The organism is Aquaspirillum soli (assembly GCF_054781915.1).
Genome location: NZ_BAAGTM010000001.1, coordinates 1 through 57,671, shown reverse-complemented (window position 1 = coordinate 57,671; position 57,671 = coordinate 1). Strand labels below are relative to the sequence as shown.

General features: G+C 50.3%; 54 protein-coding genes and 6 tRNA genes (1 of these 60 running past the window's edge). 27 read left to right on the top strand and 33 right to left on the bottom strand.

The window, feature by feature from the left end; translation table 11 throughout:
- The 17 genes from rpoC to ACYVJG_RS00220 all read right to left on the bottom strand — a co-directional run.
- Positions 1-2,577: the 5' portion of a DNA-directed RNA polymerase subunit beta' gene (rpoC, locus tag ACYVJG_RS00300; RefSeq protein WP_460429281.1), read on the bottom strand. The gene continues 1,614 nt to the left of window position 1, outside the view; only the first 2,577 of its 4,191 coding nucleotides appear in the window; its start codon is at positions 2,575-2,577; its stop codon lies off the left edge, out of view.
- Between the two features lie 71 nt (positions 2,578-2,648).
- Positions 2,649-6,758 (bottom strand): DNA-directed RNA polymerase subunit beta, encoded by a 4,110-nt coding sequence (gene rpoB, locus ACYVJG_RS00295; RefSeq protein WP_460429280.1) that lies wholly within the window; start codon positions 6,756-6,758, stop codon positions 2,649-2,651.
- A gap of 179 nt (positions 6,759-6,937) precedes the next feature.
- Entirely contained in the window at positions 6,938-7,306 is a 369-nt protein-coding gene (gene rplL / locus ACYVJG_RS00290; protein WP_460429279.1) for a 50S ribosomal protein L7/L12, read from the bottom strand.
- Between the two features lie 58 nt (positions 7,307-7,364).
- Positions 7,365-7,868 (bottom strand): 50S ribosomal protein L10, encoded by a 504-nt coding sequence (gene rplJ / locus ACYVJG_RS00285; RefSeq protein ID WP_022654467.1) that lies wholly within the window; start codon positions 7,866-7,868, stop codon positions 7,365-7,367.
- 264 nt (positions 7,869-8,132) lie between these two features.
- The gene (gene rplA, locus ACYVJG_RS00280; protein WP_022654468.1) at positions 8,133-8,831 is read right to left on the bottom strand and encodes a 50S ribosomal protein L1; all 699 of its coding nucleotides are present in this window, start codon (positions 8,829-8,831) and stop codon (positions 8,133-8,135) included.
- Positions 8,831-9,262 carry a 50S ribosomal protein L11 gene (rplK, locus tag ACYVJG_RS00275; protein WP_022654469.1) on the bottom strand — a complete coding sequence of 144 codons (432 nt, stop codon included), beginning with the start codon at positions 9,260-9,262 and terminating at the stop codon, positions 8,831-8,833. Before rplK ends, rplA begins: the two co-directional genes overlap by 1 nt.
- A gap of 138 nt (positions 9,263-9,400) precedes the next feature.
- Positions 9,401-9,934, bottom strand: coding sequence for a transcription termination/antitermination protein NusG (gene nusG, locus ACYVJG_RS00270; RefSeq protein ID WP_022654470.1), 534 nt, complete (start codon positions 9,932-9,934; stop codon positions 9,401-9,403).
- Positions 9,935-9,937: 3 nt separating this feature from the next.
- Positions 9,938-10,291 (bottom strand): preprotein translocase subunit SecE, encoded by a 354-nt coding sequence (secE, locus tag ACYVJG_RS00265; RefSeq protein WP_460429278.1) that lies wholly within the window; start codon positions 10,289-10,291, stop codon positions 9,938-9,940.
- 82 nt (positions 10,292-10,373) lie between these two features.
- Positions 10,374-10,449, bottom strand: a tRNA-Trp gene (locus ACYVJG_RS00260).
- A gap of 12 nt (positions 10,450-10,461) precedes the next feature.
- On the bottom strand, positions 10,462-11,652 hold the full coding sequence (gene tuf / locus ACYVJG_RS00255; protein ID WP_460429277.1) for an elongation factor Tu: 1,191 nt from the start codon (positions 11,650-11,652) through the stop codon (positions 10,462-10,464).
- Positions 11,653-11,695: 43 nt separating this feature from the next.
- Positions 11,696-11,770, bottom strand: a tRNA-Thr gene (locus ACYVJG_RS00250).
- Between the two features lie 17 nt (positions 11,771-11,787).
- Positions 11,788-11,861 (bottom strand) — tRNA-Gly (locus ACYVJG_RS00245).
- Positions 11,862-11,901: 40 nt separating this feature from the next.
- Positions 11,902-11,986 (bottom strand) — tRNA-Tyr (locus ACYVJG_RS00240).
- Positions 11,987-12,126: 140 nt separating this feature from the next.
- Positions 12,127-12,381, bottom strand: a complete 255-nt coding sequence (locus tag ACYVJG_RS00235) for a YfhL family 4Fe-4S dicluster ferredoxin (protein ID WP_022654604.1) — start codon at positions 12,379-12,381, stop codon at positions 12,127-12,129.
- 68 nt (positions 12,382-12,449) lie between these two features.
- Entirely contained in the window at positions 12,450-13,040 is a 591-nt protein-coding gene (gene rsmD, locus ACYVJG_RS00230) for a 16S rRNA (guanine(966)-N(2))-methyltransferase RsmD (RefSeq protein WP_460429276.1), read from the bottom strand.
- A 58-nt stretch (positions 13,041-13,098) separates the two neighbouring features.
- The gene (locus ACYVJG_RS00225) at positions 13,099-14,433 is read right to left on the bottom strand and encodes a M16 family metallopeptidase (RefSeq protein ID WP_460429275.1); all 1,335 of its coding nucleotides are present in this window, start codon (positions 14,431-14,433) and stop codon (positions 13,099-13,101) included.
- Positions 14,423-15,790 (bottom strand): M16 family metallopeptidase, encoded by a 1,368-nt coding sequence (locus ACYVJG_RS00220; RefSeq protein WP_460429274.1) that lies wholly within the window; start codon positions 15,788-15,790, stop codon positions 14,423-14,425. Before ACYVJG_RS00220 ends, ACYVJG_RS00225 begins: the two co-directional genes overlap by 11 nt.
- Positions 15,791-15,968: 178 nt before the next feature.
- Here ACYVJG_RS00220 and ftsY point away from each other — a divergent pair, with 178 nt between their 5' ends.
- The 5 genes from ftsY to bioA all read left to right on the top strand — a co-directional run bounded on the left by ftsY (position 15,969) and on the right by bioA (position 21,173).
- Entirely contained in the window at positions 15,969-17,072 is a 1,104-nt protein-coding gene (gene ftsY, locus ACYVJG_RS00215) for a signal recognition particle-docking protein FtsY (RefSeq protein ID WP_460429273.1), read from the top strand.
- Between the two features lie 39 nt (positions 17,073-17,111).
- Positions 17,112-17,762 (top strand): cell division ATP-binding protein FtsE, encoded by a 651-nt coding sequence (gene ftsE, locus ACYVJG_RS00210; protein WP_027405420.1) that lies wholly within the window; start codon positions 17,112-17,114, stop codon positions 17,760-17,762.
- A 7-nt stretch (positions 17,763-17,769) separates the two neighbouring features.
- Positions 17,770-18,678, top strand: coding sequence for a cell division protein FtsX (locus ACYVJG_RS00205; protein ID WP_022654598.1), 909 nt, complete (start codon positions 17,770-17,772; stop codon positions 18,676-18,678).
- A gap of 204 nt (positions 18,679-18,882) precedes the next feature.
- Positions 18,883-19,752, top strand: a complete 870-nt coding sequence (gene rpoH, locus ACYVJG_RS00200) for an RNA polymerase sigma factor RpoH (RefSeq protein ID WP_460429272.1) — start codon at positions 18,883-18,885, stop codon at positions 19,750-19,752.
- A 62-nt stretch (positions 19,753-19,814) separates the two neighbouring features.
- Positions 19,815-21,173: an adenosylmethionine--8-amino-7-oxononanoate transaminase gene (bioA, locus tag ACYVJG_RS00195; RefSeq protein ID WP_460429271.1), complete on the top strand. Its 1,359-nt coding sequence runs from the start codon at positions 19,815-19,817 to the stop codon at positions 21,171-21,173.
- A gap of 5 nt (positions 21,174-21,178) precedes the next feature.
- Here the strand turns inward: bioA and ACYVJG_RS00190 are convergent, their stop codons facing one another.
- Entirely contained in the window at positions 21,179-21,670 is a 492-nt protein-coding gene (locus ACYVJG_RS00190) for a TlpA family protein disulfide reductase (protein ID WP_460429270.1), read from the bottom strand.
- Positions 21,671-21,759: 89 nt separating this feature from the next.
- Here ACYVJG_RS00190 and ACYVJG_RS00185 point away from each other — a divergent pair, with 89 nt between their 5' ends.
- From ACYVJG_RS00185 to ACYVJG_RS00170, 4 genes are all read left to right on the top strand, one after another.
- Positions 21,760-22,737 (top strand): carbohydrate kinase family protein, encoded by a 978-nt coding sequence (locus tag ACYVJG_RS00185; RefSeq protein WP_460429269.1) that lies wholly within the window; start codon positions 21,760-21,762, stop codon positions 22,735-22,737.
- 90 nt (positions 22,738-22,827) lie between these two features.
- Positions 22,828-24,114 (top strand): glutamate--cysteine ligase, encoded by a 1,287-nt coding sequence (gene gshA / locus ACYVJG_RS00180; RefSeq protein ID WP_460429268.1) that lies wholly within the window; start codon positions 22,828-22,830, stop codon positions 24,112-24,114.
- Positions 24,115-24,123: 9 nt separating this feature from the next.
- A complete protein-coding gene (gshB, locus tag ACYVJG_RS00175; protein ID WP_460429535.1) occupies positions 24,124-25,086 on the top strand; it encodes a glutathione synthase in 963 nt (320 codons plus the stop codon).
- On the top strand, positions 25,083-25,472 hold the full coding sequence (locus ACYVJG_RS00170) for a diacylglycerol kinase (RefSeq protein ID WP_022653834.1): 390 nt from the start codon (positions 25,083-25,085) through the stop codon (positions 25,470-25,472). Before gshB ends, ACYVJG_RS00170 begins: the two co-directional genes overlap by 4 nt.
- Positions 25,473-25,560: 88 nt before the next feature.
- On the opposite strand, the gene topA is transcribed toward ACYVJG_RS00170, so the two are convergent.
- From topA to dprA, 3 genes are all read right to left on the bottom strand, one after another.
- The gene (gene topA, locus ACYVJG_RS00165) at positions 25,561-27,879 is read right to left on the bottom strand and encodes a type I DNA topoisomerase (RefSeq protein WP_460429267.1); all 2,319 of its coding nucleotides are present in this window, start codon (positions 27,877-27,879) and stop codon (positions 25,561-25,563) included.
- Positions 27,880-28,002: 123 nt separating this feature from the next.
- A complete protein-coding gene (locus tag ACYVJG_RS00160) occupies positions 28,003-28,473 on the bottom strand; it encodes a Smg family protein (protein WP_022653838.1) in 471 nt (156 codons plus the stop codon).
- 51 nt (positions 28,474-28,524) lie between these two features.
- Entirely contained in the window at positions 28,525-29,634 is a 1,110-nt protein-coding gene (dprA, locus tag ACYVJG_RS00155; RefSeq protein ID WP_460429266.1) for a DNA-processing protein DprA, read from the bottom strand.
- Between the two features lie 169 nt (positions 29,635-29,803).
- On the opposite strand from dprA, the gene def reads away from it, so the two are divergent.
- Positions 29,804-30,310 carry a peptide deformylase gene (gene def, locus ACYVJG_RS00150; protein ID WP_460429265.1) on the top strand — a complete coding sequence of 169 codons (507 nt, stop codon included), beginning with the start codon at positions 29,804-29,806 and terminating at the stop codon, positions 30,308-30,310.
- Entirely contained in the window at positions 30,310-31,257 is a 948-nt protein-coding gene (gene fmt, locus ACYVJG_RS00145) for a methionyl-tRNA formyltransferase (RefSeq protein ID WP_460429264.1), read from the top strand. Before def ends, fmt begins: the two co-directional genes overlap by 1 nt.
- Here fmt and wbaP read toward each other — a convergent pair.
- Positions 31,254-32,729, bottom strand: coding sequence for an undecaprenyl-phosphate galactose phosphotransferase WbaP (wbaP, locus tag ACYVJG_RS00140; RefSeq protein ID WP_460429263.1), 1,476 nt, complete (start codon positions 32,727-32,729; stop codon positions 31,254-31,256). The genes fmt and wbaP overlap by 4 nt on opposite strands.
- 100 nt (positions 32,730-32,829) lie before the next feature.
- Here wbaP and ACYVJG_RS00135 point away from each other — a divergent pair, with 100 nt between their 5' ends.
- The 9 genes from ACYVJG_RS00135 (at position 32,830) to ACYVJG_RS00095 (ending at position 44,889) form a co-directional block, all read left to right on the top strand.
- A complete protein-coding gene (locus tag ACYVJG_RS00135) occupies positions 32,830-33,801 on the top strand; it encodes an ABC transporter substrate-binding protein (RefSeq protein ID WP_460429262.1) in 972 nt (323 codons plus the stop codon).
- 2 nt (positions 33,802-33,803) lie between these two features.
- On the top strand, positions 33,804-36,305 hold the full coding sequence (locus ACYVJG_RS00130; protein ID WP_460429261.1) for an EAL domain-containing protein: 2,502 nt from the start codon (positions 33,804-33,806) through the stop codon (positions 36,303-36,305).
- A 241-nt stretch (positions 36,306-36,546) separates the two neighbouring features.
- Positions 36,547-37,932 (top strand): argininosuccinate lyase, encoded by a 1,386-nt coding sequence (gene argH, locus ACYVJG_RS00125; protein ID WP_460429260.1) that lies wholly within the window; start codon positions 36,547-36,549, stop codon positions 37,930-37,932.
- Positions 37,932-38,714 (top strand): serine O-acetyltransferase, encoded by a 783-nt coding sequence (gene cysE, locus ACYVJG_RS00120; RefSeq protein WP_460429259.1) that lies wholly within the window; start codon positions 37,932-37,934, stop codon positions 38,712-38,714. The genes argH and cysE overlap by 1 nt, the downstream gene beginning before the upstream one ends.
- A gap of 111 nt (positions 38,715-38,825) precedes the next feature.
- Entirely contained in the window at positions 38,826-40,103 is a 1,278-nt protein-coding gene (gene rsmB, locus ACYVJG_RS00115; RefSeq protein WP_460429258.1) for a 16S rRNA (cytosine(967)-C(5))-methyltransferase RsmB, read from the top strand.
- A gap of 12 nt (positions 40,104-40,115) precedes the next feature.
- A complete protein-coding gene (locus ACYVJG_RS00110; RefSeq protein ID WP_460429257.1) occupies positions 40,116-40,721 on the top strand; it encodes a DUF4390 domain-containing protein in 606 nt (201 codons plus the stop codon).
- Complete coding sequence (locus tag ACYVJG_RS00105) at positions 40,721-42,871, top strand: sensor histidine kinase (RefSeq protein WP_460429256.1); 2,151 nt, start codon at positions 40,721-40,723, stop codon at positions 42,869-42,871. The genes ACYVJG_RS00110 and ACYVJG_RS00105 overlap by 1 nt, the downstream gene beginning before the upstream one ends.
- Positions 42,850-44,121: a sigma-54-dependent transcriptional regulator gene (locus tag ACYVJG_RS00100; protein WP_460429255.1), complete on the top strand. Its 1,272-nt coding sequence runs from the start codon at positions 42,850-42,852 to the stop codon at positions 44,119-44,121. The genes ACYVJG_RS00105 and ACYVJG_RS00100 overlap by 22 nt, the downstream gene beginning before the upstream one ends.
- Before the next feature lie 3 nt (positions 44,122-44,124).
- Positions 44,125-44,889 (top strand): HesA/MoeB/ThiF family protein, encoded by a 765-nt coding sequence (locus ACYVJG_RS00095; protein ID WP_460429254.1) that lies wholly within the window; start codon positions 44,125-44,127, stop codon positions 44,887-44,889.
- Here ACYVJG_RS00095 and ACYVJG_RS00090 read toward each other — a convergent pair.
- The 5 genes from ACYVJG_RS00090 to ACYVJG_RS00070 form a co-directional block, all read right to left on the bottom strand.
- Positions 44,879-45,367: a TlpA disulfide reductase family protein gene (locus tag ACYVJG_RS00090; RefSeq protein WP_460429253.1), complete on the bottom strand. Its 489-nt coding sequence runs from the start codon at positions 45,365-45,367 to the stop codon at positions 44,879-44,881. The two genes, ACYVJG_RS00095 and ACYVJG_RS00090, sit on opposite strands and share 11 nt — an antisense overlap.
- A complete protein-coding gene (locus tag ACYVJG_RS00085) occupies positions 45,364-45,798 on the bottom strand; it encodes an acyl-CoA thioesterase (protein WP_460429252.1) in 435 nt (144 codons plus the stop codon). The genes ACYVJG_RS00090 and ACYVJG_RS00085 overlap by 4 nt, the downstream gene beginning before the upstream one ends.
- A gap of 34 nt (positions 45,799-45,832) precedes the next feature.
- Complete coding sequence (locus tag ACYVJG_RS00080) at positions 45,833-46,222, bottom strand: VacJ (RefSeq protein ID WP_460429251.1); 390 nt, start codon at positions 46,220-46,222, stop codon at positions 45,833-45,835.
- Between the two features lie 17 nt (positions 46,223-46,239).
- Positions 46,240-47,124 carry an energy transducer TonB gene (locus ACYVJG_RS00075; protein ID WP_022653854.1) on the bottom strand — a complete coding sequence of 295 codons (885 nt, stop codon included), beginning with the start codon at positions 47,122-47,124 and terminating at the stop codon, positions 46,240-46,242.
- Positions 47,125-47,235: 111 nt separating this feature from the next.
- Complete coding sequence (locus ACYVJG_RS00070; RefSeq protein WP_022653855.1) at positions 47,236-47,700, bottom strand: Dps family protein; 465 nt, start codon at positions 47,698-47,700, stop codon at positions 47,236-47,238.
- Between the two features lie 70 nt (positions 47,701-47,770).
- Between ACYVJG_RS00070 and ACYVJG_RS00065 the strand changes: the two genes are divergently transcribed.
- Positions 47,771-48,070 carry a DUF167 domain-containing protein gene (locus ACYVJG_RS00065; RefSeq protein ID WP_460429250.1) on the top strand — a complete coding sequence of 100 codons (300 nt, stop codon included), beginning with the start codon at positions 47,771-47,773 and terminating at the stop codon, positions 48,068-48,070.
- On the opposite strand, the gene ACYVJG_RS00060 is transcribed toward ACYVJG_RS00065, so the two are convergent.
- Positions 48,067-48,525 carry an FxsA family protein gene (locus tag ACYVJG_RS00060; protein WP_460429249.1) on the bottom strand — a complete coding sequence of 153 codons (459 nt, stop codon included), beginning with the start codon at positions 48,523-48,525 and terminating at the stop codon, positions 48,067-48,069. The genes ACYVJG_RS00065 and ACYVJG_RS00060 overlap by 4 nt on opposite strands.
- On the opposite strand from ACYVJG_RS00060, the gene cutA reads away from it, so the two are divergent.
- The 5 genes from cutA (at position 48,524) to ACYVJG_RS00035 (ending at position 52,085) form a co-directional block, all read left to right on the top strand.
- Positions 48,524-48,883, top strand: coding sequence for a divalent-cation tolerance protein CutA (gene cutA / locus ACYVJG_RS00055; protein WP_460429248.1), 360 nt, complete (start codon positions 48,524-48,526; stop codon positions 48,881-48,883). The two genes, ACYVJG_RS00060 and cutA, sit on opposite strands and share 2 nt — an antisense overlap.
- Complete coding sequence (gene dsbD, locus ACYVJG_RS00050) at positions 48,877-50,622, top strand: protein-disulfide reductase DsbD (protein ID WP_460429247.1); 1,746 nt, start codon at positions 48,877-48,879, stop codon at positions 50,620-50,622. Before cutA ends, dsbD begins: the two co-directional genes overlap by 7 nt.
- Positions 50,623-50,683: 61 nt before the next feature.
- Positions 50,684-50,759, top strand: a tRNA-Lys gene (locus ACYVJG_RS00045).
- 45 nt (positions 50,760-50,804) lie between these two features.
- Positions 50,805-50,880 (top strand) — tRNA-Lys (locus ACYVJG_RS00040).
- Positions 50,881-51,260: 380 nt separating this feature from the next.
- Positions 51,261-52,085, top strand: a complete 825-nt coding sequence (locus ACYVJG_RS00035; protein ID WP_460429246.1) for an HTH domain-containing protein — start codon at positions 51,261-51,263, stop codon at positions 52,083-52,085.
- Positions 52,086-52,332: 247 nt separating this feature from the next.
- Here ACYVJG_RS00035 and ACYVJG_RS00030 read toward each other — a convergent pair whose 3' ends face one another.
- From ACYVJG_RS00030 to ACYVJG_RS00015, 4 genes are all read right to left on the bottom strand, one after another.
- Positions 52,333-53,463: a DUF1513 domain-containing protein gene (locus ACYVJG_RS00030; protein ID WP_460429245.1), complete on the bottom strand. Its 1,131-nt coding sequence runs from the start codon at positions 53,461-53,463 to the stop codon at positions 52,333-52,335.
- Positions 53,444-54,424: an imelysin family protein gene (locus tag ACYVJG_RS00025; protein ID WP_460429244.1), complete on the bottom strand. Its 981-nt coding sequence runs from the start codon at positions 54,422-54,424 to the stop codon at positions 53,444-53,446. Before ACYVJG_RS00025 ends, ACYVJG_RS00030 begins: the two co-directional genes overlap by 20 nt.
- 32 nt (positions 54,425-54,456) lie before the next feature.
- Positions 54,457-55,851 (bottom strand): di-heme oxidoreductase family protein, encoded by a 1,395-nt coding sequence (locus tag ACYVJG_RS00020; RefSeq protein WP_460429243.1) that lies wholly within the window; start codon positions 55,849-55,851, stop codon positions 54,457-54,459.
- Between the two features lie 74 nt (positions 55,852-55,925).
- Complete coding sequence (locus ACYVJG_RS00015; protein WP_460429242.1) at positions 55,926-57,062, bottom strand: imelysin family protein; 1,137 nt, start codon at positions 57,060-57,062, stop codon at positions 55,926-55,928.
- A 194-nt stretch (positions 57,063-57,256) separates the two neighbouring features.
- Here ACYVJG_RS00015 and ACYVJG_RS00010 point away from each other — a divergent pair, with 194 nt between their 5' ends.
- Positions 57,257-57,421, top strand: a complete 165-nt coding sequence (locus ACYVJG_RS00010; protein WP_460429241.1) for a hypothetical protein — start codon at positions 57,257-57,259, stop codon at positions 57,419-57,421.
- 26 nt (positions 57,422-57,447) lie between these two features.
- On the opposite strand, the gene ACYVJG_RS00005 is transcribed toward ACYVJG_RS00010, so the two are convergent.
- Positions 57,448-57,671: zinc ribbon domain-containing protein (locus ACYVJG_RS00005; RefSeq protein WP_460429240.1), on the bottom strand; the 224-nt coding region annotated here is incomplete at its 5' end.

Genomic DNA, 57,671 nt, shown 5'->3' with positions numbered 1-57,671 from the left:
TTCGAAGACGGTTTCACCGGTAGCAGGATCGATCACTTCAGTCGCAGTCACACGGCCTAAGATACGATCACGCAAGGCTTCGATCACATCACCACCTTGCAACACCGCCTTCATGACAAAGCCGTTGTTGGTACCGCAGTTTTCTTCAATCACCACCAGATCTTGTGTCACATCCACCAAACGACGGGTCAGATAACCCGAGTTTGCTGTTTTCAACGCAGTATCAGCCAGACCCTTACGCGCACCGTGAGTGGAGATAAAGTATTGGAGAACGGTCAAACCTTCGCGGAAGTTAGACGTAATTGGCGTTTCGATAATTGAGCCATCTGGCTTCGCCATCAGGCCCCGCATACCCGCCAACTGACGAATCTGCGCCACCGAACCCCGCGCCCCCGAGTCGGCCATCATATAAATCGAGTTAAACGATTCTTGATCGACTTCTTGGCCTTGGCGGTCGATGGTTTTCTGTTTCGACAGCTCTTCCATCATCGCTTTGGCAACTTGGTCACCACAACGACCCCAAATATCCACCACTTTGTTATAGCGTTCGCCTTGCGTCACCAAACCTTGGCGATATTGCTCTTCAATTTCTTTCACTTCCATTTGTGCAGAATGCAGCAAGGTTTGTTTCTTGCTTGGCACCAACATATCATCCACACAAATCGACAAACCACCACGAGTCGAATAAGCAAAACCGGTGTACATCAGCTGATCGGCAAAAATCACCGTATCGCGCAAACCGCAACGGCGGAACGAAGCGTTGATGAGTTTAGAAATTTCTTTCTTTTTCAACGCCTTATTGATGTATTCGAAGCCCAAGCCCTTTGGCAGAATATCCGACAGCAAAGCACGACCAACGGTGGTTTCATGACGCTTCATCACCGGTTGGAAGTCACCATGCTCATCTTTTTCCCATTCACGCAAACGAACGGTGATACGGGTACCGAGTTCGACTTGACGGGTTTCGTAGGCACGATGCACCTCGGCCACATCAGAGAACAACATGCCTTCGCCGTTACCATTGATTTTGTCACGGGTCAGATAGTACAGACCCAACACAATATCCTGCGACGGTACAATGATTGGTTCGCCGTTAGCTGGCGACAATACGTTGTTCGACGACAGCATCAGGGTGCGGGCTTCCATTTGTGCCTCTAACGAGAGCGGCACGTGGACAGCCATTTGGTCACCGTCAAAGTCGGCGTTAAAGGCAGTACACACCAATGGATGCAACTGAATCGCCTTACCTTCAATCAGGGTCGGTTCAAAAGCTTGAATACCCAAGCGGTGCAAGGTTGGTGCACGGTTCAGCAACACCGGATGCTCACGAATGACTTCCTCGAGAATATCCCAAACCTCTGGCACTTCCTGTTCAACCAGTTTCTTGGCCGCTTTGATGGTAGAAGCCATTCCCAATACTTCCAACTTGTGGAAGATAAAGGGCTTGAACAGTTCCAAGGCCATTTTCTTCGGCAAACCGCACTGATGCAGACGCAGGGTTGGGCCAACGGTAATCACGGAACGACCGGAGTAGTCAACGCGTTTACCCAACAGGTTTTGACGGAAACGACCGCCTTTACCTTTAATCATGTCTGCCAACGACTTCAGCGGACGCTTGTTAGCACCAGTCATCGCTTTACCGCGACGGCCGTTATCGAGCAACGAATCCACCGATTCTTGCAACATGCGTTTTTCGTTACGCACGATGATTTCTGGCGCTTTCAGCTCCAGCAAACGCTTCAGACGGTTGTTACGGTTGATAACGCGGCGATACAAGTCGTTCAAATCGGAAGTTGCAAAGCGGCCACCATCCAACGGCACCAATGGGCGCAGTTCGGGTGGTAGGACTGGCAAGACTTCCATCACCATCCATTCTGGTTTGATGCCAGAACGTTGGAAGGCCTCGAGCACTTTTAAGCGCTTGGCGATTTTCTTGATTTTGGTCTCAGAACCGGTGGCTTGCAATTCTGCGCGCAGGGTTTCGATTTCGCTGGCTAAATCCATATTGCGCAGCAATTCGCGAATCCCTTCGGCGCCCATCAGAGCCACGAATTCATCACCGTGTTCTTCGTACTTGTCGAAGTAATCTTCTTCAGACAACAGTTGTTTGCGGCTCAAAGAAGTTAAGCCGGGTTCAACCACGACATAACCTTCGAAGTACAACACCCGTTCAATGTCGCGCAAAGTCATATCCAGCACCATGCCTAAGCGAGAAGGCAAGGATTTTAAGAACCAGATATGTGCAACAGGAGAAGCCAGTTCAATGTGCCCCATGCGCTCGCGGCGCACTTTAGACAAGGTGACTTCAACACCACATTTTTCACAAATCACACCACGGTGTTTCAGGCGTTTGTATTTACCGCATAAACATTCGTAGTCTTTTGTTGGACCAAAAATACGTGCGCAAAACAAGCCATCGCGTTCGGGCTTGAATGTACGGTAGTTGATGGTCTCTGGCTTTTTAACTTCACCATAAGACCAAGAACGAATTTTCTCGGGCGAGGCAACGCCGATTTTAATGGCGTCGAATTCCTCTTCTTGAGACACCTGCTTGAATAGATCGAGCAAAGCTTTCATGTCATCTCCGGTGAGGAGCGAGGCGTGAGGCGCGGGGTGGAAACCACCCCTCCCCTCACTGCTCACGGGGTTTAATAGTGATCGAGGTCGATATCGAGGCCAAGCGAGCGGATTTCTTTCACCAGCACGTTAAACGACTCTGGCATGCCCGCTTCGATCTTATGCTCGCCCTTGACGATGTTTTCATACATCTTGGTACGGCCAGTCACATCATCCGACTTCACAGTCAACATTTCTTGCAAGGTATAGGCCGCGCCATACGCTTCCAGCGCCCACACTTCCATCTCACCGAAACGCTGACCACCGAACTGTGCCTTACCACCCAATGGCTGTTGCGTCACCAAAGAGTACGGACCGGTTGAACGGGCGTGCATCTTGTCGTCCACCAAATGGTGCAGTTTCAAGAAGTGCATCACACCAACGGTCACTTTACGATCAAAAGCCTCGCCAGAACGACCATCAAATAAGGTCATCTGTGTTTTAGAACCGTTGAAGCCTAAACGAGCGGTTAGCGGATCATCACTTGGATAAGCCAGATCTAACATGCGACGAATTTCTTCTTCTTTTGCACCGTCAAACACGGGGGTAGCAAACGGAACGCCGCCGGTTAAATGGCGTGCCAATTCAATCACTTCGTCATCAGTCAGGCTAGCAATCTCTTCCGATTTACCGGTAGAGTTGTAGACCTTATCTAAATACTCACGCACTTCCGATACGTTGCGTTGTTCACGCAACAGGCGATCGAACTGTTTGCCTAAACCTTTTGCGGCCCAGCCAAGGTGAACTTCTAAGATCTGACCCACGTTCATCCGTGAAGGCACACCCAACGGGTTGAGCACGATATCCACAGGGGTACCGTCTGCCATATAAGGCATATCTTCAATTGGCAGAATTTTGGATACCACACCCTTGTTACCGTGACGACCGGCCATCTTGTCACCAGGTTGCAAGCGACGCTTCACTGCCAGATAGACTTTGACCATCTTGATCACGCCTGGTGGTAATTCATCACCTTGCGTCAGCTTACGGCGTTTGTCTTCGAATTTGAGGTCAAATTCTTCACGCTTCTGAATCAGTGACTCTTTCATCAGCTCAAGCTGCTTCGCCACTTCTTCATCGGCCATACGAATCTCAAACCACTCGTGGCGAGAAGGTAAACCTTCCAGATACTCTTTCGAGATTTCTGCACCTTTGGCCAAACGCTTAGGACCACCATTCGCGGGTTTACCCACGATTAGACGCTCGATCCGAGCAAACGCATCGGCTTCAAAAATACGAATCTGATCGTTCAAATCTTGACGATAGCGTTTCAGTTCTTCGTCAATGATCGATTGTGCACGTTTGTCACGTTCAACGCCTTCACGGGTAAAGACTTGAACATCAATCACGGTACCCGTCATACCAGTTGGCACACGCAACGAAGTGTCTTTTACATCAGACGCTTTTTCGCCAAAAATTGCACGCAGCAGTTTTTCTTCCGGTGTGAGTTGGGTTTCACCTTTTGGTGTCACTTTACCCACCAGCACGTCACCAGCCGTTACTTCAGCACCGATATAGACGATACCTGCCTCATCCAAACGACCTTGCATCCGTTCAGATAAGTTTGGAATGTCACGGGTGATTTCTTCTGGCCCCAGCTTGGTATCACGCGCAACCACGTTCAGTTCTTCAATATGAATCGAGGTATAGCGGTCTTCTGCCACCACACGCTCAGAAATCAGAATCGAGTCTTCGTAGTTGTAGCCATTCCAAGGCATAAAGGCGATGGTCATGTTCTGACCCAGCGCCAATTCGCCCAAGTCAGTGGAAGCGCCATCCGCAATCACATCACCCGCTTCAACCACATCACCCACTTTAACGATTGGGCGTTGGTTGATGTTGGTGTTTTGGTTAGAACGGGTGTACTTGGTGAGGTTGTAGATATCAACACCCACTTCACCGGCCTGTGCTTCATCATCATTGACACGGATCACCACACGGCTGGCATCCACATAATCAATGCGACCACCACGACGCGCGGTCACGGTTGTGCCCGAGTCAATTGCCACCGAACGTTCGATACCAGTACCAACAAAAGGTTTTTCTGCACGCAAGCAAGGCACAGCTTGACGTTGCATGTTCGAACCCATCAAGGCGCGGTTAGCATCATCGTGTTCCAAGAATGGAATCAGCGAAGCAGCCACCGACACAATCTGGCTCGGTGCCACATCCATGTATTGCACACGATCTGGCGTGGCAAGGATGGTTTCACCTTTTTCACGACACGTGACCAGCTCATCCACCAAACGACCTTCATCATCTAATTCAGCGTTGGCCTGTGCAATCACATAGCGGCCTTCTTCAATCGCTGACAGATATTCGATGTCATTGGTGACTTTGCCATCAATCACTTTACGATATGGGGTTTCTAAGAAACCATATTCGTTAGTGCGCGCATAGCAAGATAGCGAGTTAATCAGACCAATGTTTGGACCTTCAGGCGTTTCAATCGGACAAACACGGCCATAGTGAGTCGGGTGCACGTCACGCACTTCAAAACCAGCACGCTCACGAGTCAAACCACCTGGGCCCAAGGCTGAAACACGACGTTTGTGCGTGACTTCAGACAGCGGGTTGGTTTGGTCCATAAACTGCGACAGTTGGCTAGAACCAAAGAATTCTTTGATAGCAGCACTGACTGGTTTTGCATTGATCAAGTCGTGAGGCATCAAGTTTTCAGACTCAGCTTGATTCAAGCGCTCTTTTACCGCACGCTCAACACGCACCAAACCAGCACGGAATTGGTTTTCAGCCAATTCGCCAACCGAACGCACACGACGGTTACCCAAGTGGTCAATATCATCGACTTCACCGCGACCATTACGCAGTTCAACCAAAATCTTGATCACCGAAGTAATGTCTTCACGCGATAAAGTCGGTTCGCCTTCGATCTCATCACGACCAATACGGCGGTTGAACTTCATCCGACCAACACGAGATAAATCGTAGGTTTCTGCATTGAAGAACAGGCGTTGGAACAACGCTTCTACCGCTTCTTCTGTAGGCGGTTCGCCAGGACGCATCATGCGATAAATCGCAACTTTCGCTTGCTCTTGCGTTTGGACGTCATCCGTACGCAAGGTTTGCGAGATAAAGGCACCTTGATCGAGCTCGTTGGTGTACAACACGTCCAGCTCGGTCACCGAACCCAAAGCCAACTTAGCAATCGTTTCTTCGGTGATTTCATCATTGGCACGCAAGATAATTTCGCCAGTGGTACGGTCTACCACATCCGAAGCCACGACTTTACCGAACAGCACATCGTGCGGCACTTCTAAACGTGTGATACCCGCGTTTTGAATGTCGCGAATCGATTTAGCAGTAATACGCTTATCTTTTTGTACCAACACACGACCATCAGCGGCAACGATATCCGCTTTCGCAATTTCGCCCTTCAGACGCTCAGCAACCAGCTCCATATAGATGCCATCAGAGGTCAAATAGAAGCGGTCGAAGCTGAAAAATTCACCCAGGATTTCTTCATTGGAGAAGCCCAACGACTTCAGCAATGTGGTGACAGGCATCTTACGACGACGGTCGATACGGAAATAGAGCAGATCTTTGGCGTCGAATTCAAAATCTAACCAAGAACCACGATAAGGAATAATCCGAGCGGAGAACAGCAGTTTGCCAGAACTATGAGTTTTACCACGGTCGTGTTCAAAGAACACACCAGGCGAACGATGCAGCTGAGAAACGATAACCCGTTCAGTGCCATTGATAATAAAAGAACCATTGTTGGTCATGAGTGGAATTTCACCCATGTACACATCTTTTGGCCCTTCTTTAGCATACCATTGGCCGCTTTCGCGATCACGTAATGCTAATTTAATCCGTGCACGCAGGGGCGCTGCATACGTGATGCCACGCAATTGACATTCCTGAACATCAAAGGGGGGATCGCCCAAGATATAGCCATCGTAGAGCAAACGTGCGCTGCCGTTGTGACTCTCGATTGGGAAAATGGAGCGGAAAGCCGCTTCCAGACCCACGTTTTGCCGCGTTTCCTGCGGCACGCCAAGTTGCAGAAACTCGGCATAGGAGTTGATCTGGGTAGCTAACAGGAAAGGCACATCGAGAACGTTCGCACGCTTGGCAAAGCTCTTACGAATACGCTTTTTCTCAGTGAACGAATAACTCATAGAGTCTCCATCGAGGTGGGGCGCAAGACACCAAAAGTCGGCAATCGGCCCAAAAAACGAATATCGACTTTTACTGTCTCGGATAGGGCTCTGTATTTTGACAGACCGCGGCTTGACTATAAGCGCAACAAGGCTGGCAGATTTCTCTACCAGCCTTAAAAAATGAATCAGCTAAAAGCTTACTTCATTTCTGCTTTCGCGCCGGCTTCTTCCAACTGTTTCACGATGGCTTCAGCTTCAGCTTTAGCAATGCCTTCTTTAACAGCTTTAGGTGCGCCGTCAACCAAGTCTTTGGCTTCTTTCAGGCCCAAACCGGTGATTGCACGAACCACTTTAATGACGTTCACTTTTTGATCGCCAGCGGATTGCAGGATCACGTCGAATTCGGTTTTTTCTTCAACAGCAGCAGCAGCGGCAGGACCAGCAGCAACAGCAACAGCAGCAGCGGACACGCCGAATTTCTCTTCGAATGCCTTCACCAGGTCATTCAATTCCATAACGGTCATACCACTAACGGCGTCGAGGATGTCTTCTTTAGAAATAGCCATGTAAAAATCTCCTGGATTTTAGAACTATTAGCACATTGCCAATAGCGAAATATCAATGTTAAGCAGCGGCTTCTTCGCCCTGCTTTTTCTCGGCCAAAGCAGCCAAAGCGCGCGCAAAGCCAGCCACTGGAGCTTGCATAACGAACAGCAATTTGGACAGCAATTCTTCGCGGCTTGGGATAGAAGCCAACTGGGCAACGCCAGCAGCATCCAACACTTTGCCGTCATAAGAGCCGGCTTTCACCACGATTTTTTGATCCACTTTTGCAAAGTCACTGATGACTTTAGCAGCAGCGACTGGATCAGCAGAAATGCCATACACCAGTGGGCCGACCATTTGCTCAGCCAGACCCTCGAACGGGGTACCAGCCACTGCACGACGTGCCAGGGTGTTTTTCAACACACGCAGGTACACGCCTTGCTCACGTGCTTTTGCACGCAGCTGGGTCATGCTGGCCACGCCAATGCCGCGATATTCGGCGACTACGATAGTTTGGGCTTCAGCAACTTGTGCTGCAACCTCAGCTACCACCGCCTTTTTATCTTCAAGATTGAGACTCAAGGTCTACCTCCTAAGATGATGGAACGGGTAACAGATGCTACCCACCTCTCTTGGCGACCTTCTTCAGGAGACATCACAGATATTAGCCCTTGCGGGATAATCATAGAGCCTGCTTTCGGGTACACCATCTGCGCAGGGAACCGGTGTTGCCGGTAATTAAGTTTCCCCCTACGGTCTTGGACAATCTGATGCTGTCTGTGACGACAGCACCAGCCCAAAGCCATTGACCGATGAAAACAAGTTTCATCGGCCCATTAAGCATTCTTACTGAGCAACAACAGTGGCAGTGTCAACACGAACACCCACACCCATCGTGCTGGAAACCGCTACTTTTTTCAGGTATTGACCTTTAGAGCTAGCTGGTTTTGCTTTTAACAAAGCTTCGATCAATGCAGTCAAGTTTTCACGCAGGGCTTCTGCTTCGAAAGAAGCACGGCCAATCGTGGCGTGAATGATACCGGACTTGTCAGTACGATATTGCACTTGACCTGCTTTGGCATTTTTCACTGCCTCAGCAACGTTTGGAGTCACAGTACCAACTTTAGGGTTAGGCATCAGACCACGTGGGCCCAAGATTTGACCCAACTGACCCACGATACGCATTGCATCAGGCGAAGCGATCACGACGTCGAAATCCATCATGCCGCCTTTGATTTGCTCGGCCAGGTCTTCGAAACCAACGATCTCAGCACCAGCAGCTTTAGCTGCTTCGGCATTCGCACCTTGGGTGAACACGGCAACACGCACGCTCTTACCAGTGCCACGTGGCAACACCACAGAACCACGAACGACTTGGTCAGATTTACGTGGGTCAACACCCAAGTTCACTGCAACGTCGATGGATTCGTCGAATTTAGCTGTTGCTGCGCCTTTGACCAAAGCCAAAGCTTCGTCAGCGGAGTACAGTTTGTTGCGGTCAACACTGGCTTTCAGTGCTGCTAAACGCTTAGAAACCTTAGCCATTATACGCCCTCCACTTCGATACCCATGCTGCGAGCAGAACCAGCGATTGTACGCACAGCAGCGTCCATATCAGCAGCAGTCAGGTCGGGCTGTTTGGTTTTTGCGATTTCTTCAAGTTGTGCACGATTTAACTTGCCAACTTTGTCCAAATGAGGCTTTGGACTGCCTTTTTGCACACCAGCGGCTTTTTTGATCAAAACAGTCGCAGGTGGTGTTTTCATGATAAAGGTGAACGACTTATCAGCATAAGCCGTGATCACCACAGGAATTGGCAGGCCTGGCTCTAAACCTTGGGTTTGAGCGTTAAAAGCCTTACAAAATTCCATAATATTCAGACCACGCTGACCCAGAGCTGGGCCAATGGGTGGCGATGGATTTGCTTTACCAGCGGGCACTTGCAGCTTGACATAGCCGACAATTTTCTTTGCCACGTTATCACTCCTAATACGGGTATTAACGCAGGTAAAAACCTGCTTCCCTTTTATCACTGCCTGTTAATATGTTAATACAACAGGCGACTCAAAATTGGCACAGCATGGTTGCACAGAGGACAACCCACTTTGGCCAAATCAAATTTTTTCGACTTGACCGAACTCTAATTCGACAGGGGTATCGCGGCCGAAAATTTGCACTGATACACGCAAGCGATTACGTTCATAATTCACTTCATCAACCGAGCCATTAAAGTCGGAGAAAGGCCCATCAATAACGCGGACTTTCTCGCCCACTTCAAACAGCACTTTAGGCCGTGGTTTTTCCACACCTTCTTGAATTTGCTGCAAAATGGCTTCGACTTCTTTAGGCGAAATCGGTGCTGGGCGATTAGGTGTGCCACCGACAAAACCAGTCACTTTTGGTGTACTTTTCACCAAGTGCCAAGTTTCATCGCTCATTTCCATTTGAACCAGCACATAGCCAGGGAAGAACTTGCGCTCTGTTAAAGAACGCTTGCCGTTTTTAATATCCACGACCTCTTCGACCGGCACTAAAATCTGGCCAAAGCGATCTTGCATACTTTCGCGTTCAATGCGCTCTCGCAACGCTTTTTGCACGCTTTTCTCAAAGCCTGAATAGGCATGAACCACATACCAACGCATTGCCATGCATTAACCTCGCTGGAGAATCACATCATAAAACAGCCAAGATAGGCCGCTATCTACCAGCCACATGAATGCAGCAAGTACGACCACAAAGAGAAAAACTAATCCGGTGAGCTGCGACGCTTCTTTGCGAGTCGGCCAGACAACCTTCTTTGCTTCTACCAAGGATTCTTGGCCATAGATAACAAAGTTTTTTCCAGGCTGAGAGGTCAACAACAAACCAGCGGCCAATACCACGCCAAGAATCACGCTCAAGACGCGCAACACACCCTGCGTTTCGGGGAGAAAATAAAACACAGAGATGCCAGCAACGACTAAAGCCGCTGCTGCAAAAAACTTGAGCTTATCTTGCAGTTCCATTGCTAGCCTTTGGCTTGCCTATTAACAAGGTGAATTCTGATACAGAAAAGACTAACCGGTGACGAGCACCGGTTAGTCTAATTGGCAGGCCAGGAGGGTCTCGAACCCCCAACCCTCGGTTTTGGAGACCGATACTCTACCAATTGAGCTACTGGCCTAAAAACCTTTTATTACTGAATGATCTTGGCAACGACACCGGCGCCGACGGTACGACCGCCTTCACGGATAGCGAAACGCAGACCCTCTTCCATAGCAATAGGGGCGATCAATTCAACAGTGATAGACACGTTATCACCAGGCATCACCATTTCCACGCCTTCGGACAAGCTAACAGCGCCAGTCACGTCGGTGGTACGGAAATAGAACTGTGGACGGTAGTTAGCAAAGAATGGGGTGTGACGACCACCTTCTTCTTTGGACAACACGTACACTTCAGCAGTGAACTTGGTGTGTGGGGTGATAGAACCTGGCTTAGCCAACACTTGGCCACGCTCAACGTCTTCACGCTTGGTACCACGCAACAGCACGCCCACGTTGTCACCCGCTTGACCTTGATCCAGCAATTTGCGGAACATTTCCACGCCGGTACAAGTGGTTTTGGTGGTGGCTTTCAGACCCACGATTTCGATTTCTTCGCCGACTTTCACCACGCCACGCTCAACACGGCCAGTCACCACGGTACCACGACCGGAGATGGAGAACACGTCTTCGATTGGCAACAAGAATGGCTTGTCGATTGCGCGCTCTGGTGTTGGGATGTAGCTGTCTAATGCGTCAGCCAGACGGAAAATAGCAGGTTCGCCGATGTCGGACTGGTCGCCTTCGAGGGCTTTCAGTGCCGAACCTTTCACGATTGGAGTGTCATCACCTGGGAAATCGTAGGAAGACAGCAGATCGCGCACTTCCATTTCCACCAGTTCCAACAGCTCTTCATCGTCAACCATGTCACACTTGTTCAGGAACACGATCACGTAAGGCACGCCCACTTGGCGAGCTAACAGGATGTGTTCGCGAGTTTGTGGCATAGGACCGTCAGCAGCGGAACACACCAAGATCGCGCCGTCCATCTGCGCTGCACCGGTAATCATATTCTTCACATAGTCAGCGTGACCTGGGCAGTCAACGTGAGCGTAGTGACGGGTCTCGGTTTCGTATTCGACGTGAGCGGTGTTGATGGTAATGCCGCGTGCTTTTTCTTCGGGAGCGCTGTCGATCTGGTCGTAGCCTTTGGCTTCACCGCCGAATTTTTTCGACAAGATAGTGGTGATTGCAGCGGTCAGCGTGGTTTTACCGTGGTCAACGTGGCCAATGGTACCTACGTTAACGTGGGGCTTGGTACGCTCGAACTTCTCTTTTGCCATGATCGGACATTTCCTTTGACTTTTAAGCCAAACAAAAAGAAGATGGTGCCCATGGGCGGAATTGAACCGCCGACCTCTCCCTTACCAAGGGAGTGCTCTACCCCTGAGCTACATGGGCCTTTTGACTTATTGCACTGGAGCGGGTGAAGGGAATCGAACCCTCGTCGTAAGCTTGGAAGGCTTCTGCTCTACCATTGAGCTACACCCGCCTGCTTAACACCGCCAATTTAAAACTATTACAACAAATTCTGGTGGAGGGAGAAGGATTCGAACCTTCGAAGGCAGAGCCGTCAGATTTACAGTCTGATCCCTTTGACCGCTCGGGAATCCCTCCTGAAAGAGACCCGAACTATAAAGACATCTCGTAGACCAGTCAAGCGCTTTTTGCAAAAAATTTTTGCGGAAAAAGTAAAAAAGCCCGCATAAACGGGCTTTTTTATTTCAATTCATCAGGTTAGCGGACTGCATTCAGTCTTACGCCGATTTACCCGTGATGATCAAATATTTCTGATACAGCTCATCATGGGTTTCTTGGTGCGCAGGATCCAAAGGAATACAGTCCACAGGACAGACTTGTTGACACTGTGGCTCGTCATAGTGACCCACACATTGCGTACAGAGATTGGGATCAATCACATAAATCTCTTCACCCTGCGAGATCGCATTGTTGGGACATTCCGGTTCACAGACATCACAGTTGATGCATTCGTCGGTGATGATTAAAGCCATACTATTTTCCTCAAGTATTTACTTCGTGGTGGATTGTGGCATTGCTACCGCTTCACTGCAAGACAGCACTAAGGCGCTGCCGCAGCTAATCGCAACAGACCGTAATGCACATGACCCGCTTTTGCTTGTTTCACCACATCCCAACCAGACAGTTGCTCAGGCTCTGGCCACAATCCAGTTTCAATATAGACACAACCGGTAGCCGTCAGTAATCCTTGCTGTTGGATCAACGTTAATGCTTTAGGTAATAAATCGGAAGCAAAAGGCGGATCAAGAAAGATCGTATCAAATGGCACTTTCGCTTGTCGCATCCACGCGAGTGCATCCGTTTGCACCACTTGTACGGTATGCGCAGTCAGTTGTTTTTGATTGTCCTTTAATGCCGCCACAGCGATACGTGAGGCCTCTAACATAAATACCGCTTTTGCCCCACGAGAGGCAGCTTCAAACCCAAGAGCACCGCTGCCTGCAAAAGCATCTAAACACAACTGGCCAGTCATTTCTTGTCCCAACCAGTTAAATAAGGTTTCACGAACTCGGTCTGGAGAAGGGCGTAAGCCTTCACTATCGGGAAAAGTAATCAAGCGGCGGCGTAAACTGCCGCCGATAATCCGCACTTTGTGGCTGCCTTTATTCTGACTACGTGCTGAATGTGACATCAATCATCCAATATAAAATCGCTTAAGTTGCATTTTAGCATTGGCGTTGCTCTGGCGATTAAGGCTCAACACCCACCATCACCCGTTGCCATTGTTGGGAAGCCACACGGCGCGCAAAAGCTTGTTGAATTTGCTCACGGCTGACAGCGGCAATACGTTGGGTGTAAGCAGAGAGAAAATCATCGGGCAAACCATAGAAACCTATTACCGCCGCATAGTCGAGCAATTTACGGTTGTTATCTAGGCGCAACGGGAAACCCCCAATGAGATGATTTTTTGCCTGATTCAACTCCTCAGCCGTTGGCCCCTGCGTAATAAATTGTTGAACCACCGAATCGATTAGGTTCGCCGCTTTATCCGCATTCTTTTTTTCTGTGGCCAACTGAATCACGAAGGGGCCAGCTTCACGCAATGGACTCATATAACTGCTCACACCATATGTCAGCCCATGCTGATCGCGCAGCACTTTCATCAAACGCGAGTCAAATCCCCCGCCGCCCAAAATATAGTTGCCGACCAAAAGCGGATAGTAGTCAGGGTCATGCCGTTGCAGCAGCGGCATTCCCAACATGATATGCACCTGAGAGGACGAATGAGGCCGTTTAATCAACGATTGAGAAGCAACCGCAGGCACTTTGTTTAATGTGGCCTGTGGCGAACTGGGGCGTGGCAGCTTTTGGGTAAGCGATTGAGCAATATCTCGAGCATCCTGTTGGCTAATATCACCGACGAGCGTGACTGTAGCGGAAGCGGCCTGATAGTGTTGTTGCCAGAAGGCTAAAATGTCGGCGCGTTGAATACGAGAAACCGTTGCAATCGAAGTCAGCGCCTCATATCCATAAGGATGGTTTGGGTAGATGGCAGAGGTCAATAAACGATCTGCCACACTTGCCGCATCCGTTTCCGCCTGTTTTAAGCCCTCGATGGTGCGTTTTTTTTCACGCTCAACCGCTGCCACAGGAAAACTGGGATTGGCTAATAAATCTGTTAATAACGCTAAAGCAGCCGTACGCTGTGGCTCACTGCTTAAGGTTCGCAGTTGTAAGCCAGCGCGCTCCGTTTCAATGGAACTACTGAGGCGCGCTCCTTGATCGGCCAGTTTTTCTGCTAAGGCTTGTTCAGAATATTGTGTCGTTCCGGCTTGCAATAACGATAGTGTCAGGGCAGATAACCCAGCTTTTTGTGGTGAGTCGCGCCAAGAACCCGCATTAAAATCAACCCGCACATCTAATATCGGTTGATTACGGCTCTCGATAAACACCACTTTCGCACCCTGTTCGGTTTGCCAGCGCAGCAACTGTTGGGCCTGAACCCAACTGGTACTCAACGCCATCCCCAAAGCCAAAGCAGCCACTTGCACCTGTCGCCACGGTTTCATCACCTTAGTTAGCATGTTTTGCCCCTTTTGCGATTGCAACAGTTGTCGTTTTTTCTGGTAATAACACACCGACAGTTAAACGCTGATCGACTAGATAACGCTGAGCCACGCGTTGAATATCGGCAGTGGTCACTGCAAGCAACTGTTCTAACAAAGTGTCTTCCTGACGCCAATCGAACCCTAATGATGCCAACCGCCCCAAATTCATGGCCTGACCAAATAAAGAATCTTTTTCATAGACCCGTGAAGCGCGCATTTGGGTACGCAGACGTTGTAACTCGCTGTCACTCACCCCGTGTTTCACCAATTGCGCCAGCTGTTTACGAATGGCCATTTCCATATCCGTCACAGCCACCCCTGCCGCCGGCACTGCGGTAATGGTAAATAGCGCAGCACCCCGTCCCAGCATGTCGTAATCCACATTCACTGAACTGGCGGATTTCTGTTCTCTGACCAGTGTTTTCGGCAATCGTGATGACTCTAGCCCATCCAACACCGCCGCCAGCATCGCCAACGCAGGGGCATCTGTTTGCGCTTGATTGGGCGATAGACGAGGGACTTGCCATGCCATAGCAAGATAGCTCAGCTCGGAAGGACGACGGACCGTAAAACGTTTGAGACCTAACGGTTCCGGTTCTTGTCGTGGCACGATGTTCGGAATGGGACGTTTTGGTAAAACACCAAAGTGTTTTTCAGCCATGCGGAACACGTGCTCTGGTTTAACCGCGCCAACAATCACCAATGTGGCGTTGTTTGGTGCATACCACATTTGATACCACCGCCGTAAATCACTGGCCTGCATGGTGTGTAGATCATCGGCCCAACCAATAATCGGATGACGCGCTGGGTTGGCGACTAATGCTTGGGCAGACAATTGTTCAAATAACACGCCTGTCGGCTGATCATCAGTCCGCAAGCGGCGTTCTTCGCGAATCACTTGAATTTCTTTAGCGAATAAATCATCAGCAATCCGCAAATTCCCCATCCGATCGGCTTCTAGCCGAATGGCCTCTTCTACGCGATCTGCCGCTAATTGTTCAAAGTAAACCGTATAATCACGGCTGGTAAAGGCGTTGTGTTTTCCACCTAAAGCAGCAATGCGTCGCGAAAATTCACCGTCACCAACCTGTTGTGTGCCACGGAACATCATGTGTTCTAATGCGTGGGAAACACCGGTTAACCCTTGGCTTTCATCGACCGAACCGACGCGATACCACAGTTGTGACACCACAACTGGGGCCCGTTCATCGGTACGGACAATCAGCTTTAAGCCGTTATCAAGAGTTTTTTCTACCGTTTCTGCCTGTGCTGTGATCGAGACACCAAGCAGCAGACCACACAACACCGAACGCAGAGAAAAAAGCTTTGCCATGATGGTTCATGTCCTAAGCAGAAGAAAAACCGAATACAATTCCGATTTTGACCGGCTTGCCACTGTCAACCAGTTGGCTTGCCACCACGATGACAGTCAACACCCTTGTGCCAATTGCGCTGACTGACTGTTGTAATGTCACCTGTTTTTATTTCGCAGATGGTTTATCAATTCTCTCATGTTTAGTTTCTTCAAAAAGAAAAAACCGCCAGTTGTTGAGCCCGTTGTTAGCACCGAGCCCACCACACCAACAGCCCCCCCTGCCGAATCAATCGAACCTGTGGTGGTATCCGAGCCTGTTATCGAGACAAAGGTTCCCGTCACCGTCACCCCACCACCACCGCCTGTAGCAGCAGAGGCGCCAGCTTCTCGTAAATTGTCATGGACAGAGCGGCTGAAAAGTGGCCTTGCCAAGACACGCGATAAGCTAGGTAAATCGCTGGCGGGGTTGTTCGGTGGGGGCAAAATCGACGAAGACTTGTACGAAGAACTCGAAACAGTCTTATTAACCGCTGATATGGGCGTCCCTGCTACCACACACTTATTAAAAGAAGTGCGTGAGCGTGTTTCCTTAAAAGGCCTCAAAGACGCCAGTGAATTAAAAGGTGCGCTGAAAGATGCCCTACATGAACTGATTTTGCCGTTGGAAAAACCGTTACAAACCGATCAACATCGTCCTTTTATTATCCTGATGGCGGGGGTAAACGGTGCAGGTAAAACCACCTCGATTGGTAAATTGGCCAAATATTTCCAAGGTCAGGGTTTATCTGTCTTGCTCGCCGCAGGGGATACTTTCCGCGCAGCAGCACGCGAGCAACTGGCTGAATGGGGTGCACGTAATAATGTGACCGTGATTTCTCAGGAAAAAGGGGATGCCGCTGCCGTCTGTTTTGATGCCATTCAATCTGCCATTGCCCGCAAAATCGATATTGTCTTGGTGGATACAGCAGGACGGTTGCCCACCCAGTTACATTTGATGGAAGAAATCAAAAAGGTCAAACGTGTCATTGACAAAGCACTCCCCGGTGCACCACATGAAGCCTTATTGGTATTAGATGCCAATACCGGACAGAATGCCCTCACACAAGTGAAAGCCTTCGATGATGCCTTGGGCTTAACCGGTCTAATTTTGACTAAATTGGACGGTACAGCAAAAGGGGGCGTGATTGCGGCCATTGCTCGCGAACGCCCCGTGCCACTGCGCTTTATTGGTGTTGGTGAGACCTTAGACGATTTACGTCCTTTCCATGCCCGTGACTATATCGATGCGTTATTCGATTAAGCAAAGCTAACCATGACCAGCGCCCCCTCACCCAACCCGATGATTCAATTTTCTGAAGTCAGCAAAGTGTATCCTGGCGGGATTGAAGCTCTTAACCAATTGACCTTTCAAATCGACAAGGGTGAGATGGTGTTTCTTGCCGGCCATTCAGGGGCCGGCAAATCCACCTTGTTGAAATTGATTGCTGGCATTGAACGTGCCAACCGTGGGACAGTGACAGTGAATGGGCAAAATCTTTCTAAGATGCACCCCACCGAACTGGCCTATCTACGGCAACACATTGGTTTGATTTTTCAAGATCATAAAATTCTGTTCGACCGCACTGTGCATGAAAATGTGCTGTTGCCATTAGAAATTATTGGTTTTGATCGCCGAGAAGCCGCCAAGCGTGTTCGTGCCGCGCTAGACAAGGTGGGCTTGCTTAATAAAGAGAAAATGAATCCGGTGCGCTTATCCGGTGGTGAACAACAGCGCCTTTGTATTGCCCGCGCCGTCGTCCATCGACCCGCCATTTTGTTAGCCGACGAACCCACCGGCAATCTCGACCGCGCTTATGCACAGGATATTATGGAGTTGTTTAAATCCTTCCATCAGGTTGGCGTCACGATTGTGATCTCAGCCCACGATGAAATATTGATGCGCGAATATGGCCAACGCACTATTCGGCTTTCTCAAGGCAAACTAGGCTAGGGTGTGTATGCAACGCTTTTTTTATTTACACCTGCGGGCAGCAAGCCAAGCACTCCGCACACTACTCCAGCAACCCTTAAGCAGTTTATTAGGACTGGCGATGTTGGGATTGGCCGTGGCACTGCCGGTTTGTCTGTATCTCTTGGTCAGCAGCGCCCAACAATGGAGCCAAGGGTTGACCGTTAAGCCCGAAATTACCGTCTTTATGGAGCTGAATGCCGAACGGACTGATGTTGTCGTGGTGGATGAACATTTGCGCCAGCATAAGTTAATCGCCGACTATGAATTTATCAGCCGTGAACAGGCGCTGAAAGTCTTACTAGAAAAACAAAATCTACAAGACATCGGCCAAGCCCTCGGCGGTAATCCCCTACCAGATGCTTTTATCATCCGCCCAAAAGAACTGACGCCAGAACAGATGGAACAGTTGGCGGTGGAACTCAGTCACTTACCGCTGGTCGAAAATACCCAATTTGATGCCGGTTGGGCGCGCAAATTGGCACAAATTTTGGCTGTGCTACAACATTTCACCTTGGTGTTAGGTGCAAGCTTGGCAGTGACCTTACTGTTGGTCACCCATAATATGATTCGTATGCAGATCTTGGCACACCGTGATGCGATTGAAGTATCAAAATTGATCGGTGCTCCCAATCCCTTTATCCGGCGGCCTTTTCTCTATTTGGCAGTGTGGCAAGGGGGGATTGCTGCGGCATTAGGATGGGGATTGGCTCAAGCCTTTATCGCGACACTCAATCCTTTGATTGCTGATTTTGCCGCGCTCTATCATAGCCAAGCGGAACTACACAGCCTAAATTTGGAAGAAAGCGCCTTGTTGGTTGTCAGTATCATTGGCCTCTCTTGTTTAACTGCAGCATGGACATGCACGCGCTTATTGCGCAAACTGGAACCACGCTGATGCCAACCGTATTTAAGACAAGGTTAATATAGTGGTTAAACAATGGTCACATTCGATCGCTGCTTTAAGTCAGTTTTGATAGAGAAACACTATAGTTGCGATAAAAAAATACTTGACTAAAAAACTAGTCTATTTCTAGCACTCTCCATAGACGAGTGCTAGAATAAAAACAAAGAAGACATCTTCCGGAAAGGAAAGCGAAAGATGAGCAAAGCATTCGCATTACCAATTCCATCCAGCAACGGCAGTCTGGAGAGCTATATCGCAGCGGTGAACAGCATCCCGATGCTGACCCCAGAACGTGAACTTGAATTGGCAACCCGTCATCAAGAACATCAGGACATTGACGCTGCCCGCGAACTGGTGATGTCACACCTGCGAGTCGTGGTGTCGATTGCACGCGGCTATTCTGGTTATGGCTTACAACAGGCAGACTTGATTCAAGAAGGCAACATTGGCTTGATGAAGGCGGTCAAACGCTTTGAACCCACCCGTGGTGTGCGGCTATTTTCTTTTGCAGTGCACTGGATTAAAGCGGAAATTCACGAATTTATCTTGCGTAACTGGCGCTTAGTGCGTATCGCCACCACCAAACCACAGCGTAAGTTGTTTTTTAACCTGCGCTCGATGAAACGTGGCTTTAGCGCACTCAGCGATAGCGAAGCACAAGATATTGCTTTGGCTTTAGGCGTGAAACCCGAAGAAGTACGCGAGATGGAAACCCGCATGAGCGGGCAAGACATCGGTTTGGTCGCAGACAACGACGATGATGATGCGTTTTCGCCTATCGATTGGCTTGCCGACCACGACAACGAACCCACCCATCAAATTGAACGCAAAGCCTTCGACCGCTTACAAAAAGAAGGGATTCACGAAGCGTTAGAAAGCCTCGACGCACGGAGTCGCCGCATTATTGAAGCACGTTGGTTAGCTGACGATGGTGGCTTAACCCTGCATGATTTGGCTGCTGAGTTCAATGTGTCGGCAGAACGTATCCGTCAAATTGAAGCGAAAGCCCTACAAAAAATGCGTAGCGCGATGCTACAAAATCACAACGAAATCGTCATCGCTTAATACTTGTTTTCGCACACTGACAACAGGCCCCTCGTGGGCCTGTTTTTTATGGAAGTCGCCCGATGTCGCCCTCTCAGGATTTATTAGCACGCAGCCGCGCAGCAGTTTGGCACCCTTGCACCCAAATGCAACGTCACGAAACCCTACCGATTGTCCCTATTATTCGTGGGGAAGGCAGTTGGTTATATGGTGAACAAGGCGCTCGTTATTTAGACGCCGTCAGTTCATGGTGGGTTAATTTATTTGGTCATAATGAGCCACGCATCAAAGCCGCCATCAGCCGCCAGATGGATCAACTGGAACATGTGATGCTGGCAGGGTTTACCCATCGGCCGGTGGTTGAACTGTCAGAACGTCTTGGTGCGTTATCTGGGCTGGGCCATGCTTTTTATGGATCGGATGGCGCTTCGGCAACAGAAATTGCCTTGAAAATGAGCTTTCATTATTGGCGCAATCAAGGACAACCAGAGAAAACGCGTTTTGTGCATCTCGAAAACAGCTATCACGGTGAAACCGTTGGTGCACTGGCAGTGACGGATATTCCCTTATTTCGTCAAACCTACGCCCCGCTGTTACTTGAAGGTCTATCGGTACCGTGTCCGGATAACCGACACGCCAGCACAGACATCAATGCAGAGCAACTCGCCGAACACGCCGCACAGGCAGTAGAGCAGTGCTTCGCCACACAACATCAACAGATTGCCGCCATGATCGTCGAGCCCTTAGTCCAAGGGGCGGCCGGCATGGCAATGTATCACCCACATTATTTACGGCGTATCCGCGAGCTGTGCGATCGTTACGACGTGTTATTGATTGCAGATGAAATCGCCGTTGGCTTTGGCCGTACCGGTCGCTTCTTTGCCCACCAACACGCCGAGATCACACCTGATTTTCTATGTTTATCAAAAGGGATTACCGGCGGCTATTTGCCGTTATCTGTCGTGCTCACCACCGATGCGGTCTATCACGCTTTTTATGATCCAGATGTCACACGCGGCTTTTTACATTCACACAGCTACACGGGGAATCCTTTGGCTTGTGCGGCGGCGCTGGCGGTGCTCGATATTTTTGAACAAGATCAAGTATTGCAGTGCAATAAGCAGAAAGCCGAGGCTTTCACCCAGCAATTACAAGGCTTGTGTGATTTACCGTGGGTCACACATTTCCGCCACTGTGGGATGATTTGGGCGTTTGATGTGGTCTGCGAACGCAATGATTTTGCCCTCGCTTTTTTCCGTGAGATGTTAAAACACGAATGTTTGGTGCGACCCATTGGGAAAACGGTGTACTTTATGCCGCCTTATTGCACCACTGAGGCAGACATCACTCATCTTTATCATGCCACTCGTGCCAGTTTGGCCGCCGTCTGTGGCAACCAAACGACCCCTACGCATACCACCGTAGAACCTAAAATGGCCTAAACCGTTTAGAGACGCGGTTTAACGGCATCTAGTAGGTTTTGTTCGGTGATTTTACCGGTCAGACGGGCCGTGATATTGCCATCACGGTCTAGCACCACGGTAAAAGGCAAAGCGCCGATTTTATTGCCAATCGTCCGCATCAACTCCAAAGCACTGTTATCCGCCACCAACAGTGGATAGGTAATAGAAAATTGTTGGGCGAAATTTTTAACGGGGATTTTCTGATCCAGAGCAATCCCCACTACCGCGACACCATGTGGGCCAAACCGTTGTGAAAAGGTGTTTAACATCGGCATTTCTTCGCGGCAAGGGGCACACCATGTCGCCCAAAAATTGACCACCACCACTTTCCCACGCCAATTTTCAACCGACTGTAGTTTGCCATTCACATCAGGAAAACGCGCCTGATCGAGTGCTGAACCTGCCCACGCAGAGAGGGGACTGCAAGCAGCAATCAATGCGGCCATCATCAAATGGCGGCGGCTAAACAATGCCATATTTTCATCCTTTTTGTGCTTGTTGCATGGTGATCGCCGACTGATGCGCTTAGAATGTTTGCTCTTTTTCTGATGTAAAGGCAACAGCAATGTCGATCTTGGTCTGTGGCTCGGTGGCTTACGATACCCTACTGCATTATCCCGGTCATTTTCACCAACATCTCTTAAGCGACCATTTGCACCGACTTTCGGTGTGCTTTGTGACACCAGAATTGCGGCGAGAGTTCGGCGGCTGTGGTGGCAATATTGCCTATACCTTACACCAACTAGGAGCCCAGCCTTTATTGATGGCGACAGTCGGTAAAGATTTTGCCAGCTATCACGACTATCTGAACCAACAAGGGATACGGACCGATTATATCCGTGTCTTGCCAGCGCACTACACTGCACAATGTTTTATCAATAGCGATCAAGACGGTAACCAAATCACTGCTTTTCATCCCGGTGCAATGAACTTTGCCGATCAAAATCAGATTAGTGAAGTACGCGAGGCGGTGAAATGGGCGATTGTTGCCCCGACGGGACGAGCAGGGGATATTGCCTTTCCGCCTCAACTCGCTGCGGCACAGATTCCTTTTATTTTCGACCCCGGCCAAGAGTTACCATTATTGAGTGGGGAAGAGCTTTTACACTGTGCCAAACTGGCTCATGTGCTGACCTTAAATCAATATGAAGCCGAGCTATTTACTGAACGCACCGGACACGCTGCCCATACCCTAGCAGGGCAAGGCCAACTGCAAGCGGTAGTGATTACACAAGGGGCTGGCGGCAGTGACGTCTATCTTGCCGATCACACCACCCTGCATGTCGCCGCCGCCCCCATCAGCCAAGCGATTGACCCCACTGGTTGTGGAGATGCTTTCCGCGCAGGCGTGTTGTATGGTTTACACCAAGGGTGGTCATGGTTGAGTATTTTGCAATTTGCCAGCGTACTCGGCGCCATCAAGATTGAACACCAAGGGGGACAAAATCATCGTTGTCACTTACCAGAGGTGTTACAACGTTGGCAGAGCGCGTATGCTGAACCGGCCTTGCCACCGGCCCATCAGACGGTATGCCCTACCTAAATTCCGGATGAAATCGTCGTGTTTCGATTGAAAATGCGGCGAGGCACCGCCATAGATGAGCCTTTGAATCCCAAACAATAGGGAAAGAGTATGCCCGTACCTTCGCTAGCAACCCACTTGACCGGCCCGTTATTGGAACTAGAGCGGCGTTTTCTTGCTGCCCAACCACAAATTGAACACTGGTTCCGTAATCAATGGAGCAACCATCAAGCCCCGTTCTATGGTTCAGTTGATCTACGCAATAGTGGGTTCAAACTGGCACCGGTGGATATGAATTTATTCCCCGGTGGTTTTAATAACCTCAATCCCGATGCGTTGCCGTTGGCGGTACAAGCCGTTGCCAGCGCCGTTGAACACGCCTGCCCCCGTGCCAAAAGTATATTGCTGATTCCAGAAAACCATACCCGCAACACTTTCTACCTGAAAAATATCGCCGCCTTACGGCATATTCTAGAAACGGCTGGGTTACAGGTGCGTTTAGGTAGTTTGTCGCCAGATATCAATGAGATCACCCAACTGGATGCGGGCGATGGCGTACAACTGACCCTCGAACCGCTACGCCGCGAGGGAGATCGGGTTACCGTCGGTGATGATGGCTTTGATCCATGTATTGTTTTACTGAATAACGACTTATCCGCCGGCATCCCTGATCTGTTACAAGGCATTAAACAAACTCTCTTACCACCGCTTCACGGTGGTTGGGCCGTGCGCCGTAAAACGCAGCATTTCAGTGCTTTCGACCAAGTGGCTACCGAGTTTGCCAACTTACTCGATCTCGATCCGTGGTTAATCAATCCTTATTTTGCCGGTTGTCGTGCGCTCGATTTTCACGAGCGACAAGGCGAAGATGAATTAGCCGATACTGTCTCCGACATTCTGCAGCGGATTGGCAGCAAATACCGTGAATATGAAATTGATGTGGCACCGTTTGTGATTGTGAAAGCCGATGCAGGGACGTATGGCATGGGTGTGATGACTGCCAAAAGTCCTGATGATGTGCGCGGCCTCAACCGCAAGCAACGCAATAAAATGTCGGTGATTAAAGAAGGGCAACAAGTCAGCGAAGTGATTGTGCAAGAAGGGGTGTATACCTTTGAAACCGTGGGTGAAGCCGTTGCCGAACCAGTGATTTATATGATGGATCGCCATGTGGTCGGTGGGTTCTATCGTGTACATACGGGACGTGGCCGCGATGAGAACCTGAATGCCCCCGGTATGCACTTCTCGCCGATGAGTTTCGATGGCGCATGTTTGCCCGACCGGACTTGTGGCCCAGAAGACTCAACAAACCGTTTATATGCCTATGGTGTTGTGGCACGTCTTGCCCTGTTAGCTGGGGCACTCGAACTTGAACGCACCGCACCGACTGCCGCCTAAGGAATCATGATGCACTTTGCTTTTATTGCCGATCCACTCGATCATTTGAAAATCTACAAAGACAGCACCTTTGCCATGATCGAAGAGGCTGCCCAACGCCGCCATCAAATTTCTTACCTCACCGCTGCTGATTTAACGGTGGAAGATGGCAAGGTGTATGCAACCGCAGGTCAGTTGTTTCTGACGGGGGATCCTCATGCGTGGTTTCAACAAGGCGAGCCAGAGACAACCGCTTTAACGGCATTTGACGCAGTGATTATGCGTAAAGATCCGCCGTTTGATAGCGAATATTTGTACGCTACGCATTTGATGACATTGGCAGAAAAGCAAGGGGCATTGTGTATCAACAGCGGCCAAGCCTTGCGCGATCACAATGAAAAACTGGCAATTTTAGAATTTCCAGAATGGATTTCACCGACCACCATTAGCTCACAATATCAGGTGTTACGCGATTTTATCTTGACGCATCAAGATGTGATTTTGAAGCCATTAGATAGCATGGGCGGCGATAGTATTTTCCGTGTTACCGACCACGACCCTAATTTATCGGTGATTTTAGAGCTGATGACACGCCAACAAACCCGCACCATCATGGCACAACGCTATATCCCTGCTATCACTGAGGGGGATAAGCGGGTGTTGTTAATTGATGGGGTGCCGGTGGATTATTGTTTGGCGCGGATTCCGAAAGAGGGGGAAACGCGCGGTAATTTAGCCGCAGGCGGCCGAGGGGAAGCACGGCCATTGTCTGATGCCGACCGCGCCATTGCCAAGGCATTAGGGCCGGTGTTGCGTGAGCGTGGTTTGTTATTGGTGGGGTTGGATATCATTGGTGATCGTTTGACGGAAATTAACGTGACCAGTCCAACGTGTTTCCGCGAGATCATGCAGCAAACTGGTTGTCCGGTCGCCAGTTTGTTTATTGATGCGGTGGAACGGGCTGTGCAGCAACATCAGCAGGCCGCAGCGTGAGCACACCAGCGCCGGAGGAAAGCCCATTCAAGGGCAAGTCTGGTATCAAACGGGTTTGGCATGCTTTGGGCTATTCGATTGAAGGGCTGGCAGCGGCATGGCGGCATGAAGATGCTTTTCGGCAACTGACTTTGCTGGCCTTGCTGTTGATTCCATTGGCGTTGTGGTGGCCGGATATCACGAGGGTAAGTCGGGCGATTTTGGTGGCCAGTTCTTTGGCAACATTAGTGATTGAGTTGTTTAATTCAGCGATTGAAGCCGCCGTCGATCACACATCCCTCGCTCGTCATCCTCTCGCTAAACGTGCGAAAGACCTCGGCAGCGCAGCGCAGTTGTTGGGGTTGGTGAATTTGGCGGCAATGTGGGGTTTGTTGGTGATTTTCTAGCCACATCTCAGCAGCAAGACAAGCATATCCAAAAAAACGGCCCCTCATCAGAGGAGCCGTTTTCTAATTTTTTAAGTCAATTTCCCACTTAACTATCTGTCTCAGCCTCTGGCACCGCTGGCGGTGCGAGTTCGGGGGCGGGGATGCTATAACCACATTCCTTCTGCGGACACACCTTTTCCGTACCACGCCGCTTCGTCGTTTTCACCGTCAACACCGGCCATTGACACTGCGGACACGTTTCAGCAATCGGCGGGTTCCACGTTGCGTAATTACACTTCGGATAGGTATTACACGAATAGAACAACTTACCATAACGGCTCTTCCGCTCGATCAAATGCCCCTCTTTACAGACCGGACACACCACCCCCGTATCACGCGGCTTTTCCAACGGCTCGATATGCTTACACTTCGGATAATTGGCACAGCCAATAAACTTCCCATACCGCCCCGTTTTCACCACCAACTGCCCACCACACGCCGGACAATCACGCCCCTCAATCACCTGTGGCGTCTCTGGCACAGCGGCAGCGGCCTCTTCAGCGGTTTCACCTAAATTGCGGGTGTAGTCACATTCAGGATAGCCCGTACAACCAATAAAACGACCACGCTTACCAAAACGGATATTCAACGGTTTGCTACATTTTGGACATGCCTCGTCCAACAATTCCGTTGTCACCTCAGCGCGTGAAAGCCCTTCTTTTTCTTGCAACTGCTTATGAAAACCTTTCCAGAACCCCTCCAACACCGGCACCCACTGCCGTTTACCAGTGGAAACATCGTCTAGTTGGTTTTCTAACTTCGCCGTGAAGTCATAATCAACATATTGCTGAAAATGCTCAGTCAAAAATTTATTGACCACCTCGCCAGTATCAGTCGGGACAAAACGCTTTTTATCGAGCGTGACATACTCACGATCTTTTAACGTCTTGATAATAGAGGCATAAGTTGAAGGACGGCCAATACCAAATTCTTCCAACGCCTTCACCAAACTCGCTTCGGAAAAACGCGGCGGGGGTTGAGTAAAGTGTTGCTCACCTTCGATTTTATCGACAGGCAGCGCATCACCGACTTCCAACACCGGCAATTTCGCTTCGCCGTCATCGTCAGCATCATCAAGACCTTCTTGATACACCGCGATAAACCCCGGGAAAACCAACACTTGCCCATTAGCGCGGAATACCCCTTCACCAACGGCAATATCCACCGCCGTGGTGTCATACTTCGCTGGGGCCATCTGACAGGCTACCGTCCGTTTCCATACCATTTCATACAGTTTGAATTGATCGGCAGTTAAAAATGGTTTGACCTGTTCAGGCGTACGGAAGATCGACGTCGGGCGGATGGCTTCATGGGCTTCTTGTGCGTTCTTCGCCTTATTTGTAAAAGTCACCGCCGCTTTGGGTAAATAATCTGCTGCGAAATGTTCACCGATATAGTGACGAATCTCCGCCACAGCCTCGTTAGCCAACGCCACCGAGTCAGTCCGCATATAGGTAATTAAACCCACCGTGCCTTGCCCAACATCCACCCCTTCATACAGCTGTTGTGCTGTCCGCATGGTGCGGTCGGTGGTCATCGATAACTTACGCACCGCCTCTTGTTGCAAAGTTGACGTGGTAAAAGGCGGCGCGGCCTTGCGCGTTTTCTTTTTCTTCTCAACAGCAATCACCTGAGCCGCAGTATGCTGCGCCAACGCCGAAACAATTGCCTGTTGTTGATCTTCGTTGGTGATAGAGAACTGTTCGAGTTTTGCGCCTTGGAACTGTGTCAAACGGGCACAGAATTTACTGCGGCCTTTGTGGCTATCAAGGTGGATTGACCAATATTCTTGTGTCACAAAGCTGCGGATTTCCGTTTCGCGTTCACAAATCAGCCGCAAAGCAGGGCTTTGTACCCGACCGGCGGACAAACCACGGCGAATTTTTTTCCACAGCAAGGGCGATAAATTGAAACCCACTAAATAATCTAGGGCACGGCGCGCTTGTTGTGCGTTGACCAAATCGAGCGAAATCTGTCGCGGATTGGCTACGGCATCGAGCACCGCATTTTTTGTAATCTCGTGGAACACCACACGCTGCGCGGTTTTATCTTTTAAAAGCTTTTTATTCTTGAGAATTTCTAGCAAATGCCAAGAAATCGCCTCCCCCTCGCGGTCGGGGTCAGTCGCAAGATAAATATGCTGTGCCTCACACACAGCAGCAGCAATCGCGTCAACGTGTTTACTGTTTTTAGCGATGATCTGGTACTTCATGGCGAAATCTTTATCCGGATCTACTGCGCCATTTTTTGGCACTAAATCACGGATATGGCCATAAGAAGCCAGAATCTCGAAGTCTGGCCCCAGATATTTTTTCAGGGTCTTCGCTTTAGAGGGCGATTCGACAATGAGCAGATTGGCAGGCATGGCGATTGGGTCACATCCTAATGGGGAATAAAGCTGCAAGGGGCAAAAAGACGCCCCCACAGTGAGGGGGCGTCAGCACACCAAACAAGTCGAAAAGCCCGCGATGTTATGCGCTTGTGTGGGCTACTGCAATGCCAGCAATGCACTGTCAGCATCGGTTAGGACATCGGCAATCAGTATATCGAGCTCAGTGGCCAAGCTCCAAAGTACCGTCACCACCGTTAATTTCAAGACTTGTAGATCAATTGCACCAGCAGGTAAGGCCATCAAACGATCTAACACCAACTCACGGACCGATCCAGTGCAAACACCCTGTTGTTGTAGAAATAAAAGAAAGCCTTGGCAATCTAAAGGTAAATGTTCGGCTTCTTGTGGGCTAAGACAACGGAAGCTACCCGCGCTTTCGTGCCATGTGTCTTCAGCAAGCACATGGGCGGCACGTGCGGTTTCGAGACCCTGCAACCAAAGCAAGGCATCACTGACTTCATCATCATCAAACCCCGCCGCCATTAAGCGTCTGCTCAAAGCAGCCGGCTGCGGGCAAGCATCAAGATCACGATAAGAATCAACAAGATAAGCAAGAACTTCATACATAATAGCGGTCTCCACCTTTATGATTGATACAATTAACATCCGGTTGCAACGCTAACATTCGCTTAAGCGTTGATAACGGCCTCCCGGTAAAGTGGCAACACGGCCTTCTAGTTCAAGCGATAACAGCGTGGCGCAGACCTCATCGGGTGTCAAGCCAGACAATTCAATCAACTGATCCAAGTCCATTGGCCCCGCCACCAACAAATCTAACAGCGGATGACTGGCACCAGCATGCTCACCTTGTGTTGCATCCGCATGTCTTGGCAAAACAACCGAGGGCCGCGCCCAGCCGAGGGTGGTTAAGATATCCTCTACCGACTCCACCAACGCCGCCCCTTCACGCAATAATTGATGACAACCTTTGGCCTGTGGATTATGAATTGACCCCGGCACGGCCATCACTTCACGACCATATTCCGCTGCCAAACGTGCAGTGATTAAAGAGCCACTTTCAACATTGGCTTCCACCACCATACAACCATGGCACAAACCGGCAATAATGCGATTCCGACGTGGAAAATGGGCCGGTAACGGTGGCGTGCCGAGGGGAAATTCACTGAGTAACAACCCCTGCTCTGCAATTTGATGTGCTAAAGCACGGTGTTGAGCGGGATAGACGCGATCAATGCCGGTGCCAATCACAGCAATGGTACTGCCCTTACTACGCAGTGCACCACGATGGGCACTGGCATCGACCCCTGCCGCTAAACCACTGATGATGGTAAACCCCGCTTGACCCAGCTCATACGCCAATTGTTCCGCATCACGCCGCCCCTGACTGGTGGCTTGGCGACTACCCACCACCGCACATAAGGGACGCTGTAGCAGCTCTAGCCGCCCTTGGGCATACAATAACAGCGGCGGCGAAGGTATCTCATGCAATAAGGCGGGATAGTTTTCCTCATCACAACACAACAACTGCCGCCCTTGGCCTTGTTGCAACCACGCGGCAGAGCGTTGTCGTAAATCGCTGCTATCGGTTTCGGTGATAGCCTGTGCCAATTTCGCCCCTAAACACGCACTCACACGGGCCGACTCAGCCTGATACAACGCCACAACATCAGAAAAAGCGGTACAGGCTTTACTCCATGCGCCATACCCAAAGTTGGGGACTTGTATGAGATGCAACCAAGCATGATGTTGAAGGCTCAGTTCCGACATAGAGGCTCCTAAAAACGATAGCAGAATTGGGCTTGCCACTTGAGGCTAGAGCTATAATGCACGCCAATAGACGATGGCTCACATCACGCATCATGCCAAATAGAAATTATGCGCAAGCCAGCCAACCATGTCAAAAACATAAAGACCGTTTTACAGAAAGTGAATAACCATGGCTTTACTTCCGATTTTGCACTACCCCGATCCACGCCTACACACCGTCGCAGCACCGGTCAAAGAAGTCACCGATGAGATTCGCCGTTTACTCGACGATATGCTGGAAACCATGTACGAAGCGCAGGGTATCGGCCTCGCAGCAACACAGGTCAATGTGCATCAACGTATCGTGGTGATTGATGTGTCAGAAAAACACGATGCCCCTTTAGTGCTGATCAATCCAGAAATCGTTGCCAGCAATGGTGAGCCAGTGGTGGGCGAGGAAGGGTGTTTGTCGGTGCCGGGTATTTTTGACAAAGTCGAACGAGCACCGAAAGTCACCGTACAAGCCTTGGGCCGTGATGGGCAGTCCTATCAACTCGACGCAGACGGCTTGCTGGCCGTGTGTATCCAACATGAAATTGACCATTTAAATGGCAAAGTATTTGTGGAACATCTATCGAGCCTGAAGCAAAACCGCATCAAAAATAAACTGAAAAAACGTGAACGGCAGAATATGTGATGAGACTGATTTTTGCAGGAACCCCAGAATTTGCCGCGCAAGCCCTCGCAGCCCTGATTCAGGCTGGGCATGATATTGCGTTGGTACTCACCCAACCCGACCGTCCAGCTGGACGGGGGATGAAACTCAAGCCGAGCCCAGTCAAAGTGTTAGCACTGGAACATGGGCTACGGGTGGAGCAACCACTCAGTTTAAAACACGCCGACGCACAAGCCATGCTGCAACAGGTGGATGCAGAGTTGATGGTCGTTGCGGCCTATGGTTTGTTATTACCGCAGGCAGTATTGGACATTCCAGCACGAGGTTGTCTCAATATCCATGCCTCTTTGCTACCACGCTGGCGCGGTGCCGCACCTATTCAACGTGCGCTGTTGGCTGGCGATGCCGAAACGGGTATCACCATTATGCAAATGGATGCTGGATTAGACACCGGCGCGATCCGTTCTTTACATCGCTTGCCGATTGCGGCCGATGACACCGCTGCCAGCTTGCATGACAAATTGGCCCAATTAGGGGCAGAAGCGATTGTGGCAGCGTTGGCAACACTTGACCAATTACCTACCATCGCCCAGCCCAGAGAAGGCGTCACCTACGCGCAAAAATTAGAAAAAGCCGAAGCTGAAATTGATTGGCAGCAACAAGCAGCCTGTGTGGTGCGGCGCATTTTGGCCTATCACCCCGTACCGGGCGCTTTTAGCCAATGGCAAGGTCAAGGGCTGAAAGTGTGGCGTGCCAGCATCGTCAATCACAACAGCCCAGCGACCACACACACCCCAGCCGGCACTGTTTGCCAGCTCACCCCAGAAGGGGCAGTGGTGCAATGTGGACAAGGCCAAGTGTGCTTAGAGGAATTACAACTGGCTGGCGGTAAACGACTCAGTGGCCGTGAATTTTTTGCTGGCCGTACACAGTGGATCGGGACAATATTAGGCGCCACCCCCGCTTAATACGCCCCTTCACGCCGTAGCACGACTTTGATGGTTTTTAACAAAATCGCTAAGTCGTGCCACAAACTCCAATTGCGGACATACCAAGCGTCGAGTTCCACGCGGCGTTGGAATGGCAAGCGATTCCGCCCACTGACCTGCCACAAGCCAGTCATCCCGGGGCGGGTTTCAAGGTAATAAGCCAAGTTTTCACCAAAACGCGGCATTTCTTCGGTCATAATCGGACGCGGGCCCACCAAGCTCATTTCCCCGCGCAAAACATTCCACAACTGAGGCAGCTCATCCAAACTGGTGCGCCGCAAGAAATGGCCAATACCGGTAATACGGGGGTCATGTTTAAGCTTGCGGAAGGTATCGAATTCTTCTCGTGCAACAGGGTCACGCACCAGCAGCTCTTGTAATAAACGGTCAGCATCCACCCGCATACTGCGAAATTTGTAACAGGTAAACAATTCCCCATTGCGACCGACCCGTGGCTGACCAAAAAAAGCCGGCCCCCCATCACGCCGCGTCAACCACGCCACCACGATAAAAAACGGCGACAACGACAACAATAGCAATGCCGCCACCACCATATCAAAGCCGCGTTTGACAGCAATCGCTTGTGGGTTGAGCAGATTATTCCGTGCCCGCAATAGCAACACATCGTGGCTAAAAAAATGTTGCGTTTCCATGCCCACCAAAGGTAGGCCAGCGGTGGAAGGGACCAGATGTAAACCGGGCATGATAAACCCAAGCTCTGCCACCAATGCCGCATGTTGCTCTAAAGCAGGGGATTCCAACGCAATCACCAAATGGGCATGCGGATGTGCACGCGCCCATTGCAATACCTCTTGCGCGCTCGCAGAAAATACTGGCAAATCGGTTTCTGGTGGAATATCACAACTCAAATCATCCAAGCAGACAAAACCGCGAATATCAAAACCCAACAAGGGCTCACTTTGTAGCGCAGCACACGCATCCGCGGCCAATTGGCCACTGCCAATCACTAAAGTGGGGCGTTGCCAACGCCGTAAGCGCATCAGCAGACTTTTTAACAATAAGCGACCCAGCGGAATCGCAACACAGGCCATACACCAGCCCACTAACCAAACCGTACGTGAGAACGGCCATTTCGCTAGCAACACCGTCACGCCATTGAGCAAGGCCAAGGCAATCACAATCCGAACCACCTCACCGGTTTCCGCCCAAAACGGTTTGCGGCGGTTGTAATGCCCGCGCCACCACAGGGTATGAATAGCAATCCCGATAAAGGCCAAGAAGGTATAAAACTGATGCACTCCCCCGTCTTGCCACCATTCAGGAAAATTGTGCCAATCAATCACAGGCCGCATCAACAACACCAACAGGCCACAGAGAAAAGCAAACAATAAAGCGCAGGCATCTATTACCGGCAACAGATAAGCCGCACGCGGAGGACGAGCCGCCCATAACGGAATCGGCAGGGCAGAAAGAGAAGGAAAAGAGGACATAAAACCAATGGTAACAAAAACGCTTTTACATCGGTCAATGTCACAACGGCAATATTCCATTAAACTACAACTTTGGTGAAAACAAAGAGGGCCGACCCAATTGAACACGCCACGCTATTTGCAACATATATTGCGCACACTATTGGCTTTTTTCGTTCTTATTGGTCTCTCTGCTTGCCAAAATGAAACCACCTTGCGGATTGGTGCCAATACTTGGCTAGGCTATGAACCGCTGTTTTTGGCACGACAACAACAAACACTGCCGCAAGGGGTATCGTTACATGAATATCCCACCACCGCTGAAACACTGCGCGCATTCCGCAACCGTAATTTAGACGTAGCCGCGCTGACACTCGATGAAGCGGTGCCGCTGCTCTTAGACGACAATCAAGCGGCGATTGCGCTGGTATTGAGTCACTCTCATGGCGCAGATGCGTTGTTAGGACAACCTGAACTTAAACGCGTAACCGATTTACGCGGCAAAGTGGTCGGTGCCGATAGCCTGACCCTCGGTGCTTATATGCTTGGTCGTGCACTGGAACTATCGGGCATGGATAAAAAAGAAGTACAGATTCGCTCGGTTTCACTGGAGCAACAGGAAGCCAGTTTTCTCAATCGTGAGATTGATGGCTTGGTGACATTCGAGCCGATTTTGTCGCGCTTACAACGTCAAGGTGCCAAGGTGTTGTTCGATAGCCGCTCGCTGCCAAATGAAATCCTCGATGTATTAATTGTCCGGCCACAACAATTAAACAAAAGCCAACGCCGGCAATTACGCGAGTTGGTCAAGGTTTGGTTTGAACACACGGAAACACTGGTCACACAACAAGACACGGCAATGCAGTTGGTAATGACACGACAAAATCTATATAACAACGAACTGCAACACGCCCTGACCTTGCTACGTTTTTATGATCGTGAAGAAAATCAGCGTCTGTTAGCAGGGCCAGACAGCCCGCAACTGCGCCGTACCATTGACAATATCGCCCAAACGCTACATCGGCTGGGCCTGCGCCCCGCCACCACCATTCCACCACAACAGCCCCTCTTTACCTCAATAGGGATGGAATAACGATGCCTTCACCATCGCGTTTTTCTCTACCTGCCCCGCGTTATCCGTTACACACGCTTGCGCCGTTGTTGGGGTTTTTAATGATTACGCTGCTGTTATTGCTGTCATTGGGAAGTAGTCTGCTGCTGGCGCATCGTGATATTGAACAAAAGGGACGCGCGGCGGTACTCAATGAGTTAGATCGCATTCATGCAGCACTTGGTGAGCGCTTATTAGAGGGTGATTTGCCTTATGTGAGGCGGGTCATTCTGTCGATGAGTAGTGAACCGCATATCCTCAATTTATTGGTCTTAGACCGCCACAACGTGGTGCAAGTCGGTAATCGACAAGAATGGAACGGCAAGGGGGTGAATGAATTAGGCTTTGAAGTCAATTTACCTCGGTTGGAACATGCCAAGAAACATGAAATCAGTGATGTCAGTTTTTCTTCCGATTTGAATGTGGTGTATGCCTATGCGGGCATTCGACTCGGACAAAGCGACAATGCTCTACGTTCAGCGCATATCGGCACCTTATTTTTACGCTACGACCTTGCGGCAGATAAACGCAAAGCATGGCAAATGGCCATGCAACAGGGCTTGGCCTCGTGGCTGGTGTTGGTTGTTTTGTCTGGCATCATTTTTTTATTGTTCCGCCGTTATATCAGCAAACGGTTGGCCTATTTGATGTCAGTCGTAGATCGGCTGCGTAAAGGGGAAGCCAATGCTCGCGCTCATCTACTTGGTAAAGATGAGATTGCCCAACTCGGTGCCTCATTGGATGAAATGGCCGATCATCTGTTGGCCAATCAAGCCGAACTAGAACGACAACAGGCGGAAATTCTCGCCACCTCAGCCCGTTATCAAACCTTATTCGCTGCCAGTCGTGATGGTCTGATTTTGCTCGACCGCGACAATCACATCATCGACGTGAACCCCAGCCTGTGCCAACTGTTTCAACTCGACAAAAACCAACTCACGGGCAGCCTCTGCCAAAGCTGGCTGGCTAATGAGATGGATAGTATGTTGCGCCAGCGTTTAAATTCACTGTTAAGCCAAGTAGGACAAGCCAACCAAGAAATTGAACTGGTCTTGGATAATCGACAAGGCGGACGCTGTGAAGTCGCCGTGCGCTTTTTCCCCTATGTTCAGGGGGATTCTGTCCGTGGGACATGGTGTGTACTGCGGGACATCAGTGAACGGCGAGCACAGGAACGGCGAATGCGTTATTTGGCCGAACACGATGAACTCACCGGCTTGGCCAATCGTCCTGCTTTTTTGGACAGTTTGGCCAGTATCGTGCAGCAAGCCGCAGCCCGCCAACGGCACCTCAGCCTGTTGTTTGTCGATCTCGACCGTTTTAAGCAAGTCAATGACACCCTCGGTCACGCCATAGGTGATCTGCTGCTCAAAGCCGTCGCCGAGCGAATTAGCCATTTTTTAGGTGAAAATGGCTTTGCGGCACGGCAAGGGGGTGATGAATTTTTATTATGTCTGCCGGAATATGATGCACAACAGGCAGAGCAATATGCGGTGATTTTGGCACACGAACTGTCACAACCTTATCGGATTGCCGATTACACCCTCAATCTCACCCCCAGTATTGGCATTTGTGCCTATCCAGAACATGCCGAAGAACCAGATGAGTTGATTCGTTATGCCGATGTGGCGATGTATCAAGCCAAACTGGAAGGGCGCAATGCTTGTCGTGTGTTCTCCCATCAACTACGGCAACGGATGACCGAGCGTCTCGCCTTGGAAAATGGCCTACGCGAAGCGATTAGCAAAAAACAGTTTTTCTTGGTCTATCAACCGCAGCTGGGCGTCGCCGAACAACGGGTGATTGGAGTCGAAGTGTTATTACGCTGGCAACATCCTCACCTCGGTTTAGTGCCACCGATGCGCTTTATTCCAGTTGCCGAAGAAACCGGCCTTATCCATCAAATTGGTGATTGGGTGTTGGAAGAAACCTGCCGCCAACTGGCGCAATGGCAGCAAGAAGGCATCACCTTGTCCGCTGCTGTCAATTTGTCGGCAGTGCAATTCAGCGATGCCAATTTAGTCGATCGCGTGTCAGAGCTAATTCAACATTATCAGTTAAATCCCGAGCGGCTAGAGCTCGAACTCACCGAAAGTATGTTAATGGGTGACATTGAGCAGGCAATTCGCACCTTGCAACAATTGGCGGGATTGGGCGTAAAACTGTCGATTGATGATTTCGGGACGGGTTATTCTAGCCTCAGCTATATCAAACGCTTGCCAATTAACCAGCTCAAAATCGACCGTTCTTTTGTGATTGACCTCGAAACCGACCCCCACGCCCGCGCCATTGCTGAAACGGTATTGGCAATGGCGAGAACGCTAGGATTAGAAGTGGTGGCAGAGGGCGTCGAAAACGTCAAACAAGCCGCCTTCTTGCGTGAACATGGCTGCCAAATTTTGCAAGGCTATTGGCTTTCCCGTCCCTTGCCTATCGCAGAATTTGCACCGTGGCTCACACGGCCCCTGCCCAGTTGGGATGATTAACCGCCGCCCTCAGCTAAAGCGTATGGTAGGGCGGATAAGCGCAGCGCATCCGCCAAATCAATACAGCCTAAAAACGCAGATGCCTACTACCAGACAGCGAAGTATGGTAGGGCGGATAAGCACAGCGCATCCGCCAAATCAATAGCAGCAAAAAGCCGCTTCTTGCCAATCCTGTCATTTGAGAGAAAAATAGTCTTCTTTGCGTTGCACAACGCGCCTCTATTATTGCTGCGGAATTCTTATGCACGAAAACAACACTTGGTCTGGTCGCTTTAACGAACCAGTCAGCGAATTAGTCAAAACCTATACGGCCTCGGTGTCTTTCGACCAACGGATGGCAGAATGTGATATTCAAGGCTCTTTAGCCCATGCTCAAATGCTCAATCGCGCTAAAGTGCTGTCGGATGAGGATTTAGCGGCAATTCAACAAGGCATGGCAGAACTGTTAAACGAAATTCGCAGCGGACAGTTCGAATGGCGTGTCGATTTAGAAGATGTTCACATGAACATCGAAAAACGCCTGACTGACAAAATTGGCGATGCTGGCAAGCGTTTACACACCGGCCGCAGTCGCAACGACCAAGTGGCCACCGATATTCGCCTCTATTTGCGCGGCGCTATCGACACTATCAGCCAATTATTGCGCGACTTGCAACGTGCACTGTTAGAACTGGCGGCCCCCCACGCAGCCACCGTCATGCCCGGTTTCACCCACCTCCAAGTGGCACAACCCGTTACCTTCGGCCATCACCTATTGGCCTATGTTGAAATGCTGGCGCGGGATGAAGAACGGATGTTGGATTGCCGCAAACGGGTCAATCGTTTGCCCTTAGGCGCGGCGGCGCTGGCTGGCACGACTTTCCCGATTGACCGCCAATACACCGCCCAATTATTAGGGTTTGATGATGTCTGCCAAAACTCTTTGGATGCGGTGAGTGATCGTGACTTTGCCATCGAATTCACCGCAGCGGCCAGCTTGGTGATGGTGCATTTATCGCGCTTGTCAGAAGAACTGATTTTGTGGATGAGCCCCCGCGTTGGCTTTATTGATATTGCCGACCGTTTCTGCACCGGCAGTTCGATCATGCCGCAGAAGAAAAACCCCGACGTGCCGGAATTAGTCCGTGGTAAAAGCGGTCGTGTTACAGGGCATTTAATCGCTTTGTTAATGTTAATGAAATCACAACCGCTGGCATATAACAAAGACAACCAAGAAGACAAAGAACCGCTGTTCGATACCATCGACACGCTGATTGACACCTTGCGTATCTACGCTGACATGATGCGTGGCATCACGGTCAAGGCCGATGCAATGCGCAGCGCGGTGTTGCAAGGCTTCGCCACTGCCACCGATTTGGCTGATTATTTGGTCAAAAAAGGACTGCCATTCCGCGACAGTCACGAAGTGGTTGCACGGGCAGTGCGTCATGCCGAACAAGCGGGGTGTGATTTAGCGGATTTACCCCTTGAAGTCTTGCAGCAATTCTCCAGCCAGATTGAACAAGATGTGTATCACGTCTTAACCCCAGAGGGCTCTTTGGCACAACGCGATCACCTCGGCGGCACCGCGCCAGCACAGGTACAAGCGCAAATCGCCCGCCATCAAGCGCGTTTAGGTGAAGCATAATGGCGGTTGAGACAGATCTGATTTGGCAATCGATTCGGCAAGAAGTCAGCACAGCAGCGGCAGAAGAACCGCTGTTGGCGAGTTTTTTGCACATGACCGTGTTGAGGCATAGCAGCTTTCAAGATGTGTTAGCGTTTCATTTATCCAGCAAACTGATCTGTCATGTCATGGATGGCCGCGCCTTGCTCGAGCTGTTTCAGGAAACCTATCAAAGTTATCCCGAACTGGTGGATATTGCGCGTGCCGATATTCGCGCCCACTACGAGCGCGACCCTGCCTGTGGCAATTACTCGACACCGTTTTTGTTTTTCAAAGGCTTTCACGCCATTCAGTGCTATCGCATTACCCATTGCCTCTGGCAACAAGGCCGCAAAACGCTGGCCTTGTTTCTACAAAACCGCATTTCAGAAATGAGTGGGGTGGATATTCACCCTGCCGCCAAAATTGGGCGGGGTGTGATGCTCGACCACGGCACCGGTTTTGTGGTGGGAGAAACGGCAGTGATTGGCGATGATGTGTCGATTTTGCATGGTGTCACCCTCGGCGGATCGGGAAAACAAGGTGGAGATCGACACCCAAAAATCGGTTCTGGGGTGTTAATTGGGGCTGGCGCAAAAATTCTTGGCAATATCCGTGTCGGCGCTGGCGCCAAAATTGGCGCGGGCAGTGTTGTGCTTGAAGATGTCCCTGCTCATTGCACAGCAGCAGGGGTGCCAGCACGCATTGTGGGACACAGCTGCCAAGAAGCCATACCGGCCTTTGACATGGATCATCGTGTTTAACTGTCGAAAACGCCATCAAGCCAGAGACTTGCGCTACAATTAGCCTCTTTTTTACAGCCACAGCCTTAGACCGCTGTGGCTGTTTTTTCACCTCTGTGACGGTAGTTTTACATGTTCATCCTGCAATCTCTTGCTAGCCATACCTTGCTCAATGTTCTCAATGGGCGCAATCTTAGTGACCAACTGCACAGCACTCAGGCACAACATCCTGAACTTTCTGGAGCAGAACGCGCCGCCCTATTAGACCTTTGCTATGGTACGTTGCGGCATTATGGTTGGTTGCAGGCAACATTAGCCCGACTGTTGAAAACGCCATTGGCAGATCGTTTTGTCGATACCCTGCTCAGCGTGGCGATTTATCAACTGGTTCACACCCGCGCCGCCCAACATGCCATTGTCGATCACGCAGTGCGCGCTGCCACCCAACATGAAAACGGTAAATTCAAATCGTTGGTGAATGCCGTGTTGCGGCAGTTTCTACGGCAACGTGAGACTTTGGAAGCCGAATTAGCCCGCGACACCGTCGCCTTTTGGAATCACCCAGACTGGTGGATTGCCGAATTACGCAGCCAATATCCCAAAGACTGGAAAGCCATTTTAAAAGCCAGCAACGAACATCCGCCGATGAGCCTGCGGGTGAATCTGCGCCAACAGACAGCAACCGACTATTTACAACAGCTAGAACAAGCAGAATTGGCTGCCAGTTTGGTACCGTTGCCGGTACGTCAAGGTGAGGCACCGCTGGCCATTCGTCTCACCAAACCAGTGAACGTCGATAAATTACCCGGCTTTTTTGCTGGCAGTTGTTCGGTACAAGACATCGGCGCACAACTGGCCGCCGACTACCTCGATTGTCAGGAAGGGATGCGGGTATTGGATGCCTGTGCCGCCCCCGGGGGAAAAACCTGCCATTTACTGGAACAATATCAGCTCGATCTACTGGCCCTCGACCATGACGCACAGCGTTTGCGCCGTGTCGAACAAAACCTACAACGCTTGCAGCTACACGCCAAGTGTCAGGTAGCAGATGCGGCTGAGACCAAAAAATGGTGGGATGGTAAGGCGTTCGACCGCATTTTGGCCGATGTGCCGTGTTCAGCGTCTGGTGTGGTGCGCCGCCATCCTGATGTGAAATGGAACCGTCGTAAAACCGATATTCGTCAATTTGCCCAACAACAGGCGAAGTTGATTGATGCGCTGTGGCCAACCTTGGCCAACGGCGGCAAGATGTTATACGCCACTTGTTCGATTTTCCGCAGTGAAAACGAACAACAAATTGAACAGTTTTTACAGCGCCATCGTGATGCAAACTTAGTCTGGCAACATGCTGTTTTGCCGACCAGTCACCATGATGGCTTTTTCTACGCACTATTACAGAAAAACGGATAAAGCCTTCTCTCCATGCAAGCCGTGTTCTCCTTGATGCGCCTCGGTTTATTGTGCGCTTGTTTGATCAGTCCATGGGCACAAGCCGAGCCTCGTGGTGCACAAGCACGCGTGGCCTCTGCCGAGTTGGTCGAAGGAGCATTGGCGGTCAACACCCGCTTTACGGTGCATCTTAATCCAACCTTGTTAGATGCGTTAGAACAAGGCGTGCCACTGACTTTTCGCTTAGATTTTGAATTAACCCGTCCACGCAGCTATGCGCTGTGGCGGCGTCTTGCCGATTGGTTCGAACCGACCGCGCAAATTTATTACAAGCTGAGTTATCTCTCTTTGACACAACAATATCGCATCAGCAGTGGCGGGTTATATCAAAATCACCTCACGCTCAACGATGCGTTAGCCAGTATCGGGGGGATTCGGGGTTGGCGCGTTTTACCACGCGAGGCAGTAGGCAAGGCGAAAATCCAAGATTTCAGTGGCCGTGTTCGCTTGGTATTAGATCGGTCGCAACTGCCACGCCCGTTCCAACTCAATATTATGAACTCGCAAGAATGGGTATTGGATTCAGAGTGGGTGAATCTCGCCTTGCTCGATAATGCTGAACGTGGGAGCGAGAAATAATGCGTTATTGGCTATTAGCACTCGCCTCGCTTGGCACGTTGCTGTTGTATCTATTGGCAATGGCCAGTGGTAGCACATCGCGTTTTGCCGATTGGTATTGGGAGCTGTTTGCGCTCAATGGTTTATTACTGGTTGGGCTAGGTACGATTATTGGCCGGCAACTTTGGCAACTGCGGCTTGAAATTAAAGAACGGGTCTTTGGTGCCAAACTGACACGGCGGATGGTCACCATGTTTGCCTTGGTCAGTGTCTTACCCGGTATTTTATTGTTTACGGTATCGGTGTTATTTCTTAACCGCAGTATTGAAAGTTGGTTCAATGTTCGCGTTGAAGCCGCGTTAGACCGTGGCTTAAATCTTGGCCGCAATGCCCTCGATTATCTGCTGGCCGATTTAGCCAATAAAGGCGAATACACCGCCCGCACCTTGGCAGAACAGCCAAGCAGCGGCACCAACTCGGTATTGTTGTTATCGCGTTTGCGTGAACAACTTGGGGTGCAAGAAATTGCAGTCTTTGATGCCAAAGGCCGTTTATTGGCCTTTGCTGGTAATGAAGCCGCCAGCCTCAGCCCCATGCGGCCAACGCCCGAGATGTTAATTAGCGTCCAACACGGCGGTGGCTACCGCGCGATTGAATCTGTCGGCGGCCATGCTTTGGCCCTGCGTGTGGTGTTGCCAATTCAGCCTTTAGGTTGGAATGGTGGCGACCGTAAATTGTTACAACTGCTACACCCTGCCCCACCACAAATTGCTGAAGACGCCCAACTGGTTGAAAACACGCGTGCCGAATATCGCCAGCTCGCGTTATCTCGTGAAGGTTTAAAACAACTATATCGACAAACCCTCACTGTCACCTTGTTGTTGGCTTTGTTCGCGGCAATTGCGCTGGGCATGTTGCTATCACGGCGTATTTCTGCTCCATTGTCAGACCTTGCCGCCGGTACCCGTGCCGTGGCAAAAGGCGATTTCAGCCGTAAGCACCGCGTACATCGACGCGATGAACTTGGGGTGTTGACTGCCATGTTTAATCGGATGACCAGACAGTTGGCCGAAGCGCGGGCAGATACCGATGCGTCACGGGCGGAAATTGAAGCAAATAAAGCATACTTAGAAAGTATCTTGGGTAATCTGTCAGCGGGGGTGTTGGCGTTCGATGGAGAAAGCCTATTGCGCGCACACAATGTCAGTGCCGAGCGCATTTTAGATGTCGATTTCACGCCCTTGGCAGACTACCCACTGGCCGATTGGCCGGCCTATCAACCGCATCTTGCCCCTGTGGTGGAAATGCTGCTGCAACAAGCTGATGCCCTGCACAGCAACCATGATTGGCAATGTGAGTTACATTACAGTGCCAATCAAGGCGAACGCTTGTTATTAGCACGCGGCACCCGCCTACCCGATAGTCGTGGTCATGGTGTGGTATTGGTATTTGATGACATTACCGAATTGGTGCGTGCACAACGCGATGCAGCATGGGGTGAAGTTGCTAAACGCTTGGCGCATGAAATCCGTAACCCACTTACCCCCATTCAACTCTCGGCAGAACGCTTGCAGATGAAACTGGCAGATAAGTTACAAGCCAGTGATGCCGATATGCTCCAACGCAGTACCGATACCATTGTCAAACAAGTGGCAGCATTAAAGCGGATGGTCGATGCCTTCCGCGATTATGCCCGCGCCCCCAGTGCTAAATTGATTCAACTGGATGTCAATGACCTGCTGCGTGACGTATTAGCGCTGTATGAAGGGTATATCGATGTCCAACTGGCGCTGTACCCACAACCGCTATTTATCTTGGGTGATGCGACTTTATTACGGCAAGTGTTGCATAATTTACTCAGCAACGCGCAAGATGCAATGCTTGACGTTCCCCAGCCAATGCTTCACATTAGCACCAACGAATCACAAAATGCTTGCATCATTATTTTTAATGATAACGGGCCCGGCTTTAATCCCGACATTTTGCCTCGTGCTTTCGAGCCTTATGTCACCAATAAAACCAAAGGGACAGGGCTAGGCTTGGCAGTCGTCAAAAAAATTCTTGAAGAACATCAGGGCAATATCTCCGTCGGGAATCGCTCCGAAGGAGGGGCACAGGTGGTGCTCACGTTGCCCTTATTGGAGACACCATGCGAAGTAGCGACATCTTGATCGTCGATGACGAGATCGGTATTCGAGAACTCTTGTCAGAAATTTTACAAGATGAGGGCTACACCGTCGCCTTGGCGGAAAATGCCGAACTTGCCCGCCAACTACGGGATCAAACACGCCCTGCTTTAGTTTTGCTCGATATTTGGATGCCCGATTGTGACGGTGTCACTTTATTAAAAGAATGGGCAAAATTAGGCCAACTCAATATGCCGGTCATTATGATGAGTGGCCACGCCAGTATTGATACGGCGGTTGAGGCCACCCGTATCGGCGCCTTCGATTTTTTAGAAAAACCGATTGCCCTACAAAAACTGTTGAGCACCATCCAACGGGCACTGAAATATGGCGATATGCAAGGAAAAAAGAGCCTTAACCTCGACCGGCTCGGCAAATCACCCGCCATTTTAGAACTCAAACGTCAATTAGAACGGGTGGTCAATGTTAAGTCGCCCGTCTTGCTGACTGGTGAGCGTGGTGTCGGGTTTGAACTGGTAGCGCGTTTTTTCCATCAAGCCAATACGCCGTGGATCGTCCCGAATAAGTTAGAACAGTTGGCAGATACGCCACTGGAATTGTTACAAAAAGCCAATGGCGGCGTGTTGTATCTGGCAGAAATTGGCAACTATCCGCGCCGGATTCAACAAGGGTTGTTATTTCTGCTTGGCAAACTCGACCGTTATAACGTGCGTTTGGTGTGTTCGTGTAGCCGGCCACTGCAAGAGCTGTTGATTGATAACGAGTGCGACAACCGTTTATTAACTTCGTTATCGAGCATCATCATTCCTGTGCCCAGTTTGCGCGAACAAGCCGAGGATATTGTTGAGTTGGCCGAACAAATCTTAAATGAAATGATCGAGACCAAGCAGGTGCCCTCACGCCGGTTTAGCACAGCGGCCTTGAACGCCCTGCGGCAGTACGATTGGCCCGGTAATTTAGAACAGCTCAAAAGCATCACCAAGAGCCTTGCCCTGACGGCAGATCAAGACGAAATCACCGTTGAATCGGTCAATAAGGTGTTGTCGCAATTCCGCCAAGAACGGCCATTGGAAGACAGCCTATTCGACTTTAATTTGCCACTGCGCGAGTTGCGTGAGCAAATTGAACGGCGTTATTTCGAGTATCACATTGCCATTGAAAAAGGCAATATGAGCCGTGTTGCCAATAAAGTTGGGCTGGAACGTACCCATCTCTATCGCAAGCTGAAACAGCTCGACATTCGTTTTATGCGTAAAAATGCCGAAGAGACCTAATTCGTGGTGGAATTGAGTGACCGTGATCTAAGCCGTTACAGTCGGCATATTTTGTTGGATGAAATTGATATTGCGGGTCAACAGGCGCTGCTTGCCTCACGGGTGTTGGTCATTGGTGCCGGTGGCTTGGGCGCTGCCGCTGCGCTCTACCTCGCTGCCGCAGGTGTGGGCACCTTAGTCATCAGTGATGATGACAGTGTTGACCTCACCAATCTACAGCGACAAATCATTCACCAACAATCTCGCCTTGGTTGGAATAAAGCGGAATCTGCTATTGCTCAGTTGCGTGATATCAACCCCGATATTGCGCTGCTGGCTCTGCCGCATCGCCTAGAAGGGGCAGCCTTACTCGAACAGATTCAGTTGGCTGATGTGGTGCTTGATTGCAGCGATAATTTTCCGACTCGTCATCAGATTAACGCCGCCTGTGTTGCCGCCAAAACGCCCTTGGTGTCTGGCGCAGCCGTTCGTTTTCAAGGGCAATTAGCGGTGTTCGACCCCGCCAGCCAAGCCACAGCAGGCTGTTATCATTGTCTATTTCCTGCGGAAGGAGACAACCAAGATGGGCCATGTGCTTTGTTTGGCGTGTTTTCACCACTGGTAGGCATTATTGGCTGTAGTCAAGCAGCCGAGGCATTGAAGCTGTTGTTAGGTCTGCCCAGCAAACAACGCGGGCGTTTGGGGCGTTATGATGGGATAGCAGGTGAGTGGCGTTATGTGAACTTACACGCCGATCCCACCTGCCCAATTTGCGGCACTATGCCTTAAGTTTTTCTTCAATCAGTTGGTTGAGCTCGGTGAAATTGGGCACGCCCAAATAGCGTTTCACAATCCGGCCTTCTTTATCAATCAGAATGCTGGTTGGGGTCAGCTGAATCTCACCAAACGCGCGCGCCAATCCACCATCACTGTCTAATGCCACCATAAACGGCAAGCGGTTGGTTTTGACGTATTCACGCACAAAATTCGGTGGGTCATAACTCATGGCAACCGCAACCGTGGTGTAGCCTTTTGCCTCATAAGCCTGATGTGTTTTCACCAAGTCGGGCATTTCTTGGATACAACCGGGACAGCTGGTTGCCCAAAAGTTCACCAGCACCACTTTGCCACGTAACGCAGCAAATTGATGGTTCTCCCCTTCTAAGGTGGTAAAGCTGGCTTGCGGTGCCATTTCTTTATCGGTCAGGGCCAAGCCTACCACCGCCGCCACCACCAGCAGTGCCAGAGCAAGCAGGGCTTTTTTCATTGTGCAGCCTCAGTTGTCACCAATAATTGTTCCAATAACTGCCGCATATCGCCTTCAATCGCAATCGCTCGGTCTTGTTTCGCATCGTATAAGACAAACGTGACCTCAGCATCGGCCACCACAGCACCGGTTTGACTGAGAGACACCACTTGTTTAATCGTACCGCTGCGGCTACCCACCTTGCTAATAAAGGTTTCGACCGTCAACACCTCATTCATATAGGCAGGACGGCGGTAGTTGATATTGATATTAACCACCACAAAGGCGATATCCGATTGCAAAAACGGCTCTAAGCTGTGGTTGCATTCAAAAAAAGCCCAGCGGCCTTCTTCTAAAAATTCCAGATAGCGGGCGTTGTTGACATGGCCATAGACATCTAGGTGATAGCCACGCACTTTGATGTCAATTTGATGTTTTTTTGTCTCACTCATCGGGTGTACTTTCTTTCAATAGCAGGAAATTCGCTTAGTCTTTACTGCCCAACGCATTGAGGGCAATGGGGACAAAACTCTCACGGTCGAGACTGTCTTCACATAGATCGGTCAACACCGAGTGCAGTTCCACTTCAAACCACTGTTGAAAAATATTGGGGGTGCGTTTGGCTGGCCATTCGCTTTCATCTTCAGTCCAATCGGCCAATTCACCTTCAAAAATATCTTGCCAATGTTGTCGAATATAGTCTTTGGCATCCATGACATCTTCCGCCGGCGGAATTAAGAAGGCATTACAATCTTCTCGCAACTGCATCAGCGACGGCGGTGCATCTTGTGGCCATTCCACATCTAACGTGGCCAACCAATCGGCAAACGGCTGTTTCGGTTTTACAATCACCACACTGCGGTTGACTTCGTACATCAGAGATTCTCACTTGGTTAGTCACGGCCACTGGTCGCGAGCTGGTTTTCTCGGGTAAACGACCACGTCCGGACAATGGTTAAAGTATCGTAGTCGCGGGCCAATTCTTCGGGGAAACGAGAATAGGGAGCAGCCAGTTTAACAATGTTTTTCGCAGCTTCGTCTAGCACATCTTCACCCGAACTGCGGTCGATTTTGACACGGGCAAGACTGCCATCGGCGCGAATCTCTACACTCAAAATCAAACTGCCGTAAATCGCTTGATCGCGGGCTGCCTGTGGATAGTTCAAATTCCCTACCCGTTCAATTTTCAAACGCCAATCTTCAACATAACGGGCAAAACGTGCTTCACGCGCCCGCCCCCCAAAAAAGGCTCGGCGCGGGCGGGTTTGGTAAGCATGATGCCGCTCAGCAATTTCCCCTTCTAAACGCGCAATGTCTTTTGCTTGTTCTAGCAAAGCACTGCGGTCAAAGTTTTGCACCGGCGCGGGTTTCCGTTCGACTTGCTCCGTTGGCCCTTCACCGGGCAAACGTAATTGCCGTGCTAGACGGTCAGACTCCGTTTCCAGCGACTTTTGCCGTGCTTGTTTAATGGTCAAGGCATTATTAGGGGTGTCGTTGGCCTGTGGCGGCAGTGGCGTAGCGGCACGTTGTTTTGGCTCATCGGTATTGCCACCACCGTCTAAATTGGTTTGTGCCAACACATCCGGTTTTTCCGGTGCTTGCGCCGATTTACTATTGACCAGCACCACATCCAGCGCGACGGTATTCACGAATTTCTCGGGATTTGGCACCACAAAGCGCACACCGGCTAACACGGCAATATGCAACACCAAAGAAATGGCCACCGCCACCCAAAAGGGGCGAGCATCATACGAAGAAGATAGAGTAAAAGCAGACATGCAAGGGCAACCACAAAGCATGAAAGCGGCAAGTGTAACGGATTGCTAAAACAACTGCAGGCCATCCTGCATCAGAATGGCCTGCCTCAGACGTTGGATGACAGCAATCGATCAGTTCTCTAACAAACTACGCAACATCCACGCCGTTTTTTCATGCACTTGCAGACGCTGGGTTAACAGATCGGCAGTCGATTCATCCGAGGCTTTTTCTGCCAAAGGAAACACACTGCGTGCGGTGCGACAGACAGCTTCATGTCCCGCCACCAGTTCACGAATCATGTCCTGTGCCTTGGGTACGCCTTCGGTTTCTTGAATCGACGACAAACGAGCATAAGCAGCATAAGTACCGGGGGCGATATGGCCCAATGAGCGAATACGCTCTGCCACCAAATCCACCGCCAACGCCAATTCATTGTAGTGGGTCTCAAACATCAAATGCAGCGTTTGAAACATTGGCCCCGTGACATTCCAGTGGAAGTAGTGGGTTTTCAAATACAAGGTGTAGGTATCGGCCAATAAGCGCGATAAGCCTTCAGCAATCTCGGCCCGATTCTGGTCAGAAATTCCAATATCCATCGTTCAATCCCCTTAGTTCAGTGAATAGCACACGTTAAAATAGGCAGCTTTTGATGCTTTGGCAAAACAAATGACATTTTTCACCCAAACAGAACAAGGCATACGCTTAACCTTGCACATCCAACCCGGGGCAAAACACACCCGCATCGTGGGTTTGTATGGCGAAGCATTAAAAATCAGTTTGGCGGCACCGCCGGTTGACGGCAAAGCCAATCAAGCCCTGTTACGCTTTTTAGCAGAGGAACTTGCCATCCCTATACGCAGTCTGTGTTTAAGCAGTGGCGAAACCAGCCGCCGCAAAGTGGTCATTGTTCAACAACCCACTGCCGCCGTCTTAGCGACAATCTCGCGTTGGAATCAAGGCAGTTAGTCACGCAGACGTGGCGGAGGAACATCATCCACACGTTGATATTCGCCATCGATGGTCGTATGTTCGCCGGCAGTTGACCCGCTGCGAGGCGGCGGCGTAAAAGGCGATTCACCGTAAGACGGTTGTGATGGTGTTTGCAACGCCGGCCCCCCGAAAGGTAACAGTAATAAAATGGCGGCAATATCAGTTAAAACCCCAGGAATCAGGAATAACACCCCAGCGATAACAAAACGAATCGGCCATAACAATTGATATAACGAAATTTGCCCTTGCCGCATCATGCCCCACACCGGCAACAAAGCACTGACACCATAATGACGCAGCATCATCACACCCAGTACGGTGGTAGCAATCAACCACAGCAACACCCACAATCCAAATTTGCTGCCGAGCCACACCAACAAGCCCATCTCGAGCAGGGGAAACCCCAACAGTAATAAAAGAAAGATACGCATGAACGCTATCCAAAAATCTCAGCCAGTTTGGCTCGTGTTATGTAATGCCCCCGATCTGGCCTGTGCCGAACGCTTGGCACAGGGCTTAATCAGTGAGCAGCTTGCCGCTTGTGTCAATCTGTTATCGCCAGTGCAGTCGATTTACCGCTGGCAAGGTCAGATTGAACAAGCCACAGAAATTCCCTTATTGTGTAAAACCACAGCCACCGCCTATCCCGCCGTTGAACGTTATCTGCAGCAACATCACCCGTATGAAACACCAGAAATCATTGCATGGCCAGTGGCAGCAGGCTTACCTGCCTATCTGACATGGGTGAACACCGAGACCATTTCAAGCCAAGGAAACACACAATGTTAACGTGGTGGCGGCATCTTCTGCTGATTTGTGCCATTTTGTGGAGTGGTTTAGGCTGGGCATTGCAACAAGATGACCTATTGCCACCAGAACAAGCATTCCAAGTCAGATTAGAACAACAAGGCACGTTACTGCGTGTGCATTATCAAATTGCTGACGGTTATTATCTCTATCGCGATAAATTGGCGTGGCGAGTCGAACCCGAACAAGCTTTACAACATTTACCCCTTCCCACCGCTGAAGAGAAAAAAGATCCATTCTTTGGTCAAACCGGTATCTATCGCCATCGTCTGACCACTGAACACCAACTCAGCACGTTACCAACAGGACAGTGGGCTTTGTTTGTGTCATTGCAAGGCTGTGCCGATGTTGGTGTGTGTTATCCACCCCAAACCATCAAACTGACACCACAAGGCAAGCCCAGTGCTTGGCAAAAATGGTTTTCGTCCTCTGCCCCACCAGTCAATAACGGTGGGCTAGGCGAGTTTGCCAGTTCGTCACGTTGGGGCAGTTTGGCCCTGTTTTTTATTTCAGGGCTTGGCCTTGCTCTCACGGCTTGTATGTACCCGATGATTCCAATTATCTCGGCTATTGTCGCCGGTCAGGGCAGCCATTTAACCCGCTGGCGCGGCTTTTGGTTGTCGATGAGTTATGTGCAGGGGATGGCACTCAGTTACACCCTGATCGGTATTGCCGCTGGTCTGACGGGGAGCTTATTAAGCGTGTGGTTACAACAACCGGCGGTGATGCTGACTGCCAGCGCACTAATTGTGTTGTTTGCACTGGCAATGTTTGATGTGATCCATATTCAACTGCCTGCCGCTTGGCAAAGTCGTTTACACCATAGCGGACATCAATTGTCCGGTGGTCGCTTACTGTCGGTGTTTGTGATGGGAGCACTGTCTGCACTGATTGTGGGGCCTTGCGTCGCGCCACCGTTGGCCATCGCGTTAGGTTATATTGGCAGCACAGGTGATGCGTGGTTTGGTGGTGCAGCACTGTATCTGATGGCCTTGGGATTGGGGTTACCGCTGTTGCTAGTGGGTACGCTAGGCGGCCATTTTTTACCACGCGCCGGACATTGGATGAACCGAGTAAAAGCGGTGTTTGGGGTGGTGATGTTAGGACTGGCCATCTACCTTGCCAGCCCATTCCTGCCGTCTGCTTTGTCCTTGGCCCTGTGGGGAAGTTTGGCTCTTGGTTGTGCAGTTTTTTTGGGGTTATTTCAACGCCTACCGCGCCGTATCAGCCGTAGTGATCTGTTTGTTCGTTTATTGGCACTGATTTTATTGCTCGTGGGTAGCGCACAATGGATTGGTGCACTCGGTGGCAGCCATCATCCTTGGCAACCATTAGCCTTTTTACAGGGTAAAACTGCCAACGCGGCTACGCAGTTACTGCCTTTTCAAAAAATCAACAACGTAGCCGAATGGCAACAAGCCTTACGCAACGCCAACGGACAGCCTGTTTTGTTGGATTTTTATGCAGATTGGTGTGTAGCCTGTAAAGAGATGGAAGCCAACACCTTACCTGATCCACAGGTGCAACAGGCGTTGCAACGATTTGTTCGCGTCAAGGCCGATGTCACGGCCAACAACAGCGAACACCAAGCGTTATTAAAGCAATTTGGCCTGTATGGCCCACCCGGTATCATGCTTTTTTTGAATGGCACTGAACGCGGACGGATTATCGGCTTTGTTTCCGCGCAGGAATTTGTCGCTCAGTTAGAAAAAATTCGTTAATTCGATGATTTCTTGTTGACGTATTTTTTAAGCTTCGGTATAGTTTCGTTCTCTTTTCGAGGGGTCGGTAGCTCAGTCGGTAGAGCAGCGGACTTTTAATCCGTTGGTCGCGAGTTCGAATCTCGCCCGACCCACCATCGAGAAGTAAGACTGCACTTTAGCACACGATTGTATGTGACAAGGGGTCGGTAGCTCAGTCGGTAGAGCAGCGGACTTTTAATCCGTTGGTCGCGAGTTCGAATCTCGCCCGACCCACCAAGTCAGTCAAACAGAATCGCTTAAGCCAACCACTCGGTTGGCTTTTTTGTTTTTTGGGTAGAGTGTATTGCATTTCTGGTCTCTGGTCCTCCCCCCCCCACGTTTCTGTCTCAGGAGCGAAATGACGGCAACCAGCCATAAGCGGCTGGAGGAAAAATAGCCCATAAGCAGCCACTCGGAATTCCGTAGGGATTGATGCCATAAACAAAAGGTCGGAGAATTGACCTCAGATGCTCGCCTAAAGCAGTTGTCCAGTTTCAAAAGACAAACCACAAAACTCCCGAAACAAATGACAATCGCTTGGCGATAACGGATATGGCCGACGTAAAAAAGCATCCATGTCATTTAATTCAAGCTAGACCTTAGGAGAACTCCAAATCATGTCTATGTCCTGGCGCGAAGCTATAAAGCGAGTCTTACGAGAGGAAGGCCGTGCAATGCACTATTCCGAGATCTCGGAGAAGGTTCTCTCGAATGGCTACTACAACACTGATGGAGCTACGCCAGATAGGACGGTCAACACTCTGATAACGACTTCAATCAATAACGATGGCGATAATTCGCCTTTCGTCAGGGTGGGGCGTGGTACTTACGCACTGCGAATGTTGGGAGTTACGCCGACCACTCCTACGAACCCAACTCCTCCACGTACGGTTCCTATCAGTTCCCCCGCAGCCCCTGCACAGTCGATTGAGCAGGAACAAGATGAGTCAATTATTAAATGTTTAGGCATGTATTGGCAACGCGACCTCGTTGCTTGGCGCAGTGATCCGAAGGTTTTCGGAAAACAACAGGCATTATCAAAACCAGTTGATTTTGGTGGTCAACGAGGCATCTATATCCTCTACGACCACCACACGGTCGTCTACGTTGGAAGATCAGTTGATAGGCCCCTTGGTCGTCGCCTCTATGAGCACACAATTGATCGCCTTGGTAGCCGTTGGAATCGATTCTCTTGGTTCGGGCTCCTCGATGTTACGGACGAAGGGAAACTCATCGAAGCCCCACTTCGTATCTCAACGCCATCACTGATTGGAACGCTTGAGGCGCTGCTAATTGAGGCTCTCGAACCACCTCAGAATAGAAAGCGTGGGGACGACTTTTCTGTAGTGGAATATCTTCAAGACATCGATCCAGAATTGAACGAGAGAGAGTTGCAAAATACGCTTCGCACTATCGAACAGAAGCTACGGGGTCAGACCTGAGGTCTAATTTTCCTATCAACACAGACGCCAGCGATAAAGCCACTAGTGCCGATTATGTCAGATATAATGGTCAAGTTTTTTGAGATACCAAGATCGGTTTTTTTGCTGTTTTGCTGCTCTGTTCCGCTCATAAACTGTTGGTGATAGCTTGCCTCGAGCAGAGTGCAGTCACACGCAGTTGTAGAAGCCTACGATGTCTTCGGTGATATCTTTTTCTGCCTCCGAATAGAATGCATTATCGTAGGCTCTAAGCAGAGGCCAACACATGGTGATTATCCCATTTCACCCCATCAAAGCTTAGGTTCTGCGTTGGTGGGGTGTTGATGTGGGCGAAGTGAAGTAGGTGGCCTTGTTCATTGCTACACCAAAATCCCTCACCAACGGTGGCCACTCCCGCTGGTTTAGGGAGTGTCTGCACACCAGCAAAACGGCGCTGAGCATCCCAAAACACCACACAATCTCCACGCGGCGCGGTTGCGGCTATCGCACCTTGTGCTGTAGTTGCCACACTCAAAGCATAGCCTTTCATCTTCGCCCAAACCCCTGCTGGCGCTGGCAGTATCTCGGTATGGCCGTCGGGTGCAAGGTAGGCCAATAAAGGAATGTCACCGCCCTCTTTTCCTTCATCAAACTGCATTGCCACCACCAGACCACCATCCGGCAACGCCGCCAAATGACGCAAACTCAAGGCCTCCCGACCAACGGTGTTCGCAGGTAAGCGCCACACAGGGCCAGTTAACTGACCCGTTCGGCTATCAAGTCGTACCACATTCGAATCAATGGCACCTTGATTGCGCCGCATCCGACCCGTCTCGGCATGGGTGAGAATACCGCCATTGGCTACCGCAATCTGACCGGCTGCCAATGGCAACAGCGCATGTGGCCCCACACCACCGCTTGGCCATTTCGCTAAGGCACGCCATGTTTGACTATCGCGCCATACCACCAAACCGCGTTCAATTTCCTCATCTTGCTCACACGTTAACAGCCCCCCTTCGGGATGGAGGATGGCATGACCACTGAGACTATAGCCTTCTTCAATCGGGAGAATGTCCGCAGACTTGGCCTCACGCCACCGCCAACGAGCCACCCGAGTACCAGGCCGGCGTTCTATGACCCACACCATCTCTTGTGCGGGCGAAAACAACACTTGATGCCCTCGAAAAGGTAGCGTAGCCCTAGCAAGCACAGACCCTGCACGTAGATCCACCACACTGACAGCAAAATCGCGGCCCTGTGCTTGAGCAGACACGAGTAAAGTGGTGTTTTGTGTCTGTGCAACCGCAACAGGGGCAGCCCACCATGTAAGCCACCCCGCAACCCCTAACTGCAACACCTGCCGCCGCTGCCACATGGGTTTAATCTCCGTCGGCATCATTAAAACTCACCGACGCATTCACTGCCCGTGCCACTTGATCATCTAAATAACTGCGTAAAGCAGCCAACTTGTCTTTTGCAGCTTGCAAACCTTCTTTTGGCGTACGTTGTCGATTTAGGGTATGTAGCACATGACAGACATCTTGGCTGCGGCTAACCAACTCACGCGCCACAGTGAATTGATCTTGCCACGTCACCCAACCCGCCAAGCCTTTACCCAGCGGTACCCCCACCAATGCGTTGATTGCTTCGGCTTGCGCTTCCCACAATATACGGCTGCTTCCGCTACGCACACCTTCGGCACTTTTTTGCCCACTGTGTAACGCTTTATCCAACTTTTTATCAAGGCCATCCACTGCCGCTAAAGTGACATTAAAGGTTTCATTTAAGCGGGCGAGTGCATCCAACTCGCTGTATGAGCGAGAAGCTTCTTGTTGCCATTCTTGTTGAATGGCTTTCGCCTCGGTGACCACATCTTGTGTGATTCGCACCAGATAAGCACAGCGCGCTGATTGTTTCAGAGTCGCCAACGTATCGCCGTCTTGCCACAACAGATATTCAACCGCCGGCAACCCGCGCGCTGCCACACTTTCGCCATCTTCTTCACCCACAATCGCTGCTTCTATCCGCGCTGGGCGCGTGGGATGGAAAAAGACTTGTCGCGCACTTTTACGTTGTAGCACTGGCCCAGCCTGCACCCCACCGAGGCGGAACCATGCCGTGGCCGCGTCTTGCCACCGTAAACGCGTTTGTTGCAACTGGGTAGCAGACGGCTGCTGACATAAAGCCTCACTTGCAGTTTGTAATGCCGTGCTTTGATTCACAAAGCGTTCCGCTGCAGGCATAAACACCGTCTTTGCTTGCGCCTGCACCAAATCCACCGCCGTAATCGCCTCAGCTTGCACATATCCCGCAAAAGACAGCGAGACCACCACCCCTAGCCATTGTTTTATGTTTACCATGCTGTTCACACTGCCTTTTCCACAGCCCATGTTTAGAGCGAATTTAAAAATGCCAGCAAAGCATCACGTTCTGCTTTTTTCGCTTGGACAAAACGCTGTTTTGCCGCCTCCGCCTCGCCACCATGCCACAGAATCGCCTCACTTAAATTACGCGCACGGCCATCATGGAGATAGAAAGTATGCCCATTCACATCCGGGAACAAACCAATCCCCCATAACGGTGGGGTTTTCCACTCACGGCCCGATGCCTGAAAATCAGGACGACCATCGGCCAATCCTTCACCCATATCATGCAATAACAAGTCGGTATAAGGATGAATGGTTTGGAACGCGGCTTCAGGTAATCCTTTTAAGGCACCAGTGCGATAACTGGGGGTGTGGCAAGTAGCACATTTCATTTCGTTAAATAATTGTTTACCACGCAACACCTGTGGGCTTGTCACATCACGCCGAGCCGGTGGCGCAAGGGTTTGGCTATAAAACACCACTTTACGCAATAAGTCATCGCTGATTTCAGGTTTGCCACCAGAAGGAGCCGCAACACAATCGTCTTGTTTGGCCGTACAGGCTTCTTGCGGGTTCCATTTGTTGGTGATGCCAATGTCACCTAAAAACGCCCCTGCGGTTTGATGAGCAACGCTGCCGGTGTTTGCCTTCCACCCAAAACGGCCCAACACCGTCTTTCGACTAGGCGCATCCCATACCCAGTTAGGACGACCAGAAATACCATCACTGTCGCGATCATCTGGATCGGCTTTTTTCAAAATATCTTTTTCTGCAATGGCTTCTAACAATCCTAATCCAATCACCTGTGGCGCAATCCGAGGTGAGAGCATGGTATCGGGGTGTAATGGACCGTAGCCTAGCTCGGTCAGTTGATAGGTCGGCTTACGCAAGGCGTAGCGCTCACCATCGGCAAACTGTCCGCTAATTTCCTGATAATGGATGGCAACTTTGCCTTCAGGTTTCACACCATCAACGGCATCATTATTAAACTGATCTCCATACGTTGGTTCCGGCACAACCCCAGCCTGTTTTGATGGTGTACCGGGAATGGAGAGACGGATTAACAAGGCCATCGGCTGTTCACCTAAATCGACCGGCGGTGTGCCACGCCCATCCAAAGCGTGACAAGCTGAACATGAACGCGCAATAAAATGTGGCCCGAGACCATCACGCGCAGTGGTTGAGGCCGGTGCTTGAACCCAATTTTTCTTAAAGAACGAGTTACCGACGGCAAAATCAGTACGGCGTTCACCGCGTAGATTGGCAAAAGGCAAAGAAAATGCATTTTGTCCCACCTCGTGAACCGTCGTTTCCCCACCAGACAATTCTTCTCCGGGGGTCGCCAACCATTGCCCTGCTGCAACCCCAATGCCAGATAGACTCAACCCAGCCAATAACCATCCTAATCGACGCATCTTCATTATCCGTTTTCCATCTTCTAAAGCAGCACGCCCCACTGACAAGCGGGGCGTGTGGTGAGTGGGGTTAGGCCAACTTAGCCTTTGACATTCAATCGTTGAATCCCGATGGCTTTTGCGGCCTCAACCATGCTATCTGATTGTTTACGCAAGAGCTGTACTGCTTTCTGTACACGACGACGGCCCTCGGTTTCCGCAATTTCACGGTCAAACGGTGCTTGGATAGCATTCACTGCGGCGAGTGTGGCTTCTAAATCGCGGGACAATTTTTCAGCCGCTTGCGGATTGCTGGCCTGAACCAACTCTTGCAGTGAAGGCCCTTTGATGTCGGTGCCATCAATCCGTTTATATTGGCCTAACCAAACATTACGGATTCCTTCGGCATTGGTCACAATGTCGCGGTGGGTATTGTCAGAAAAGCAAGAATGCTCGTCTTCTTGATCGCGGCTAGCCAATGCCACTTCCATCCGCTCACCAGCCAGTTCAGCGCGTGATAACACGCCCATACCAACCAACATTTTGCGGACAGCTTGAGGGTCTTTTTCAAAACGGGCGCGGTAGTTTTTTGCATTTGGCTGCCATGCTTCAACCAAATATTGCACATCATCCACCAACAACTCCGTCACGGTTTTTAAATAGGTGCGGCGACGATCAGCATTCGGGGCTTGGCCATCAACAAAGTCGGTGTAGCTGCGATTACCGGGGCCTTCTTTGTTGAAGTCCTGACCCCACAGCAAAAATTCAATGGCGTGGAAACCGGTTGAAACATTCTCTTCACCGCCTTTTTCATTCAGGCTGGCCAGTTTTTGTTTGGTGATCGCCACATTGGGTTTGTTGATAATCCCCGCTTTGGAATTGCCTTTTACATAATCGATATACGATTCATCCAATGGCCAAGCATTGATTTGTCCTTCAGGGCCTTTGGCATCATCAATCGGGCCTGCGTAAAAGCGGAATGCCTCGGTTTGCCCATACGGTTCACGCGCCGCTAACCAAGCTTGCTTCGCTTGTTCTAATCCTTCGGCAGAAGGTGCGGCAACAAACGTATCCACAGCAGTTTGTAGTGCTTTGACTCGGGTTAATACATCTTGGTAGTTCGCTTCAACCAAGTTTGCATAGTGTTGACTGACTTGAGCCGCAGAGGGCGCAGCAAACACGGGAGAAGCAAACACAAGCGCAGTTGCAACAGCCAATGATAGTTTTTTGAGCAGCATAGACACTTCCTTAAAGTAGTCTTAGTTTTTGCAAATGATATTCCTTGTCATTTGCAATAGGCAAGTGTCTTTTTGGCGATCGCTAATACAAAAATTCCAACTTGACGCCAAGAGTCTCGATTTCTTAAGCTGATAACAGATCAGCTTATTGAGAGTCAGCCACTCATCGGCATTAATGATAGGGGAATTAAAAAATGAAAAAAATTGATGAAAACACAGATAAGAAAAAACAAAGTTTGCATGAAAAAATGCAAGCTTTACGGCAATCGCTGGCCAATAATCCTGCAGAAGCAAAAGCTTTTCTAGAGAAAACAGGCATCTTGACTAAATCTGGCAAACTGACAAAACATTACCAGTAAATAACCCTCGACTGAAGTCGAAGGCTTTATTGTGAAACGAGAGAATGGTTGATCCCATTTCCAACATCAGGCGTATTTACAGCCGCCCTTGGCGAGACGGCGGTCTCGCCAATGCGGGCAAGATTCCGACTTGCATTCAAGTCGCTGTGCGCCCGCAGACCACAGTGAGGGCACTCGAAACGATGTTTCGAGCGCTTCCCCAATCCTCCACAACACGAGCAGGTCTGGCTGGTGTAGGCCGGGTTGACGT

Excerpts from the sequence above, each read along its gene's own strand:
- rpoB (WP_460429280.1), bottom strand. The coding sequence starts at position 6,758 with ATGAGTTATTCGTTCACTGAGAAAAAGCGTATTCGTAAGAGCTTTGCC.
- rplL (WP_460429279.1), bottom strand. The coding sequence starts at position 7,306 with ATGGCTATTTCTAAAGAAGACATCCTCGACGCCGTTAGTGGTATGACC.
- rplA (WP_022654468.1), bottom strand. The coding sequence starts at position 8,831 with ATGGCTAAGGTTTCTAAGCGTTTAGCAGCACTGAAAGCCAGTGTTGAC.
- nusG (WP_022654470.1), bottom strand. The coding sequence starts at position 9,934 with ATGGCAATGCGTTGGTATGTGGTTCATGCCTATTCAGGCTTTGAGAAA.
- secE (WP_460429278.1), bottom strand. The coding sequence starts at position 10,291 with ATGGAACTGCAAGATAAGCTCAAGTTTTTTGCAGCAGCGGCTTTAGTC.
- tuf (WP_460429277.1), bottom strand. The coding sequence starts at position 11,652 with ATGGCAAAAGAGAAGTTCGAGCGTACCAAGCCCCACGTTAACGTAGGT.
- ACYVJG_RS00235 (WP_022654604.1), bottom strand. The coding sequence starts at position 12,381 with ATGGCTTTAATCATCACCGACGAATGCATCAACTGTGATGTCTGTGAA.
- rsmD (WP_460429276.1), bottom strand. The coding sequence starts at position 13,040 with ATGTCACATTCAGCACGTAGTCAGAATAAAGGCAGCCACAAAGTGCGG.
- ACYVJG_RS00225 (WP_460429275.1), bottom strand. The coding sequence starts at position 14,433 with ATGCTAACTAAGGTGATGAAACCGTGGCGACAGGTGCAAGTGGCTGCT.
- ACYVJG_RS00220 (WP_460429274.1), bottom strand. The coding sequence starts at position 15,790 with ATGGCAAAGCTTTTTTCTCTGCGTTCGGTGTTGTGTGGTCTGCTGCTT.
- ftsY (WP_460429273.1), top strand. The coding sequence starts at position 15,969 with ATGTTTAGTTTCTTCAAAAAGAAAAAACCGCCAGTTGTTGAGCCCGTT.
- ftsE (WP_027405420.1), top strand. The coding sequence starts at position 17,112 with ATGATTCAATTTTCTGAAGTCAGCAAAGTGTATCCTGGCGGGATTGAA.
- ACYVJG_RS00205 (WP_022654598.1), top strand. The coding sequence starts at position 17,770 with ATGCAACGCTTTTTTTATTTACACCTGCGGGCAGCAAGCCAAGCACTC.
- rpoH (WP_460429272.1), top strand. The coding sequence starts at position 18,883 with ATGAGCAAAGCATTCGCATTACCAATTCCATCCAGCAACGGCAGTCTG.
- bioA (WP_460429271.1), top strand. The coding sequence starts at position 19,815 with ATGTCGCCCTCTCAGGATTTATTAGCACGCAGCCGCGCAGCAGTTTGG.
- ACYVJG_RS00190 (WP_460429270.1), bottom strand. The coding sequence starts at position 21,670 with ATGGCATTGTTTAGCCGCCGCCATTTGATGATGGCCGCATTGATTGCT.
- ACYVJG_RS00185 (WP_460429269.1), top strand. The coding sequence starts at position 21,760 with ATGTCGATCTTGGTCTGTGGCTCGGTGGCTTACGATACCCTACTGCAT.
- gshA (WP_460429268.1), top strand. The coding sequence starts at position 22,828 with ATGCCCGTACCTTCGCTAGCAACCCACTTGACCGGCCCGTTATTGGAA.
- gshB (WP_460429535.1), top strand. The coding sequence starts at position 24,124 with ATGCACTTTGCTTTTATTGCCGATCCACTCGATCATTTGAAAATCTAC.
- topA (WP_460429267.1), bottom strand. The coding sequence starts at position 27,879 with ATGCCTGCCAATCTGCTCATTGTCGAATCGCCCTCTAAAGCGAAGACC.
- ACYVJG_RS00160 (WP_022653838.1), bottom strand. The coding sequence starts at position 28,473 with ATGTATGAAGTTCTTGCTTATCTTGTTGATTCTTATCGTGATCTTGAT.
- dprA (WP_460429266.1), bottom strand. The coding sequence starts at position 29,634 with ATGTCGGAACTGAGCCTTCAACATCATGCTTGGTTGCATCTCATACAA.
- def (WP_460429265.1), top strand. The coding sequence starts at position 29,804 with ATGGCTTTACTTCCGATTTTGCACTACCCCGATCCACGCCTACACACC.
- fmt (WP_460429264.1), top strand. The coding sequence starts at position 30,310 with ATGAGACTGATTTTTGCAGGAACCCCAGAATTTGCCGCGCAAGCCCTC.
- wbaP (WP_460429263.1), bottom strand. The coding sequence starts at position 32,729 with ATGTCCTCTTTTCCTTCTCTTTCTGCCCTGCCGATTCCGTTATGGGCG.
- ACYVJG_RS00130 (WP_460429261.1), top strand. The coding sequence starts at position 33,804 with ATGCCTTCACCATCGCGTTTTTCTCTACCTGCCCCGCGTTATCCGTTA.
- argH (WP_460429260.1), top strand. The coding sequence starts at position 36,547 with ATGCACGAAAACAACACTTGGTCTGGTCGCTTTAACGAACCAGTCAGC.
- cysE (WP_460429259.1), top strand. The coding sequence starts at position 37,932 with ATGGCGGTTGAGACAGATCTGATTTGGCAATCGATTCGGCAAGAAGTC.
- rsmB (WP_460429258.1), top strand. The coding sequence starts at position 38,826 with ATGTTCATCCTGCAATCTCTTGCTAGCCATACCTTGCTCAATGTTCTC.
- ACYVJG_RS00110 (WP_460429257.1), top strand. The coding sequence starts at position 40,116 with ATGCAAGCCGTGTTCTCCTTGATGCGCCTCGGTTTATTGTGCGCTTGT.
- ACYVJG_RS00105 (WP_460429256.1), top strand. The coding sequence starts at position 40,721 with ATGCGTTATTGGCTATTAGCACTCGCCTCGCTTGGCACGTTGCTGTTG.
- ACYVJG_RS00100 (WP_460429255.1), top strand. The coding sequence starts at position 42,850 with ATGCGAAGTAGCGACATCTTGATCGTCGATGACGAGATCGGTATTCGA.
- ACYVJG_RS00090 (WP_460429253.1), bottom strand. The coding sequence starts at position 45,367 with ATGAAAAAAGCCCTGCTTGCTCTGGCACTGCTGGTGGTGGCGGCGGTG.
- ACYVJG_RS00085 (WP_460429252.1), bottom strand. The coding sequence starts at position 45,798 with ATGAGTGAGACAAAAAAACATCAAATTGACATCAAAGTGCGTGGCTAT.
- ACYVJG_RS00080 (WP_460429251.1), bottom strand. The coding sequence starts at position 46,222 with ATGTACGAAGTCAACCGCAGTGTGGTGATTGTAAAACCGAAACAGCCG.
- ACYVJG_RS00075 (WP_022653854.1), bottom strand. The coding sequence starts at position 47,124 with ATGTCTGCTTTTACTCTATCTTCTTCGTATGATGCTCGCCCCTTTTGG.
- ACYVJG_RS00070 (WP_022653855.1), bottom strand. The coding sequence starts at position 47,700 with ATGGATATTGGAATTTCTGACCAGAATCGGGCCGAGATTGCTGAAGGC.
- ACYVJG_RS00065 (WP_460429250.1), top strand. The coding sequence starts at position 47,771 with ATGACATTTTTCACCCAAACAGAACAAGGCATACGCTTAACCTTGCAC.
- cutA (WP_460429248.1), top strand. The coding sequence starts at position 48,524 with ATGAACGCTATCCAAAAATCTCAGCCAGTTTGGCTCGTGTTATGTAAT.
- ACYVJG_RS00060 (WP_460429249.1), bottom strand. The coding sequence starts at position 48,525 with ATGCGTATCTTTCTTTTATTACTGTTGGGGTTTCCCCTGCTCGAGATG.
- dsbD (WP_460429247.1), top strand. The coding sequence starts at position 48,877 with ATGTTAACGTGGTGGCGGCATCTTCTGCTGATTTGTGCCATTTTGTGG.
- ACYVJG_RS00035 (WP_460429246.1), top strand. The coding sequence starts at position 51,261 with ATGTCTATGTCCTGGCGCGAAGCTATAAAGCGAGTCTTACGAGAGGAA.
- ACYVJG_RS00030 (WP_460429245.1), bottom strand. The coding sequence starts at position 53,463 with ATGATGCCGACGGAGATTAAACCCATGTGGCAGCGGCGGCAGGTGTTG.
- ACYVJG_RS00025 (WP_460429244.1), bottom strand. The coding sequence starts at position 54,424 with ATGGTAAACATAAAACAATGGCTAGGGGTGGTGGTCTCGCTGTCTTTT.
- ACYVJG_RS00020 (WP_460429243.1), bottom strand. The coding sequence starts at position 55,851 with ATGAAGATGCGTCGATTAGGATGGTTATTGGCTGGGTTGAGTCTATCT.
- ACYVJG_RS00015 (WP_460429242.1), bottom strand. The coding sequence starts at position 57,062 with ATGCTGCTCAAAAAACTATCATTGGCTGTTGCAACTGCGCTTGTGTTT.
- ACYVJG_RS00010 (WP_460429241.1), top strand. The coding sequence starts at position 57,257 with ATGAAAAAAATTGATGAAAACACAGATAAGAAAAAACAAAGTTTGCAT.